This is a genomic window from Pedobacter polaris (assembly GCF_005116505.1).
Classification (GTDB): Bacteria; Bacteroidota; Bacteroidia; order Sphingobacteriales; family Sphingobacteriaceae; genus Pedobacter; species Pedobacter polaris.
Window position 1 is genome coordinate 1 of record NZ_SWBR01000004.1, and the last position, 57,671, is coordinate 57,671.

At 34.8% G+C, this 57,671-nt stretch carries 42 protein-coding genes and 1 tRNA gene (1 of these 43 running past the window's edge); 36 read left to right on the plus strand and 7 right to left on the minus strand.

Annotated features, from left to right (window positions below; all coding sequences use genetic code 11):
- A partial coding sequence (locus FA048_RS14735; RefSeq protein ID WP_136841204.1) for a transposase occupies positions 1-241 on the minus strand: 241 nt, incomplete at its 3' end.
- Positions 242-572: 331 nt separating this feature from the next.
- Here FA048_RS14735 and FA048_RS14740 point away from each other — a divergent pair.
- From FA048_RS14740 to FA048_RS14750, 3 genes are read left to right on the plus strand one after another with little or no spacing between them, the layout of a single operon-like run.
- Positions 573-1,085, plus strand: a complete 513-nt coding sequence (locus FA048_RS14740) for a hypothetical protein (protein WP_136842463.1) — start codon at positions 573-575, stop codon at positions 1,083-1,085.
- A gap of 58 nt (positions 1,086-1,143) precedes the next feature.
- Positions 1,144-2,139, plus strand: coding sequence for a DNA (cytosine-5-)-methyltransferase (gene dcm / locus FA048_RS14745; RefSeq protein WP_136842465.1), 996 nt, complete (start codon positions 1,144-1,146; stop codon positions 2,137-2,139).
- 45 nt (positions 2,140-2,184) lie between these two features.
- Positions 2,185-3,363, plus strand: coding sequence for a phospholipase D-like domain-containing protein (locus FA048_RS14750; protein WP_136842467.1), 1,179 nt, complete (start codon positions 2,185-2,187; stop codon positions 3,361-3,363).
- Positions 3,364-3,411: 48 nt separating this feature from the next.
- Here FA048_RS14750 and FA048_RS19840 read toward each other — a convergent pair whose 3' ends face one another.
- Positions 3,412-4,326, minus strand: a complete 915-nt coding sequence (locus FA048_RS19840) for a group I intron-associated PD-(D/E)XK endonuclease (protein ID WP_136842469.1) — start codon at positions 4,324-4,326, stop codon at positions 3,412-3,414.
- A 220-nt stretch (positions 4,327-4,546) separates the two neighbouring features.
- Here FA048_RS19840 and FA048_RS14760 point away from each other — a divergent pair, with 220 nt between their 5' ends.
- Positions 4,547-4,732, plus strand: a complete 186-nt coding sequence (locus tag FA048_RS14760) for a hypothetical protein (protein ID WP_136842471.1) — start codon at positions 4,547-4,549, stop codon at positions 4,730-4,732.
- 60 nt (positions 4,733-4,792) lie between these two features.
- Here the strand turns inward: FA048_RS14760 and FA048_RS14765 are convergent, their stop codons facing one another.
- Both FA048_RS14765 and FA048_RS14770 read right to left on the minus strand, forming a co-directional pair.
- Positions 4,793-5,107 carry an HPF/RaiA family ribosome-associated protein gene (locus tag FA048_RS14765; RefSeq protein ID WP_136842473.1) on the minus strand — a complete coding sequence of 105 codons (315 nt, stop codon included), beginning with the start codon at positions 5,105-5,107 and terminating at the stop codon, positions 4,793-4,795.
- A gap of 719 nt (positions 5,108-5,826) precedes the next feature.
- Positions 5,827-7,602, minus strand: a complete 1,776-nt coding sequence (locus tag FA048_RS14770) for an aminopeptidase P family protein (RefSeq protein ID WP_136842475.1) — start codon at positions 7,600-7,602, stop codon at positions 5,827-5,829.
- Positions 7,603-8,961: 1,359 nt separating this feature from the next.
- Between FA048_RS14770 and FA048_RS14775 the strand changes: the two genes are divergently transcribed.
- From FA048_RS14775 to FA048_RS14850, 16 genes are all read left to right on the plus strand, one after another.
- A complete protein-coding gene (locus FA048_RS14775) occupies positions 8,962-9,843 on the plus strand; it encodes an AraC family transcriptional regulator (RefSeq protein ID WP_136842477.1) in 882 nt (293 codons plus the stop codon).
- Between the two features lie 86 nt (positions 9,844-9,929).
- Complete coding sequence (locus FA048_RS14780) at positions 9,930-10,862, plus strand: dihydrodipicolinate synthase family protein (protein WP_136842480.1); 933 nt, start codon at positions 9,930-9,932, stop codon at positions 10,860-10,862.
- 112 nt (positions 10,863-10,974) lie between these two features.
- Positions 10,975-12,456 (plus strand): aldehyde dehydrogenase (NADP(+)), encoded by a 1,482-nt coding sequence (locus FA048_RS14785; RefSeq protein WP_136842482.1) that lies wholly within the window; start codon positions 10,975-10,977, stop codon positions 12,454-12,456.
- Complete coding sequence (locus FA048_RS14790) at positions 12,456-13,454, plus strand: 4-hydroxyproline epimerase (RefSeq protein WP_136842484.1); 999 nt, start codon at positions 12,456-12,458, stop codon at positions 13,452-13,454. Before FA048_RS14785 ends, FA048_RS14790 begins: the two co-directional genes overlap by 1 nt.
- Before the next feature lie 108 nt (positions 13,455-13,562).
- Complete coding sequence (locus FA048_RS14795; RefSeq protein ID WP_225872554.1) at positions 13,563-14,843, plus strand: NAD(P)/FAD-dependent oxidoreductase; 1,281 nt, start codon at positions 13,563-13,565, stop codon at positions 14,841-14,843.
- Positions 14,844-15,830: 987 nt separating this feature from the next.
- Complete coding sequence (locus tag FA048_RS14800) at positions 15,831-16,268, plus strand: RrF2 family transcriptional regulator (protein ID WP_136842486.1); 438 nt, start codon at positions 15,831-15,833, stop codon at positions 16,266-16,268.
- Positions 16,269-16,420: 152 nt separating this feature from the next.
- Positions 16,421-18,505 carry a HEPN domain-containing protein gene (locus FA048_RS14805; protein ID WP_136842488.1) on the plus strand — a complete coding sequence of 695 codons (2,085 nt, stop codon included), beginning with the start codon at positions 16,421-16,423 and terminating at the stop codon, positions 18,503-18,505.
- Positions 18,505-19,281 carry a uroporphyrinogen-III C-methyltransferase gene (gene cobA, locus FA048_RS14810; RefSeq protein WP_136842489.1) on the plus strand — a complete coding sequence of 259 codons (777 nt, stop codon included), beginning with the start codon at positions 18,505-18,507 and terminating at the stop codon, positions 19,279-19,281. The genes FA048_RS14805 and cobA (FA048_RS14810) overlap by 1 nt, the downstream gene beginning before the upstream one ends.
- Positions 19,265-20,776 carry a TSUP family transporter gene (locus FA048_RS14815; protein ID WP_136842491.1) on the plus strand — a complete coding sequence of 504 codons (1,512 nt, stop codon included), beginning with the start codon at positions 19,265-19,267 and terminating at the stop codon, positions 20,774-20,776. Before cobA (FA048_RS14810) ends, FA048_RS14815 begins: the two co-directional genes overlap by 17 nt.
- On the plus strand, positions 20,776-21,504 hold the full coding sequence (locus FA048_RS14820) for a phosphoadenylyl-sulfate reductase (protein WP_136842493.1): 729 nt from the start codon (positions 20,776-20,778) through the stop codon (positions 21,502-21,504). The genes FA048_RS14815 and FA048_RS14820 overlap by 1 nt, the downstream gene beginning before the upstream one ends.
- A gap of 230 nt (positions 21,505-21,734) precedes the next feature.
- Positions 21,735-22,640, plus strand: a complete 906-nt coding sequence (cysD, locus tag FA048_RS14825; protein WP_136842495.1) for a sulfate adenylyltransferase subunit CysD — start codon at positions 21,735-21,737, stop codon at positions 22,638-22,640.
- A 134-nt stretch (positions 22,641-22,774) separates the two neighbouring features.
- Positions 22,775-24,025: a sulfate adenylyltransferase subunit 1 gene (locus FA048_RS14830; protein ID WP_136842497.1), complete on the plus strand. Its 1,251-nt coding sequence runs from the start codon at positions 22,775-22,777 to the stop codon at positions 24,023-24,025.
- Positions 24,026-24,532: 507 nt separating this feature from the next.
- A complete protein-coding gene (locus FA048_RS14835; protein WP_136842499.1) occupies positions 24,533-25,759 on the plus strand; it encodes a sterol desaturase family protein in 1,227 nt (408 codons plus the stop codon).
- A gap of 77 nt (positions 25,760-25,836) precedes the next feature.
- Positions 25,837-26,634 carry a uroporphyrinogen-III C-methyltransferase gene (gene cobA / locus FA048_RS14840; RefSeq protein ID WP_136842501.1) on the plus strand — a complete coding sequence of 266 codons (798 nt, stop codon included), beginning with the start codon at positions 25,837-25,839 and terminating at the stop codon, positions 26,632-26,634.
- A gap of 193 nt (positions 26,635-26,827) precedes the next feature.
- On the plus strand, positions 26,828-28,234 hold the full coding sequence (locus FA048_RS14845) for a glycogen synthase (RefSeq protein WP_136842503.1): 1,407 nt from the start codon (positions 26,828-26,830) through the stop codon (positions 28,232-28,234).
- A 13-nt stretch (positions 28,235-28,247) separates the two neighbouring features.
- Positions 28,248-29,519 carry a glucose-1-phosphate adenylyltransferase gene (locus FA048_RS14850; protein WP_136842505.1) on the plus strand — a complete coding sequence of 424 codons (1,272 nt, stop codon included), beginning with the start codon at positions 28,248-28,250 and terminating at the stop codon, positions 29,517-29,519.
- 510 nt (positions 29,520-30,029) lie between these two features.
- Here the strand turns inward: FA048_RS14850 and FA048_RS14855 are convergent.
- The 3 genes from FA048_RS14855 to FA048_RS14865 form a co-directional block, all read right to left on the minus strand.
- Complete coding sequence (locus FA048_RS14855; RefSeq protein ID WP_136842507.1) at positions 30,030-31,388, minus strand: sensor histidine kinase; 1,359 nt, start codon at positions 31,386-31,388, stop codon at positions 30,030-30,032.
- A gap of 96 nt (positions 31,389-31,484) precedes the next feature.
- Positions 31,485-32,855, minus strand: coding sequence for a sigma-54-dependent transcriptional regulator (locus tag FA048_RS14860; RefSeq protein WP_136842509.1), 1,371 nt, complete (start codon positions 32,853-32,855; stop codon positions 31,485-31,487).
- 171 nt (positions 32,856-33,026) lie between these two features.
- A complete protein-coding gene (locus FA048_RS14865) occupies positions 33,027-33,419 on the minus strand; it encodes an endonuclease domain-containing protein (protein ID WP_136842511.1) in 393 nt (130 codons plus the stop codon).
- 211 nt (positions 33,420-33,630) lie between these two features.
- Here FA048_RS14865 and FA048_RS14870 point away from each other — a divergent pair, with 211 nt between their 5' ends.
- The 16 genes from FA048_RS14870 to clpX all read left to right on the plus strand — a co-directional run.
- Positions 33,631-34,875 carry an efflux RND transporter periplasmic adaptor subunit gene (locus FA048_RS14870; RefSeq protein WP_136842513.1) on the plus strand — a complete coding sequence of 415 codons (1,245 nt, stop codon included), beginning with the start codon at positions 33,631-33,633 and terminating at the stop codon, positions 34,873-34,875.
- A gap of 214 nt (positions 34,876-35,089) precedes the next feature.
- Positions 35,090-35,788: an ABC transporter ATP-binding protein gene (locus FA048_RS14875; RefSeq protein ID WP_136842515.1), complete on the plus strand. Its 699-nt coding sequence runs from the start codon at positions 35,090-35,092 to the stop codon at positions 35,786-35,788.
- Between the two features lie 74 nt (positions 35,789-35,862).
- Positions 35,863-38,241, plus strand: coding sequence for an ABC transporter permease (locus FA048_RS14880; protein ID WP_136842517.1), 2,379 nt, complete (start codon positions 35,863-35,865; stop codon positions 38,239-38,241).
- A gap of 79 nt (positions 38,242-38,320) precedes the next feature.
- Entirely contained in the window at positions 38,321-40,690 is a 2,370-nt protein-coding gene (locus tag FA048_RS14885; RefSeq protein ID WP_136842519.1) for an ABC transporter permease, read from the plus strand.
- Between the two features lie 79 nt (positions 40,691-40,769).
- Entirely contained in the window at positions 40,770-43,151 is a 2,382-nt protein-coding gene (locus tag FA048_RS14890; RefSeq protein ID WP_136842521.1) for an ABC transporter permease, read from the plus strand.
- 76 nt (positions 43,152-43,227) lie between these two features.
- Positions 43,228-45,597, plus strand: a complete 2,370-nt coding sequence (locus tag FA048_RS14895; protein ID WP_136842524.1) for an ABC transporter permease — start codon at positions 43,228-43,230, stop codon at positions 45,595-45,597.
- 99 nt (positions 45,598-45,696) lie between these two features.
- Entirely contained in the window at positions 45,697-48,090 is a 2,394-nt protein-coding gene (locus FA048_RS14900) for an ABC transporter permease (RefSeq protein ID WP_136842526.1), read from the plus strand.
- A gap of 75 nt (positions 48,091-48,165) precedes the next feature.
- A complete protein-coding gene (locus FA048_RS14905; RefSeq protein WP_136842528.1) occupies positions 48,166-48,846 on the plus strand; it encodes an ABC transporter ATP-binding protein in 681 nt (226 codons plus the stop codon).
- 74 nt (positions 48,847-48,920) lie between these two features.
- A complete protein-coding gene (locus FA048_RS14910) occupies positions 48,921-51,290 on the plus strand; it encodes an ABC transporter permease (protein WP_136842530.1) in 2,370 nt (789 codons plus the stop codon).
- Between the two features lie 15 nt (positions 51,291-51,305).
- Positions 51,306-52,412, plus strand: coding sequence for a S41 family peptidase (locus FA048_RS14915; RefSeq protein WP_169306882.1), 1,107 nt, complete (start codon positions 51,306-51,308; stop codon positions 52,410-52,412).
- A 43-nt stretch (positions 52,413-52,455) separates the two neighbouring features.
- Positions 52,456-53,253: an ABC transporter substrate-binding protein gene (locus tag FA048_RS14920; RefSeq protein WP_136842534.1), complete on the plus strand. Its 798-nt coding sequence runs from the start codon at positions 52,456-52,458 to the stop codon at positions 53,251-53,253.
- 50 nt (positions 53,254-53,303) lie between these two features.
- Complete coding sequence (locus FA048_RS14925) at positions 53,304-53,606, plus strand: hypothetical protein (protein WP_136842536.1); 303 nt, start codon at positions 53,304-53,306, stop codon at positions 53,604-53,606.
- A 267-nt stretch (positions 53,607-53,873) separates the two neighbouring features.
- Positions 53,874-53,955: transfer RNA gene (locus FA048_RS14930), tRNA-Leu, on the plus strand.
- A gap of 137 nt (positions 53,956-54,092) precedes the next feature.
- A complete protein-coding gene (gene tig / locus FA048_RS14935; RefSeq protein ID WP_136842538.1) occupies positions 54,093-55,439 on the plus strand; it encodes a trigger factor in 1,347 nt (448 codons plus the stop codon).
- 309 nt (positions 55,440-55,748) lie between these two features.
- Positions 55,749-56,435, plus strand: a complete 687-nt coding sequence (gene clpP / locus FA048_RS14940) for an ATP-dependent Clp endopeptidase proteolytic subunit ClpP (RefSeq protein ID WP_136842540.1) — start codon at positions 55,749-55,751, stop codon at positions 56,433-56,435.
- 99 nt (positions 56,436-56,534) lie between these two features.
- Positions 56,535-57,671: the 5' portion of an ATP-dependent Clp protease ATP-binding subunit ClpX gene (gene clpX / locus FA048_RS14945; protein ID WP_136842542.1), read on the plus strand. It continues 102 nt past the right edge of the window; 1,137 of the gene's 1,239 nt are visible here — the first part of the coding sequence; it begins with the start codon at positions 56,535-56,537; the stop codon falls past the right edge of the window.

Here is a 57,671-nt window from a genome sequence, read left to right on the forward strand (position 1 = left end):
GGGAAGTGTTGGAGGGCTGTGGATCTTCTGGGACAGTAGCGCCGGGCTGGCTTTTGCCAATGTTCTTTTTGTACCAGTTCACAAAATAGCGGACTACCTCACCGCTGTTAAGACCATGCTTACGGCCAAGTTGGGATTGGCTCAGTTTGCCTTCAAGATATTCCCTTGCAACGGCAATTTTAAAAGATTCATCATAGGTAACAGGGTTTGAACCTGCTTTTCCCTTTCTCGGTCTTTCCATATTAATATAAAGTTAATGGTTAGTCCGAATTTTGTAAGGCAGTTTTAGGAATAGACAGAAATGTCTAGATAGAAAGGTGCTTTGTTCTGCTATTGTTCGAGGTTTACCCTAGGTTTGTTCTTCTCAAACGGCATTTAGCAGAACAAACGACGAAGGAAACTGGGAGGAATGTGGGAGCAATTTTGGAATATAGGGTGATTTGAGAGATATGAAATGTTCTAATTTTTTACACCTTAAAAGCAATATTGTTGTGTTTATGCAGAATTTATAGATTATAATATAACATATACAAAATTCAACGTATTATATTTGTGTTCCGAAAATAACTTATATGCATGCTGAAGTTCCTTTAAATAATATCATTAAAATTGATTACACAACTGTTGAATGGCTAAAAAAAATAGCATTAAAGAACTTAGGCTTAGATAATATTAATAAATTAAGGGATAGGTTTGAGGGGCAATTATATCTAGATAATTTTTTAAAACGATCGTTTTTAGAAATTGCATTTGAGAAATATACCGGCATAAAATTTATTGACAAATTGAAAAAAGAAACATATAAGAATTATGTTCCAAGTTTTATTATTAATAAACAAACAATTTCTCTTTTTTCTTTTACAAATGGTGAATATCCAAAAATTTCCACAGAAGAATTTGACTTCGCTGTATTCGGAATGGTAAATTTAGAGGCAAGACAAACTGAACTGATTGGTTTTTTGCATAAAAAAGAGGTAGTTAAGTATACTTACAGTGACAGTCTTTCTCCATTAACTTCAAGGAATTATTTGGGCATGTTTAAAACTTTCGATAAAATTTTACCTATAAATAAACTAAGTTTATAAAATTATTGTAATTACTAAAAATATTAGTAATTTTGATGCTTGAATGTTAGGTGAAATTATGAATAACAAACTTAAAGTAGGAAGTCTTTATGCGGGTGTTGGCGGTATTTGTCAAGGATTTATTAATGCAGGTAATCAATTAGAATGGGCTAATGAAATAGATAAATATGCCTGTATTACATATCGCAACAATTTTACTCATAAGCTTTATGAAGAAGATATATTTAAGCTTGATCCAAAGGAAGTAGAACCTATAGATATTCTTGCAGGCGGTTTTCCTTGCCAACCTTTTTCAATAGCAGGATTTAGAAAAGGTTTTGAAGATGAAAGAGGTAATCATTTTTTTAGAATTATACATTTCGCAGAAATATTAAAACCTAAGGTAATTTTCCTTGAAAATGTTAAGAATTTAGTTTCACACGATGAAGGAAAGACCTTAAAGATTATCAAATCTACTCTTGAAACACTTGGATATACTGTACATTTCAAAGTGTTAAATTCTAAAGATTACGGGAACATACCTCAAAATAGAGAGCGTATATATATAGTTGCGTTTAAAAAGGATGAAAATGGTGAAGATATTTATGGTCGTTATTTTAACTTCCCGAAAGCCATAAATCTCGATGTAAAAATTAAGGATTTACTTGAAGATAATAATGAAGAGCGTTATTATTACAGAGAGGATAAAAAAATATATGGTGAGTTATCAAAAGGTGTAAAATCAAAAGACACTGTTTATCAATGGAGAAGGCATTATGTTAGAGAAAATAAACAAAATGTCTGTCCTACTTTAACAGCTAATATGGGTACGGGAGGCCATAATGTTCCAATTATTTTAACTGATAATGGAATTAGAAAATTAACACCAAGTGAATGTTTTAGGCTACAAGGGTATTCAATTGAATATAAATTACCAGATATTTCACAAGCGCAATTGTATAAGCAAGCAGGAAACTCTGTAACGGTTGCTGTTATTGAAAGACTAGCAAAAGAAATTCAATCAGCAATAATGCTAGGGGATTCTAATATTCAAAATGATAAGCAATCTGCCTAAATAGACTTCTTTAAAAGTGTAACTTACACCAAATAAATTTAATTTATGCTTTTTTTAGACTTACAAAATGAATATAGCATTCAAAAATATGGTAAGTATTTACAGCTAATTTCTTCATTGTCAGATTTATTTAGCGAATCTAAACTTCCATTTCTGCATTATCGTGCAGCTGAAAATATTTTTTGCAAGGCTTTTGACGCAATGAGCTATGCTCGAGGGGATATAGCTTATGATGCGAAGAAAGAAAATTTTGGTATTGGTATAAAAACATTTTTGCTGTCAGGACCATCAAAAATGGAAAAGGTAGCTGAATTTAATTCACACAGTTATTTAATACGTTCACTTAGTTCAGAGGATAAAATAGCTAAATTGATTGAACTTCGTAATGAACGCATAAGTTTCGCAAATAGGGCATGTGACACAACAAAAGCAATATATCATTGTATTGGAAGAACTGAAGGGAAATTAAGAATATTTGAAACTGGTTATGATTTTATAGAAAGTTCAAGCATTCATAGTATTATTGAAGGAGAAAAATCTATCTTTTTTAAAGATAAGTACAATGAATATAATTTTAATTATTCAAAAAGTACTCTTTTTAAGAAATTTTTTATCCCTGGGAAAACTCTTGATGTAGATATAGAAATTCTTAAAAATCCTTTAGAATTTTTGGAACGTGTTATGAAATTCCCAGAGATTGAAGATACAAGGAATATAGCCTTTGAAAAAGCAATTGTATATGAGATAAAAACTCCAAAGCAAGATGATACTGTAATATTACCGCTTTATTCCCCACGAGAAAAAAGATTAAATAGACAGGCTGTCCCTTTAGGTAGTCAATTAAATCAATGGAATGCTAAGGGTAGAGCTAGAGATGAAGGAGAGATATATATTTCAATACCAGCTGAAGTTCATCATAAAAGCCCCCACTTCTTTCCTACAAGAGATAAAGCATTTAACCTTTTATTGCCATCTGGAGAAACCCTAAGTGCTAAAGTTTGTCAGTCAGGTGATAAGGCTTTAATGACAAATCCTAATAAGGCTTTATCACAATGGCTTTTGAGAAAGGTATTACTTTTGAAACCAGGACAATTATTAACATATAAGCATCTTCAAGACCTTGGTATTGACAGTGTGAGATTGATCAAATTGGGTGCACTCAATTATAAGATAGAGTTTTCTCGATTAGGTAGCTATGAAGATTTTATTACAAGAGGAGAGTAGTCTGTTTATGCCAAATAAAATTATATATAGTTGTTCTATCTTAAAATTTTAAGTCTTAAAAATTGATTTTACAACAGTTTCAAAAACATTCCAATCTTCTTTATATTTTTCAATTAAACTGAGATTTATAATTACTCCATTTTCAAGTAATAATGGGTCAATGAATTCTTTAACGGGAATAATATAGCAAGTCCCAAATCTTCTATCAACAGCAACATAAATATCACAGTCCGTTGAAGATATTTTTTTTCCAAGGTTTGTTTCTGCTCTATGATCTATGCCTTGGCCTCCTCTATCTCTATCTTTAAAAGAAATGACGTCACCAGAGACTCCTTTAACCTGTATTCGTAAAAGCCTTCCATTAAAATCGATAATTGCATCATATCTACTAGATCTTACATCAACATTCGAACAGTTAAAACCTAATAGTATAGCCCTACTAATAAATAAAAACTGTGCACTATCACCAGCGTTAGCAGACATTGTACCTGTATTTATATTCAATTCGTTTTCTGGATAGCCTCTAGAATAAATAAAGTCGTATTGTTTATTAAGCGTTTTCTTTAAGTTTGTTCTTATAAATCGAAATTTGTTATTCTCAACGGTCTCTTTAAAATATTTCATGCAATATTCAATATACTCAGATTTCGAAATGTTTGACCCTAATGATTGCAAAACATTTTTTTCATAAAAAGCAATAAGAGAAGACGTTCTTATTAAATTATTATTTGCAATTCGCTCTATTCTATTTTTTCTATAATTCTCATTAGATAAATGAAGTAGTAATTTTTGTTGAAAACCTTTTTCGTAAATTAATCTAGATGAAAAAATTTTATCCATATAATCTTTTAAGTTCTGAATAGATCTAAATAGAACCATTCCTGCTTCGTCAAGAATAAAATTTGATGCATTAATCGCATTAATATTTTGTTTAATATATATTTTTTTTAAAGTACCACTCATAATCTTCGCCTTTTTGAAAGGATAATTATAGATATATTTATTAACTTAAAAGAAAATATCATTATTTCGAATAGAAGCAAATAGCTAATTCTATTCAATTACAAGGCTTATGACTAAGTCAAATAGAGGTCACTATACCAGTTAAGTATAATTGAAAAACATTCCTAACGCACGGTAGAGAAATTCACAATGCTCAAGCCAAGAATAAAAAACTTACCTCATGAAGTTTGCAAGCAAAAACAAGGTAGGGCTAAGCAATTTAGAAGTGAAAGGTGCTAAGGTTAATGATGAGAAAATTGAAAAAGAAGTAGATATGATAAGACCAATACAAGGACTGCCGGTAATTCTTATTTACTCCGTCCCCCAAGCATACCTGAAGCGTAGCATAAGCGTATATGAAGCATAGTTAATGCGTAGTTGCCAAACAAATATTTAACAACTACGCCTTATTCTTTATTTTCACTAATTACTTTTCCTGCATCTTACTGATTACAGTACTTAGCGCATGTTTAAGCTTTATCGTAGCACTTTTAAGCGCCATATCATAAGTGTTGCCTAAATCGCTGGTTACAACAGGTTGTCTGCCCTCTATACGAGCTTCTAATAAACACTTCTTATCGTTAATGCCACTTTTGTTTCCGTTCTCATCAGATAGGTGGACTTCTAAACGGCTGATGTGGTCGATATATCTTTCTAAATCTTTGGTTAATTGTTCCGAAATTTGAGTTTCGTAAGCTTCGTGTATTGTTAAGTTTTTATCTGCGTTTAGTTGAATGATCATTGGTTTTGGATTAGAATTTATATTGTTAGTACAACAGTAAAATTGGTGGGTTGTTTGGTGTTATGGGGCAAAAAGATAAAAGATTAAAGTGGAAAAATGTAATATACAATCCAAGGGTTTAAGACTTAGTTGTTTAGAGGTTTTGAACCACCAAAGAAACCGATAGGTTATAGGTTGGTAGTGATTCTACCATCTAAGAAATCTTAGGGCATCTTAGATAGTTAGGGTTTTGAACCACCAAAGAAACCGAGAGGTTATAGGTTGGTAGTGATTCTACCATCTAAGAAATCTTAGGGCATCTTAGTTAGTTAGGTTTTGAACCACCAAAGAAACCAAAGGACACGAAGGAGGTTATGATTGATAGTGATTCTACCAGCTAAGAAATCTTAGGGCATCTTAGCTGTACAGTAGCCTTAGATTTTCTAAGCTGTCTTAGCTGGTAAGCCTTTTCTTTGCTCTTGTTCCTTTATCCTTTTTAGCTTAGGTTTGCTATGGTGTCTTTGGTGGTTGATTTTTCTTTGGTCTTTTTGCTTTAGTCTTTCAGCTTTTGAAATAGATCCTTCGCGTTGCTCTGGATGACAAAAATTGTTGACCTATGACTTCATTCTTAACTTATGTTTTCTATGTGCCTTTGTGGTTGATTTTTCTACTTAGATTTTCTAAGCTGTTTTAGCTGGTAAACCTTTTCTTTGGTCTTTTTGCTTTAGTCTTTCAGCTTCTTAAATCTCCGAAGTCATCCTGCCTAAAAACACCTTTTCCTCTTCATTTAAATATGGACTTAACTTTGCATAAACATTAGCATGGTACTGGTTTAGCCATTTAATGTGCGATTGCTCCAATAATTCCTTCTTTACCAAGGTAGTATCGATAGGCGCAAGTGTTAAAGCCTCGAAAGCATAAAATTCATTAAACTCATTGCTTTGATCGCTAATGGTTAATACTAAATTTTCGATCCGAATACCATGTTTGCCTGAGCGGTAAATACCTGGCTCAATAGAAGTAATCATGCCCAATTCTACAGGTACAGCAGTTGCCGTAGCATTAAATACCTGCGGACCTTCATGTACATTTAAAAAATAACCCACACCATGACCAGTTCCATGACCATAATTTAAAGCAAAATCCCATAATGGTCGGCGAGTAATGGCATCAATTTGGTAACCACAAGTGCCTTTTGGGAAACGCGTTTTACAACCCTCAATCATTGCCTTTAACACCAAAGTGTAATCTGTTTTTTCTTCTTCTGTATTGTTGCCCATCGGTATCACACGCGTAATGTCTGTAGTGCCGTAGCGGTACTGACCTCCAGAATCTACCAAGAACAAACCTTCGGCCTTAATGGCAACATTGCTCTCTTTTGTTGCGCCATAATGAGGTAAGGCACCATGCGCTTTGTAAGCAGCAATGGTATTGAAACTTTCGCCAATAAAGCCATCTTGGGCCGCTCTAAAACTTTTGAGTTGAGCCGCTGCAGCTATCTCAGTTATTTCTATTTTATCTACATTTTCTTTTACCCACTTTAAAAACTGCGTAATGGCAACACCATCTTTAACCATTGCGGTGCGGGTGTTTTTGATTTCCGTTTCGTTTTTGCTTGCCTTTAATGCGGTTGATGGATTTATTTCTAAAACCGTATGCACAGCAGCTGGAATAAGCTTATACAAAGCAAAACAGTTTCTTTTTGGGTCTATTAAAATGGTGCTTTCCTGTGGGATAGCCTGTAAGTCGTTGGCAATAGTGTCATAACTTAAAATTTCTACACCATTTTTCGCTAAGGTGTATTTGTCCTCAGCTGTTAACTTATCAGGTTGTATATAAAGCGTAGCTTGCTCTAGGGTGATTAACGCAAAACTTAACACTACCGGATTGTAGCTTACATCTGCACCACGCATGTTGAAAAGCCATGCCATATCATCTAAAGAAGAAATCAAGTGGTAATTGGCATGATGTCGTTTCATTGCCTTTCTAACTTCAGTCAGTTTCTCTGATATAGCTTTGCCGGTAAATTCTGCAGCTATTAAAAAAGCAGGTTCACTTGGTAAGGCTGGTCTGTTTTCCCAAATCGGACTTAAATAATCTTTATGTTGAAGATTGGGCTTTAAATGCGCCAATTGCTTGTGCAACAACTCACCTAGTACAATAGAAACTAATTTTTCATCAAAAGCAATGTTGGCTCCATGTGGCAATTGCTCACTTAACCATTGAATATATTCTGGAGTTTGCTGTACCTTAAGTTTAACCAACTCAAAACCACTACCTGCCAATTGCTCTTCAGCTTGCTCAAAATACCTTGCATCTGTCCAAACCCCAGCAAAATCTTCGGTAATTACAACCGTAGCAGCCGAACCTGTAAACCCTGTAGTAAAGGGAGTGCACTTGTAATGGCTTGGTAAATATTCACTAATATGTGGATCGGCAGAAGGGATAATGTAAGCAGCAACACCATCAGTTTTCATTTGTTGGCGGATGGCAGATAGTTTTTCAATGTAACTCATGTTGCAAATGTGAGGATTTTAAAGTCTTTGGTCAATAGAGAAGGGTAGATAGTTGGGATGACTTTAGATGTACCAATGTATCTAATGGTATGCCCCTTGCTTTCTTGAACTATGCTGTCCCCCTCTGGAGGGGGTTGGGGGAGGAACAGTATTAATAGTTTAGAGGTTTTTATTGATTCCACCCCCTTTGATTCCCCCGCCAGCGGGGGACACTGGGCGGTTAACCCAATTGCATAAAAGACTTTATTAGTAGATATACTATCCGGCCTGTGTTTAGCACCTTGCTATTTGCATCCTGCATGTCCCCCTCTGGAGAGTTTATCCCGATTCATCGGGAGGGTTGGGGGAGGAATTGTTATTAATAGTTTAAGGTTTTTATTGATTCCACCCCCTTTGATTCCCCCGCCAGCAGGGGACACTGGATGCCTAACCCACAGTTCATTAGATAGGAGCAAATTTTTGATTTACCACAATCTTTCCCAAGTACGTTATCCGGCCTTGAATGCAAGGGAAGGAAGAATAGTTAATTGTTTAGGAGAGAGGTTTGTTTTCTTGTAAAGAATTAGCAGAATGGAGAAATGGAGGTTCTTCACCGTAATGGCTCAGTCTGCGGTTAAAAACAATTGACGTATTATTCCGACATGGCATTCTCAGCCTTGATTTTTGCTCAACTTTTCATCAAGGAAAAGTGGAATGCCATGGCGGCAAAGAGCCATTAAGAGATAATCTATAACTTTTCAAAACAGATATCTCAATCGCGAAAAGCTCATTTCGATATGACGATAGTTTTTAATAGTCTTCCTCGTGGGTAAGAGTCGGGTTATATAATAGTTTAGAGGTTATTTTAGATTCCACCCCCTTTGATTCCCCCGCCAGCGGGGGACACTAGATGCCTAACCCAATTGCATAAAAGACTTTATTAGTAGATATACTATCCACCCAGTGCTATGCGCCTCGCTATCTGCACCCTGCATGTCCCCCTCTGGAGGGGGTAGGGGGAGGAATTTACATCCAATAGCCGTTTAATTATGCGTCTTTGCCTTCTGTACCCTGCATGTCCCCCTCTGGAGGGGGTAGGGGGAGGAATTTACATCCAATAGCCGCTTAACTATGCGCTTGCTCTGCACCCTTCACATCCCCCTCTGGAGAGTTTATCCCGATTCATCGGGAGAGTAGGGGGAGGAACAGTATTAATAACTAAAGAGTTGTTTTAAAGATTCCACCCCCTTTGATTCCCCCGCCAGCGGGGGACACTGGGCGCCTAACCCTACTGCATAAAGACCTTACTATAAGAACACACTAAACAAATATTAACCATTATTTTTGATTATTGAATTATTTGAGTTAATATTGATGTAAATGAAAGTTTTACAATTTACAATCCCCGTTGCACAAGACAGAGCAGTAATTGTTCAGGAAGATGTAATGCCTCATTTTTACCCTTACTTGCACCGCCATCGCGAAGCACAATTGATATGGATTAAGGAAGGAGAAGGGACATTATTAGCCGATAATCAAATGTATCCCTTTAAAAAGAACGACATTTTTTTATTAGGCGCCAATCAACCACACCTATTTAAAAGTAATCCAGCATATTTTGAGGCAGAAAGCGGCTTAAAAATTCAAGCTTTAATGATTTTCTTTGATCCAAATGGAGCACTTGCGCCACTTTTAGATTTGCCAGAAATGCAATTGATCAAGTCATTTTTGCATTCTACCAATGGAGGATTAAGAGTATCACCTGCGCAAACAGATTTAGTGATACAGAAAATGCTAACTGTGCAATATGCTAAAAATCAGGAACTCATCATTCAGTTTTTACAATTGCTTAATGTGTTAACACAGCTGCAAGAAAGTTCAGAACCGTTAGCAGTTAACTCATCAGCAACATTTTCTGAGAGCGAAGGGATAAGAATTGGTCATATCTTTAATTTTTTAATGTCGCATTACGATAGGAACATTACCCTAGAAGAAGTTGCAGATGAAGCACACATGACTCCTCAAGCATTTTGTCGCTATTTTAAGAAACATACCCGACAAACATTTGTTGCCTTTTTAAATGAAATGAGGGTAAATGAAGCTTGTAAAAAGCTAACAAGTGGCAATTTCGAAAATATTTCTACTGTTGCCTATACTTGTGGTTTTAACAGTTTAACCAATTTTAACAGGGTATTTAAAAGTGTGATGGGCTATGCGCCTAAAACATATTTAGAAAGCTATTTTAAGAACATAAAGTCCTAAGGTTAAAATATGGTTATCATTCATCAAATCTAGTGAGATTTAACTCTCCACCAATCTCTAATTTTGATTAAATTAAATTGATTACTATGAAGAATATTGCATGGCAGGGAATTTACCCAGCACTTTTAACCCCTTTTACTGCAAATGATGAGATAGATTATCCATTGTTTCAAAAGAATTTAGAGGCACAATTAGCAGCAGGAGTAGCTGGAATTATTATTGGTGGATCTTTAGGAGAAGCTAGTACGTTAACTTCGCAAGAAAAACACGTGTTTTTATCATACTGTGTAAAAGTGGTAGAAGGCAGAGTTCCGGTAATTATCAATGTTGCCGAACAAAGTACAAAAGTAGCAATTGCAATGGCTAAAGAAGCAGAACAATTGGGCGCAGATGGACTGATGTTATTACCTCCGTTAAAATATAAAGCAGATGATGAAGAAGTAGTAACCTATTTTCAGGCCGTAGCGGCAGCAACTTCATTGCCTATTTTAATTTACAATAACCCTGTAGATTATGGAATTAAAGTGAGCATAGCCATGTTTGAGCAATTGTTGCCTTATCCAAATATACAAGCGGTAAAAGAGAGCACAAGAGACTTGGCTAATATCACTAACATGATCAATAGGTTTGGCAATCGCTTTAGGATTTTAGGTGGCGTTGATACCATTTCATTAGAAAGTTTAATGTTAGGTGCCGATGGTTTAGTTGCTGGTTTGGTAGATGCTTTTCCGCAAGAAACAGTAGCCATGTACAAGTTGGTAAAAGCTAAAAGATACGATGAAGCATTGGCCATTTACAGGTGGTTTATGCCATTGCTAGAGTTAGATATTCACCCTAAATTAGTTCAATACATTAAATTAGCAGCAACTGCAGTAGGTTTAAGCTCAGAATATGTAAGAGCGCCAAGATTGGTAATTAAAGGAGCTGAAAGAGAAAGAGTACTTCAAATTATAAATGATGCTTTGGCCAATAGACCAGAATTGCCAGATTATTTAAACTTGCAGGTAGAGTTAGTTTAGGTTTAACCACTAATTGAGAAGATTTCTGCAGATAAAGATTTAAATAAACCTGAGCCTTTGTGTAAGCTGCGGAGAAATAAATAGCCAGATTTACGGCAAAAAATATAAAATAATGTACAAAGACAATACAACAGCAGAGATAGATAATGTTTTGGAGAAAGCAGTTCAAGCATTCCATCACTATAAGAAATATAGTTTAAAACAGCGTGCTGATTTTATGCGTGCCATTGCTGTAGAAATTGAAGCTTTGGGCGATGAGCTTTTAACTACTGCAAATGCCGAAACCAATTTGCCCTTAGCCCGATTGACTGGTGAAAGAGCGAGAACAATTTTTCAACTGAACAGTTACGCAGCAGCAACTGAGGCAGGCAATTGGTTAAATGCAAGTATTGATACCGCTTTAGGAGAGAGAACGCCACCTAAACCAGATACGCGTAAAATGTTGGTTCCGCTAGGACCAGTTGTAGTTTTTGGAGCCAGTAATTTTCCATTTGCCTATTCTACAGCAGGTGGAGACACTGCATGTGCTATTGCTGCGGGTTGCCCAGTAATTGTTAAAGCACATCCTGCTCATGCAAAAACATCTACTTTAGTGGCTTCAGCTATTTTTAAAGCAGCAGAAAAATGTAATATGCCTGAAGGAATTTTTGCTCATGTGTATGGGGCAGGTTTTGAAATAGGAACATACTTGGCAAAACATGAAGCCGTTAAGGCCATTGGTTTTACAGGGTCATTTAGTGGCGGAAAAGCCCTGTTTGATTTAGCCAATCAGCGTAAAACACCAATCCCTGTTTTTGCAGAAATGGGCAGTGTAAATCCTATATTTTTATTGCCCGAAAAATTAGCTACAGACACAGAAAACCTAGCAAAGCAAATTGCGGGCTCTGTTACTTTAGGTATGGGTCAGTTTTGTACCAATCCGGGTTTAATTGTAGCCATTGATAATGAGCCTTTAGATAAATTTCTCTCTTGCTTAAAAAAGGAGATAGAGGCTATAGTGCCTTCAGCTATGCTACACCAAGGTATTGCAACTAACTTTAACAAAAAACTGGTAGATGCATTAGCTCAAAAAGGAGTTCAAATTATCGGACAATCTAACACTACAGCAAGTGAAGCGCAAGGGCAAATTACCATAGCCACAGTAGCGGCAGAAATCTTTTTAGCAAATCCGATTTTACATGAAGAAGTTTTTGGACCTTACTCTTTAATTATTCAGTGTAAAGATGAAAACCAACTGTTAGCGGTAGCTAAGGCAATGGAAGGACAACTTACAGCTACTTTAATGGCTACGCCAACTGATGTTAAGTCTCATCAAGCTTTGCTAAATGAAATACAAGAAATTTGTGGTCGTTTAATTTTTAACAACGTACCTACAGGAGTAGAAGTTGCCTTGTCTATGCATCATGGGGGACCATATCCAGCAAGTACCGATAGTAGATTTACCTCAGTAGGGGCAGATGGAATTAAGCGTTTTGCTAGACCTTTATGCTTTCAAAACTGGGATGATGAATTTTTGCCAGATGAGCTTAAAAATGCAAACCCTTTAGGTATTTGGCGCACTATTGATAATGTTTTAACGCAAGATAAAATTTAATGAAGAAAACTTTCAGCTGTATCGATGCACATACTTGTGGCAATCCGGTTAGGGTGGTTGCAGGTGGTGGACCGATTTTAATTGGAAACTCCATGATGGAGCGCCGCTTGCATTTTCTCCGAGAGTTTGATTGGATAAGAAAAGGCTTAATGTTTGAACCTCGTGGTCACGATATGATGAGTGGAAGTATTTTATATCCGCCAATAGACTCAGCAAACGATATTGGTGTTTTATATATCGAAACCAGTGGTTGCTTGCCAATGTGTGGTCATGGTACAATCGGTACAGTTACCATCGCTATTGAAGAAGGCTTAGTCATCCCTAAAATTCCGGGAAAGCTACGCCTAGAAACCCCAGCTGGTTTAGTTTTAGTTGAATACGTGCAAATAGATGGAAAAGTTAAGTCGGTTAAACTCATTAATATTAAGTCGTTTTTAGCAGCAGAGGGTTTAGAGGTAGAATGTCCGGATTTAGGCAAATTAACCGTTGATGTAGCTTATGGAGGTAATTTTTATGCCATTGTAGATCCACAAGAGAATTTTAAAGGCTTAGAAAATTATACCGCAGATCAATTGATCAGTTGGAGCAGAACTTGCAGGAAATTGATGAATGAGAAGTATACTTTTGTCCATCCAGAAGATCCAAATATCAATGGTTTAAGTCACTTTTTATGGGCTGGTGCTACAATTTCTCCAACAGCAACTGCTCGAAATGCTGTTTTTTATGGCGATAAAGCAATTGACCGTTCTCCTTGTGGTACTGGAACATCTGCCCGAATGGCACAATGGTTTGCCAAAGGGAAACTCAAAAAAGGCGATAAATTTATTCACGAAAGCATTATAGGTTCTCAATTTATTGGTACCATAGAAGAAGAAACAACTATTAATGGTAAACCTGCCATTGTACCCGGTATAGAAGGTTGGGCAAAAGTAACGGGTTATAACACCATTTTTATAGATGATGATGATCCTTATGCACACGGTTTTCAGGTGATTTAAACCTCACCCCAACCCTCTCCTGAAGGAGAGGGTTTACAAAGTCTCATGTAAGTTTCATTCAGAGCGCAGCGAAGAATCTCTTTAAAAATCTATTATCTATTTCCCATTATGACTAATGAACAAATGAACCAATCATCTTCTACTAAAGGCGAGGTAACCATCATTGGTGCAGGAATTATAGGCCTTTGTTCTGCTTATTATTTGCACAAAGAAGGGTTTAAAGTAACGCTATTAGAGCAGGGCGACTTAATCAACAACTGCTCATCTGGCAATGCCGGAATGATTGTGCCTAGTCATTTTGTACCATTGGCAGCCCCCGGAATGATTAGCAAGGGCATTAAATGGATGTTTGATAGCAAAAGCCCTTTTTATGTAAAGCCATCTTTTAATCCTGCATTAATTTCTTGGGGATTAAAGTTTTGGAAATATGCCAACCAGCAACATGTAGATCAATCGGCTGTGCCATTAAGAGATTTGCACTTGCTAAGCAAGCAATTATATGATGATTTAGCAAAAGACCCTTCGTTAGATTTCGGCTTAGAGAAAAAGGGTATTTTAATGCTTTATAAAACCCAAGCCACAGGTGATGAAGAGATCCATTTGGCTAAAAAAGCACAAAATTTGGGATTAGATGTAGAACCTTTGTCTGCAGCCCAAACACAAGCCTTAGAGCCAAATGCTGCATTGGCTGTTTTAGGCTCGGTTCATTATAGATGTGATGCACATTTATCGCCCAACGATTTGGTAAAGCAATTGGTAGCCTACTTGAAAAAGAATGAGGTAGAAATTATAAGCAATTGTAAGGTAACAGGCTTTGAAACCAGCGAAGGGGAAATAACAGCTATACAAACAAGTAATCAGACCTATGCTGCAAATTTAGTGGTGATGACGGGTGGTGCTTGGTTGCCAGAGTTGGCTAAAAAGGCAAATTTAAATATCCCAATAATGCCAGGCAAAGGCTATTCTTTTATGGTAGATCCTAAGGAACATCAAATCCATCATCCAGCTTTATTGCTCGAAGCGAGGGTAGCTGTAACGCCTATGAATGGGATGGTTCGTTTTGGTGGTACAATGGAAATTGCCCCAATGAATGATAAAATTAATAAGAACAGGGTAGAAGGTATAGTCAATTCAATCCCTCAATATTATCCAGATTATCAAGTTCCAATCCCTCAAATAGATAAAATTTGGTATGGCTTTAGGCCTTGTTCTCCTGATGGTTTGCCTTACATCGGTTTTACCAAGAAATTAAAAAACTTAATTATTGCAGGTGGTCACGGCATGATGGGTGTAAGTTTAGCACCAGCAACTGGTAAATTAGTAGCAGAATTGGCCGTTGGGAGCAAGTTATCAATTGCAATTAACAAGTATAGCGCTGATAGGTTTTAACCTCACCCCTAAATCCCCTCTCCTAAAGGAGAAGGGACTTGCATTAGGAGCGAGGCAAGTTTTGTAAAAAGATGAGTGGCTTTTAGGTTAAACCCTCAGTTTATAGATAGGAGCAAAAACTTTCGATACGATAATCTTTCCTAAGAACAATGACCGGCCTTGTAGCATTTCGAAGGAGTAAGCATTAAAACTTTTGCACAATCTTTAAAATTTTACTGCACAAGGCAATGCACCATCCGATTTTTCATCGGTAATGTGGCTTGCCGCCTTTTAGTTTTGATAGCTTAATTCAAGAAATGATACACAGCCTTGATTTATTAATAAGCAGTTATTGTTTTTAATGGAATTAATGAGCTCGCTGAAGGGCTCGGGTTTGCTCAACTTTTCATCAAGGAAAAGTGGAATGCCATGGCGGCAAGAGCCGAGGCAAGGCTGAGCATTGGGCAATATCATATATAAACCAGCAGGGAGATTGCTTCGGTTTGCGAAGAGCAACACCTCGCAATGACGTTTAATGTTAGGAATTATGGAACCCTTCATATGTTCACGATCTTTCCCAAGAACTATGACCGGCCTTGAATGCAAGGGAAGGAAGAATAGTTAATTGTTTAAAGCATTTATTTCTCTCTAGCATTAAATTAGCAAAATGGAGAAATGGAGGTTCTTCACCGCAATGGCTCATTTTGCGGTACAAAAACAATTGACGTATTATTCCGACATGGCATTCTCAGCCTTGATTTTTGGTTACCTTTTTATCAAGAAAAAGGTAAGAGCCCCTCGGTGGCGGTGAACCGAGGCAAGCCTAAGCGTTGGGCAATAGCATATATAAACCAACAAGGAGATTGCTTCGGGTTGCGAAGAGCAACACCTCGCAATGACGTTTAATGTTAGGGGGTTATGACCAATAGGTTGAGCGATAATCAATCCCAACTAAAATCTTACATCATACCCCTCTCAACTCAGAACTTTTTTATTAGCTTTGTATATATGCTGTCGAAGAAAACAAAGTATGCTATAAAAGCACTGGTAATTTTGGGAAAGAATATGACCCAACCACCTATGCAAATCGCCCGTATAGCAGAAGAAGAACATATTCCTAAAAAATTCTTAGAGCAAATTCTATTAGATCTCCGCAATGCGGGATACCTGTATAGCAAAAAAGGTGCTGGAGGAGGTTATAGCCTTAACAAAAACCCAGAAGACATTTATTTAGTTGATATTTTGCGTATTACCGATGGGCCAATTGCAATGGTTCCTTGCGCTAGCTTAAAATTTTACCACAAATGTGAAGAGTGCCATGATGAGGTAACCTGTGGGATTCGCAAAGCATTTATTGATGTTAGAGACGCTTCTTTAAAGGTTTTGAGTGAAACCAGCATCGCAAATATCATCGAACGTGAAAAAACTTCAATTGACTTGATGTAAAAAAATTTAATAAAATAGACGACTAAGTCTATATACTTTGTATATTTGCATTATATTATTTGTTTAAAAAGAGAATTTACCTCGTAAAGCAAATTAAATATGGCAAGAGAAGGTTAAAATCCCTCCCTTAAATTATAAACCAAATTTACGATATGCAAAGTTTTAGAACAGAATTAGAAAATCCGGTTGTAGAAAGAGATATAATCGACCTTGAGAAAAAAATCAATGATTTTCGTTCTGGAAAGATTCATGACGAACGTTTTAGAAGTTTGCGCCTAGCAAGAGGCATTTATGGACAACGCCAACCTGGTGTGCAAATGATCCGTATTAAACTGCCATTTGGTAAAGTAACTTTTAAACAATTATTGCGCATAGCAGATATTGCTGATGAATATGGAAGTGGAAATTTGCATTTAACAACCCGTCAGGATATTCAATTGCACTATGTAAGCTTAGATAGAACACCAGAACTTTGGGCTAAACTAGAATTGGATGATATTACCTTAAGAGAAGCTTGCGGAAATACAGTTCGTAATGTAACCTCATCGCCAAATGCTGGAATAGATCCGGATGAACCATTTGATGTTTCACCTTATGCACAAGCAACCTTTGCTTACTTTTTGCGCAATCCAATTTGTCAGGAAATGGGCAGGAAGATTAAAATTTCCTTCTCGTCTAGCGATAAAGATACAGCCTACAGTTATATCCACGATTTAGGTTTCATTCCTAAAATAAATGAAAATGGGGAGCGTGGTTTTAAAGTTTTATTTGCAGGTGGCTTAGGAGCACAACCCTTTTTAGCAAGTGCAATTAATGATTTTTTACCAGAAGACCAGTTAATTCCCTTTTCAGAATCGGTATTAAGAGTATTCGATCGCTATGGCGAACGTACCAATAGAAATAAAGCCCGTTTAAAATATTTAGTTCAAAAATTAGGCTTAGAAGAAGTTTTAAGATTAGTAGAAGAAGAAAGAGTTGCCAACAAAGTAAAAACTTTTAAGATTGATCTTACTACAGTCCCTCTTCCAAACTTACCTCATGCGCAAGATTATCCGGCAGCGGAAATAAAGAACGAAAACCATTACAAACATTGGTTGGCTACCAACGTTTTTGAGCAGAAGCAAAGTGGATTTTTTGGGGTTTATGTGAAAATTTTAGTAGGCGATATTAAAACAGACCAAGCAAGAGCCTTTGTAAATGCAATTACACCTTACGTTGCTGATGAAATCCGCATTACACAAAATCAAGGTTTGTTGTTAAAATTTGTGCCACAAAATGCATTGCCATCTTTATATAAAGCTCTATCAGACATCGGCTTAGCCAATGCAGGTTTTGATAGCTTGGCCGACATTACTACTTGCCCAGGAACAGATACGTGTAACTTGGGTATTTCTAACAGTATGACTTTGGCAGAAGTTTTAGAAGAAGTGATTTACCATGATTTTCCTGAGTTTATTTACGAGAAAAACATTAAAATCAAAATTAGTGGCTGTATGAATTCTTGCGGTCAGCATGGTTTGGCAGAAATTGGTTTTCATGGCAGTTCTGTAAAAGCAGAAGGCAAGGTTGTGCCAGCTGTACAAGTAATGTTAGGTGGTGGAACAGTGGGTAATGGTGTGGGTAGGGTAGCAGAAAGAGTAATTAAAGTGCCTTCGAAAAGAGCCACTCAGGTTTTACATTTCTTGCTAAATGATTTTAAATCGAATAACCTATCGGATGAAAATTTCCACCAATACTATGATAGACAGGGGAAAGAATATTTTTACAAACTGCTAAAACCTTTAGGCGATTTAACCAACCTTAAAGCAGAAGAATTTGTGGATTGGGGTCATGAAGAAACTTTTGAAACCGCAATTGGGGTAGGAGAATGTGCTGGAGTAGTAATAGATTTAGTAGCTACCTTATTGTTAGAAGCTGAAGAGAAATTAGGTTGGGCAGGGCAAGCATTGCAAAATAATGCTTATGCCGATTCGATTTACCACAGCTACAGTGCAATGGTAAATGCAGCAAAATCTTTGTTGTTAGATAAAGGCGTTAACAGCAGCACACAAGTTGGTGTAATTAGAGAATTCGATACTCATTTTGTACAAAGTGGAGAATTCATTTTCAATAGCAGTTTTTCAGATTTAGTACTTCAAATTAATAAAAATGAACCATCTGTAGCTTTTGCTAATCAATATTTTGGAGAAGCAACTGAATTTTTAAATCAAATTAAAGTCCTTAGGGCAATTGTGTAATGGGAGAAAGAAACTTAAATATAGAACCAAAAATTACATTGTTAGGCGCTGGCCCCGGAGATCCAGATTTGCTAACTTTAAAAGGTGTAAAAGCTCTGCAAACAGCAGATGTTGTGCTTTATGATGCATTAACCAATGAAGCTTTATTAACTCATGCACCTGCAGCAGCAATTAAAGTGTATGTGGGCAAACGTTCCGGAGAGCATTCTTTTGAACAAGATGCAATTAACAAATTAATGGTAGACTATGCTTTAAATTATGGTCATGTTGTGCGTTTAAAAGGTGGCGATCCATTTGTATTTGGTAGAGGTTATGAAGAATTAGATTATGCTGATTCATACAACATTCCAGTAACTGTAATTCCTGGTATTTCTAGTTCAATTGGTGTGCCTGGTTTGCAACAAATTCCAGTTACACATCGTGGATTGAGTGAAAGCTTTTGGGTAATTACAGGTACAACTTCAAACGGACAAGTATCTGATGATATTTATCAGGCCGCAAAATCAAACGCTACTGTAATTATTTTAATGGGTTTGAAAAAATTACCTCAAATCGTTGAGATTTTTAAAGCAGAAGGAAGACATGATTTGCCTGCTGCGGTAGTTCAAAATGGTTCGTCAGACAATGAAAAGTTGGTGGTTGGTAAAGTAGATTCTATTTTAGAAATAAGTAAAAAAGAAAAAATAGAAGCCCCAGCTTTGCTTATTTTTGGAGAAGTAGTTTCGCTACATCCTTCATTTAAAACGTTAATTAAGCAATATGCAGCCATCTCCTAAGCTCAATAATAATGTGTCCTTTTCTGAAGAAGCAAAAGGAAATCAACTGTTTCCAGTTTTTGTTAAGCTGAATCAGTTGCGTACATTATTAATTGGTGCAGGAAATGTTGGTTTAGAAAAATTAAGTGCTATTGTTAACAATAGCCATCAGGCTGATATTACGATTGTTGCAGAAACTATTAATCCAGCAATAATTGATTTAGTGGCAGCTTATCCCTCAATAAAACTGAAGCAAAAAACTTACGATGCTTCAGATTTAAAGGATGTAGATATTGTTTTTGCCGCTACAGCTAACAATGTTTTAAATGAACAAATAAGAGCAGAAGCCCATCAAAAAGGTTTATTAATTAATGTTGCAGATAAACCAGAGCTATGCGATTTCTATTTAGGTTCAATCGTTCAAAAAGGAGATTTAAAAATTGCCATTTCTACAAATGGTAAATCGCCAACTATCGCCAAGCGATTAAAAGAAATTTTAAACGAAGGTATACCAGCAGAATTAGACACTACACTTCAAAACATGAGTGCGCTGCGTAAAACTTTAAGTGGCGATTTTGCTTCGAAAGTTAAAAAGCTAAATCAAGTTACGGAGGGTTTAATTCAACCAAGAAAGAGCTTTGCTGAACGAAATATCAAATGGTTAATTTGGCTTTCTATCGTATTATTCATTTATACTGCTGGTTTAACTTTATGGAATACTGAGCCAGAATTTCAGTCTTTCTTGATCAATATCGATCCGCTGTTTTACTGGTTTTTAATAGCAGGTTTTGTTTTTGCAATGGTAGATGGGGCAATAGGTATGTCTTATGGTGTAACTACTGCTTCCTTTTCATTGGCAATGGGTTTGCCTCCAGCATCCGCCAGTATGGCTATACATATTTCTGAAGTGCTAAGTAACGGCATAGCCGGATGGATGCACTACAAAATGGGAAATGTAAATTGGAAACTCTTTAAAATATTAATTATTCCAGCTATTGTAGGAGCAGTTTTGGGTGCTTATATTTTATCTTCATTAGAACATTATAGCGCTTATGTAAAGCCAGTTGTGGCAATTTATACCCTATTTTTGGGAGGTATTATTCTAATGAAGGCCTTCAATATTAAAAGGAAAAAGCCGGGGAGTCAGAAGATAAAAAATATTGGGCCACTAGGTTTTGTTGGTGGTTTTATAGATGCTGCTTTTGGTGGTGGATGGGGTTCAATAGTGCTTTCTAGCTTAATTGCTGGTGGCAGACATCCATTATTTTCTTTAGGAACGGTTAAAATTTCTAGATTTTTTATAGCCACGCTAAGTTCATTAACATTTTTTACCATGTTAGGTGGTAGGTATTGGGAGGCAGTTGTAGGTTTAATTATCGGTAGTGCTTTGGCATCACCAATTGCAGCAAGGGTTTCTAATAAGATCTCAGCAAAAACAATTATGGTGGCAGTGGGTATCATTGTTATGGCGGTAAGTTTGCGTAGCGTAGTAATGTTTATTTTAAAGCTGATTTAATGATGGAAGAGTTAGAAACACTAAAACAAGAATTAGCTGGTTTAAGCATTGTAGATAAACTTTGGTTTTTAACTAAAAAATATCAAGGTAGAATTGTGTTTAGTACCAGTTTTGGTTGGGAAGACCAAGTGATTACGGATATCATATTCAGTAATAAAATTCCTATTAAAGTTTTTACATTGGAAACTGGAAGGTTATTTCCAGAAACTTACTATGTATGGAACAGAACGTTAGAAATTTATAAACAAACCATTCATGCTTATTACCCGCAGGCAGAATTGTTGCAAGATATGGTCAATACCAAAGGACCAAATAGTTTTTATGAATCGGTAGAAAACAGAAAAGAATGTTGCCATATTCGTAAAATTGAGCCTTTAAAAAGAGCTTTATATGGCAATGAGATTTGGGTAACAGGTATTAGAGCAGAGCAGAGTGCAAATAGAGAAGATATGCATGATTTAGAATGGGATGCAAGTAATGAGCTCATTAAGTTTCACCCAATTTTTGAATGGACTTTAGCCGAAGTAAAACAATATATCAAAGACAATAACATTGTTTATAATACTTTACACGATAAAGGTTTCCCTAGCATTGGTTGTGCACCTTGTACAAGAGCAGTACAGCCTGGTGAGGATTTTAGAGCAGGAAGATGGTGGTGGGAAGACCAAAGTAAAAAAGAATGCGGACTGCACAACACAGCCGAAGAAATAGTGGCGAGTAAAGAATAAAGAAGGTGAAAGGTTTAAGGTGTTTAAGAATAAAGCTGAAAGACCAAAGACTAAGCAAAGTGCCTAGCTCCATCGTCATTGCGAGGAACGAAGCAATCTTAAAGCGATAGGCTGGATAACTGATATGGTTCGTGAGGACACGACCCAAGCAATATAAGAACAAGGAATAAAGAAAGTTCGCAAATGAAACATTACAACGTTTCAACATTTAAACATTACAATATCTACAAATGAGTGAATATAATTTTGATTATTTAGATGAATTAGAGGCCGAGGCTATTCATATTTTACGTGAAGTGGCGGGGCAATTTGAGAAACCTGCTTTGCTGTTTTCTGGCGGAAAAGATTCAATTACTTTAGTGCGGTTGGCAGAAAAGGCATTTAGACCAGGCAAGTTTCCTTTTCCATTGGTACACATTGATACTGGACATAACTTTGAAGAAACTATTCAATACCGTGATGAAATGGTAGCTAGAATAGGCGAAAAACTTATTATTGGTTCTGTTCAGCAATCTATAGACGAAGGAAAAGTAATTGAGCAAACTGGTAAAAGTGCTAGTCGTAATGCATTGCAAACGGTTACACTGTTAGATACAATTTTAGAACATAAATTCGATGCTTGTATTGGGGGTGCCAGAAGAGATGAAGAAAAAGCTCGTGCCAAAGAACGCATTTTTTCAGTTAGAGATGAGTTCGGTCAGTGGGATCCAAAACGCCAACGCCCTGAACTTTGGAATATTTACAACGGTAAAATTCATAAAGGAGAAAATGTAAGGGTCTTTCCAATTAGTAATTGGACAGAGCTTGATGTTTGGAATTATATCAGGAGAGAAAACATTGCTTTGCCAAGTATATATTTTGCGCACCAACGAGATTGTATTACTAGAAATGGTCAGCTAATGGCAGCATCTCCGTTTTTAAATATGGATGATGAAGATGTGGTAGTAAGCAAAAAGGTTCGTTTCCGTACAGTAGGTGATATGTCTTGTACAGCTGCAGTAGAATCTGATGCTGATTTGATCGATGACATTATCCAAGAAATCAGTGAATCAAAAATTTCAGAACGTGGCGCTCGTATGGACGATAAAGTTTCTGAGGCAGCAATGGAAGACAGAAAAAAAGGGGGATATTTTTAAAGAAGTATCAAGTAGCGAGTATCAAGATTGGATATGAGCCTTAAAAATTCTTTAAAAGAAATTAATAAATAGTATTAATAACAAACTTGCAAAGGTCTTGATACTTGATACTTATATCTTAATACTAATAAAAAATGAACATATTAAAATTTTTCACAGCGGGAAGTGTAGATGACGGTAAAAGTACCCTCATTGGCCGTTTGTTATATGATACCGATTCTATTTTAGCAGATCAGTTGGAAGCCCTACAAAGCTCTAACAGAAAAAACGACGATGGAACGATAGACTTAGCTATTTTAACAGATGGTTTAAGAGCCGAACGAGAACAAGGAATTACTATTGATGTGGCCTATAAATACTTTCAAACCGAGAAGAGAAAATTTATTATAGCCGATACTCCGGGCCACATTCAATATACCAGAAACATGGTTACAGGTGCTTCTACAGCAAATTTAGCCATCATTTTAATTGACGCTAGAAATGGGGTAGTAGAACAAACCATTCGCCATTCTTATTTAGTTTCTCTTTTAGGTATCAAACACATTGTGGTTTGTGTAAATAAAATGGACATGATGGATTACAGTGAAACTGTATTTAATGCCATTAAAGAAAAATACAAAGCACTAGCGCAAAATTTAGATTTGAAAGATGTGACTTACATTCCTGTAAGTGCATTAAAAGGAGACAATATTGTGCAACCATCAGCTCAAATGGACTGGTATGATGGCGAAAGTTTATTACACTTTTTAGAAAAAGTAGATACCGATTTGCAAGACAAAACAGCGCAAGCTCGTATGCCAGTGCAGTGGGTAATTAGACCGCAAACTGATGAACTTCATGATTACAGAGGATATGCTGGTAGAGTATTAAGCGGAACTTTTAAATTAAATGATAAGGTAACGGTTTTACCTGCCGGAACAAGTTCTACCATTAGCAAAATAGAATTTTTTGAAAGCGAATTAGACCAGGCTTTAGCAGGTCAATCAGTTACCATTCACTTAGAAGACAATATAGATATTAGTCGTGGTGATACTTTAGTTAATTCTTCGGCTTTGCCTATAGAATCTAAATTGATCGAAGCAGATTTATGTTGGATGGATACAAGAGCATTGGATCCATCAATTATGTATTTAATTCAGCATAATAGTAAAACAACTAAATGTAAAATCAGTGAAATTTTATATAAAGTAGATATCAATACCTTAGATAAACACGCAGCTGATGACTTTAAATTAAATGACATAGGTCGTGTAATTGTTAAAACTGCAGATGCTTTGGCCTTCGATTTATATGGAGAAAATAGAGCAAATGGTTCGGCTATATTAATTGACAGTAGAACAAATTTAACAGTAGGTGCTTTAATGTTCAGAGCCACGGTAGAGTAATTAGTTCATTGGTTCAACAGTTCACTAGTTCAAATATTAGTAAAACAATTACAGCGGGGCATCGGTTACGATAGCCCCGCTTTTCGTTTCAATCTTTTGTCCTTCGACTACGCTCAGGATGACAAAAGGATTTCCACTGTAATCGGGTTTAGAGAACCGAAAACTGTGCAAGAAACAATCATTAGCTTCCGTCATTCCCGTGAACGGGAATCGTAAAGCGCAATCCTTACATTAGATTTTCTGTCTCATTACGATGCCAGTCAAGGTGAACATGACGATTTCGCCTAAACTAAAATCCTTTTAGTAGCAAATGGATATGTTACAAATAAAGTCTATGAAATTAGTAGTCTTTATTTTAAAATCCTTACTTTTGAAGAATTGGTTTAATTCATTGATCAAATTTTCATTTTATGCAGTTACAAGTAAACCCACTATTAGAACAGTACTTAAATCATTTTGCAGCACAAACACAAGATGTGATTTTACTTCATGGTTTAGCCGCTTAAAATGGAAAATATCAACTATTTGGCCTTTGCTATTCCAGCTTTTTTTTTGTTTTTATATATAGAGTATGTGTTGGCAGTCCGGTTAAAAAAGGCTCACCTATTTAAATATGAAAGCTCAATTTCTAATGTTAGTATTGGCATTGCAGAGCGATTGTTAAATCTTTTTATTGCGGCTAGTTTTTACGATTTGTTTAATTATGTTTATAAGCATTATGCTTTATTAAGTATACCTAATACCTGGTGGGTATGGATTTTGCTTATCATGGCAACAGATTTGGTTTGGTATTGGTACCATAGGCTTGGGCATGAAGTTAATTTCTTTTGGGCAGCACATATTGTCCATCATCAGAGTGAAGAGTTTAACTTAACTGTCTCTGCTAGAATCACTACTTTTCAAGCTTTAATTAGAAGCGCATTCTGGTGTGCATTACCATTTGTAGGTTTCCATCCAGCAATGGTAATTACTATTCTAACAGTACATGGTGCTTATTCTTTCTTTACCCATACTCAACTCATTCCTAGATTAAGATGGCTAGAGCATATCTTAGTTACCCCATCCCTTCATGGTATTCATCATGCTAGTGATGAAAAATACTTGGACAAAAATTACGGTGATGTCTTTGTTTTTTGGGACAAAATCTTCGGGACTTACCAAAGAGAAGAAGAGCCACCTAAATATGGACTTACTCACCCAATAAAGAGCTATAGTTTTTTATGGCAGCATTTCCATTACTATTTTGAAATTGCCGAGGCCACAAATAGGGTAGTAGGTTTTAAAAATAAACTAAAGGTGATATTTGGTCATCCAGCGGTTCTTAACCAAGATATAAGACCACTATTAGAGCAAAAATATTTACAACATAAATCTAAAGATACTTATCGCTTTAAATTCAAAAAATACCTTAACATCCAAATTGTTGTGTGTGTAATCATGTTAACTTTTTTAACCGCTTATTTTAAAGATCTAAACCTAGTTGACCAACTATTTTTTTTGGTCTTTATCATCATTACTCTTATTAATTGTGGTGCATTGATGGAGCAAATTAGATGGATTTATTACCTAGAGTGCATACGTTTAATCTTAATAATTAGTTTCATCTTTTTTAAATTAGACTGGTTTGGTGCAATCTTATTACCAACAATAAGCCTTGTAATTTTAGAACGGTTTTTTACCTTAAGCAGGCTTTATAAACGCTATGTTTTGCAGTATGAAAAAATAAAAAAATAATTATTTTAAAATAAATTCTACTAATTCTATAGATTTTATATAAATTTGTGTCATTGATGTACTTAATAACCTGAGCGATGATTTTGAACAAGATAGAAAAAACTCAAATTGAACCAAAAATTACTTTGGTAGGAGCTGGTCCTGGTGATCCAGATTTATTGACTTTGAAAGGCGTTAAAGCTTTAAATACTGCAGATGTGATTTTATATGATGCTTTGGTTAATGAAGCATTATTAAACCATGCCCCAGAAAATGCAATTAAGGTTTATGTAGGTAAACGCTCAGGTGATGAATCATTCTCTCAAGAGTTAGTTAATAAGTTAATGATAGATTACGCTTTAAATTACGGTCATGTTGTACGTTTAAAGAGTGGTGATCCTTTTGTATTTGCTCGCGGTTTCGAAGAAATTGACGTGGCAGAGTCATATAGCATTCCAACAGAAATTGTTCCAGGTGTATCAAGTGCGTTGGGTGTACCAGGCTTACAGAAAATTCCAATGGTTTATGGCAACCTGAGTGAAAGTTTTTGGGTGGTTACAGGAACAAATTCGCATGGAGAAATTTCGCCAGATTTATATGTTGCTGCAAAATCTAATGCCACCATTGTGGTATTAATGGGTATTGAGAAAATCAAAGAAATTGCTTCCATCTTTAGGGCTGAAGGTAAAATTGATTTGCCTGTAGCCGTGATAGAAAATGGTTCATCTCAAGAAGAAAATGTTGTAGTTGGTATTGTTGATACAATTGAAGAACTAATTGAAGAAAAGAAATTAAGTTCACCAGCCTTGTTGGTTTTCGGTAATGTTGTTTCCTTGCATCCACAGTTTAATGCGATAAAAGAATTTTATTCAATTATGGCACAAGAAGAATATTAAATTAGAATTTTCATATTATTTTTTTGTTTTGTTTTAGGGGTTGGCCAGTAATGTCCAACCTTTTCTTTTTCAAAAAGAAATTTCCAAACAAACTTCTAAAGTAAGTATTTGAATTTAAAATTATTTTTTGCTGAAATATTTGCAATACACAATCTAATGCCTAATTTAAGTAAGTTTTTTTCGACACCTAATTATGGAAATTATACACTTCAGTGCAGAATGCTATCCAGTCGCAAAAGTTGGCGGTTTGGGAGATGTAGTAGGAGCATTACCAAAATACCAAAATAAGCTAGGCCATGTGGCCAAGGTAGTTATGCCTGCTTATAACACAAAATTTTTGCAGCAAAATGAGTTTGAAGTCGTATATGATGGTTGGGTAAGATTAGGTTCTAATAATCTTCCTGTTAGAATACTTAGAGAAAAAACCAATAAACTAGGCTTTGATTTGTTTTTGGTTCATATTGCAGGGTTATTAGATCGTGAAAAGGTTTATGGCTATAATGACGATACCGAACGCTTTCTGGCTTTTCAAATTGCAAGTTTAGACTGGATTGCTCAGTGGGAGCACAAGCCAAATGTAATTCATTGTCATGATCACCATACGGGTTTAATCCCTTTTATGATTGGTAATAGCCATAATTACAGACATATAAGTTACATTCCAACTGTTTTAACTATTCATAATGCACAGTACCAAGGCCAATTTGGATGGGATAAATTACATTACTTGCCAGCCTTTGATTTACGTAATTCAAGTAAATTAGATTGGAGCAATTCCATTAATCCACTAGCATCTGCAATTAAATGCGCATGGAGGGTTACAACTGTATCGCCCAGCTATTTAGATGAGATTAGTTATAAAGCCAATGGTCTTGAAAATTTATTGGCACAAGAACGAGGAAAATCTTTTGGGATTTTAAATGGAATTGATAACGAAGTTTGGAATCCGCAACAAGACTCAATGCTGACTAAAGCATTTAACATTAGGACTGTAGAAAGTGGAAAAAAAGCAAACAAAGAAGCCCTTTGCGATGTTTTTAATCTAGCCAAAGACAAGCCATTATATACTTTTATAGGTCGTTTAGTTGGAGAAAAAGGAGCAGATTTACTACCTGATATTTTTTACAATGCCTTACAACAGAGTGAAGGTGAAATAAATATTTTGGTTTTAGGTTCAGGAGATCCACATGTTGAAGATAGATTAAATGAGATTAAACATCATTATCCAGGTAGGTATAATGCTTACATAGGCTATAATGAAGCTTTGTCTCATCAAATTTATGCAGGTGCTGATTTTCTCTTAATGCCATCTAGAGTTGAACCTTGTGGTTTAAATCAAATGTATGCCTTACGTTATGGAACTATTCCTATTGTAAGACGTATAGGCGGACTAAAAGATACAGTAACAGATATTGGTGATGGAGGATTTGGAATTTGCCATGATCAAACCAGTATTTGGGATGTAGGACATGCCATTGGCAGAGCTTTTGATTTATATTTAGACCAGAAAAAAGTGAAAGAAATTCGTAAGTTTATAATGACGTTAGACCACTCTTGGGATAGGGCTGCCCAACAGTATATTGATTTGTACCAAATGTAAAACTATAAAATATATGACCGACAAAGTATTGGGTGTAATTCTTGGTGGTGGCCAAGGTTCAAGACTATCTCCATTAACGCAAACCCGTTCTAAACCCGCTGTGCCAATAGGTGGTAAATACCGATTAGTAGATATTCCTATTTCAAATTGTATGAACTCCGGCATACATCGTATGTTCGTTTTAACTCAATTTAATTCGGCGTCATTAAATAAACACATTAAAAATACTTATCACTTTAGTCATTTTTCTAAAGCTTTTGTAGATATTTTGGCTGCAGAACAAACGCCAGATAATCCTACTTGGTTTCAAGGTACTGCAGATGCTGTTAGACAATGTATGCATCATATTACCAATCATGAATTTGATTATATTTTGATCTTATCTGGAGATCAATTGTACCAGATGGATTTTAAAGCGATGTTGCAAGCACATATAGATAAAGGTGCAGAGATTTCTATTGCAACGATTCCCGTTCATGCAAAAGACGCTACAGAGTTTGGTATTTTAAAAACTGATGAGGAAAGCTTCATTACATCGTTTATAGAAAAGCCAAAAGCAGATTTATTGCCAGATTGGACTTCTGAAACTAGCGATGAAATGAAAGGTGTTGGTAGGAATTATTTAGCATCTATGGGGATATATATATTCAATAGAGATCTTCTGATTAAGATGTTGAATGAAAATCCAGATGAAAAAGATTTTGGTAAAGAAATTATTCCTAGAGCATTATTAAATAACCACGTATTAAGTTATCAGTATGAAGGCTATTGGACAGATATTGGTAATATCTCATCTTTCTTTGAAGCTAATTTAGGCTTAACTGATGAATTGCCATTATTTAATATGTTTGATAGTGCACATACTATTTTTACCAGGGCAAGGATGTTGCCACCTTCAAAAATATCTGGAACAACATTAGAAAGAACCATTATTGCCGAAGGTTGCATTATTCAGGCCAGTAGGGTAGAAAGAGCTGTTCTAGGGATCAGGTCTAGAATTGGAAGAGGTACAACCATTGCCAACTCCTACATAATGGGTAGCGACCATTACCAAACTTTAAAAGAAATTCAAGAAGAAACAAGCTCTGGTCGTCCATTATTAGGTATAGGAGATAGGTGTTATATCAATAATGCTATTGTAGATAAAAACTGTAGAATTGGTAACGATGTTCGTATAAATGGTGGTTCGCACCTTGCGGAAGGAGATTATGGATTATATGTAGTAAGAGACGGAATTGTTGTAGTTAAAAAAGGAGCTACTATTCCAAATGGAACTGTAATATAGTTTTATTCATCGGATAACTATTTAGAAATAAGATAGCCTTTACTGAAAAGTAAGGGCTTTTTTATTGGTTGTCATTCAGAGCTTGCGAAGAATCTCTTTAAATTAATATTATACGATTTTAATTAAGCTATCCAAGTTCCTTTATAATTGATTAAAGAAAATTTGATAGGTGTGATTGCGGTTATAACTATAGAGACAGTATGTTATGGTTTTAGTCTAATCAAATTTGGAAAGAGAGAATAGGTATGCATCACGTGTCCCCCGCTGGCGGGGGAATCTAGGGGGTGGTATTTCCCTACTATAAACCCTTAAGAGGGATAAAGTTGTCTTTAGTAAAAATACATTAGTTGTGCAAAGTAATTGTAGCACCAACTTCGTTAAATAAGCCTGATAGTAGCGAGCACGGAATGAAATGAAGTAAAGTGAATAGCAGGGCTGATGTTGCCAAGAAATACTGAACGCTAGCTTTCAAAAGAGATTCTTCGCTGCACTCAGAATTACATAATGTGGTTAAACATAATTAAACACCAAAGAAAAAGTTGTTCGCTGATTTGGTATAGAGTCAACTTCTAAACTACCTCTGTGCATTTTCATGATATTACGGGTAATTGTTAGCCCGATACCTGATCCATTTTTGCGGGTAGTATAAAAAGGAACAAATATTTTTTCAATATTTGAAGCTTCAATTCCCTTGCCATTATCAATTACATCAATGTAAACTTTATTGTGTGCAAGACGGTAAGTTACCTCAATTACAGGATGTTCTACATCTTCAAGGGCATACATGCTATTGGTAATGAGATTAATTAGCGCCTGTTCTATTAATTTAAAGTCTATTTGTATCGATATTTTCGAGGCAGTTTGAAGCACTTGTAATTTGATGTGTTTGGCATTAACCATTGGTTGCATGAGCACTTTAACATGTTGCAAAATTTCACCAATACTATGCTGTTCTGCATTTGGTGTGGGTAGCTCGGCAATTAACCGATAGTCTTTCACGAAGTCTAATAAACCTTCAGATCTACGTTTAATGGTTTGTAAAGCTGGTTTTAGATCTTCTAAATCTTCGGCATTTAAGCTTTCTTTATTGTTAATCATTTGGTTTACCGTATCTGAAAGAGAGCTAATGGGCGTAATTGAGTTTAATATTTCATGAGAAATAACCCCAATTAAACGGTTCCAAGCTTCAGTTTCTTTTTGCTCAATTTCATCTTTAATATTTTGGAAAGAGATGATATTGTAGTCTGCACCGTAAAGATTAAGAGGTATTACCTCGATAGAAAGTTGAATGAATTTATCTTGGATCTTTAATTCAATGAATCTTTTTCCACCAGTTTTGATGGCATCAATTTCTTTAGCAAAGATAGGTAAATGTTCTTCGAAACGATGCCAGTAACTATATGCGGGCACATTTAATAAGTTGCTTGCCGCTAAATTAAAAAATGAAATTTCTGATTTCCGCTGCTCTGTCTTATTTTTTTTAACAACGATTACGCCTACTGGAACTTGCTCTAAAATTGTTTTAATGAGCTGAAAAATAGAATCTTGCTCTAGTTGAATATCTTTATGAATTTGAATTATTTCACTAAAAGAGTCATACAATTCTGGAAAGCTTCCTTTTGTAGCTTTATTCTTAAAGTTTAAAGTATGATCTCTAGTTTTAACAGCAAGAATAAAGCGTTTAATATCCTCTCTAATTTGATTGACATAATAATAAAGAGAAATGATATTAGCCAGCAATATGATAGTAACGCCTGTAATGGTAAACCACAATTGCGTATTACGAACAAGATAGACCAACAGCACAGCCAACACGTTGATGATCAACAAGCGGAGGATTAAACGGAAAGTAAATCTTTGGTAAAACATTGTTGTAAAGCTAAAGGATTAAAGGTAAAAGACTAAAGCGAAATGAGCAAGGTATTAAATTAAGCTTTGGTCTTTGGACTTTCTGCTTTAGACTTTCTAAAGCCCAAATTTTTCTATCCTTCTATAAAGTGCAGCTCTTGTTAAACCTAATTCGGCTGCTGCTCTAGAAATGTTTCCTTTATGTTTTTCTATAGCTTTATTTACCATCATTTTTTCCATTTCATCTAATGGCATATCTGCTTGTATAACAGATTGATTGCCAAATTTTTGTGGAGATAATTGTAAATCACTCTCTGAAATCTCCATTCCATCTGTCATAATTACCGCTCTTTCTAAAACATGCTGCAGTTCACGTACATTACCGGGCCAGTTGTAATTTAACAAGGTTTGCTCTGCTTTGGCGTTAATATTTTTAATTGTTTTGTGGTATTTAGTGCAAAAACTTTGTAAGAAATGATTTGCTAAAAGGACAATATCATTTCCACGTTCACGTAGGGGTGGTAATATTAATTCTACAGTATTAATCCTGAATAGTAAATCTTGTCTAAATGTACCTTTAGCTACCATTTCGTTTAGTGGCATATTGGTTGCGCTAATTAACCGAACGTCAATTTTTCGCTCTTTACTTTCGCCTAAACGAGTAACAGTTCTGTTTTGGAGTACGCTTAGTAGTTTTGCTTGCAATGGGAGGGAAAGATTGCCAATCTCATCCAAAAATATAGTTCCACCATCAGCCATTTCAAAACGACCAGGTTTATCCTCTCTAGCATCTGTAAAAGCACCTTTTACGTAACCAAAAAGTTCACTTTCGAAGAGATTTTCATTTAATGACCCCAAATCTACGTGCATAAAAATCTGCTTTCGTCTTAATGAGTTTTTATGTATTTCATAAGCAAAAACCTGTTTTCCAGTACCATTTTCTCCTAAAATAAGTACATTAGCATCTGTAGGAGCAACTTTAGCTAACGTTTTTTGTAAATGTTGTACACCATTATCGTTGCCAATAATATGCTCAAATTTGCGAGCTATATCGCTTTGCATTGAAGTGTGTATTTTTTCTAATTTTTTAACTTTTTTGTTCGATTGTCTCAATTTGCTTGCGGCAGAAAGCGTTGCAAAAAGTTTCTCATTTTCCCATGGCTTAAGGATAAAATCTGTGGCACCCTTTTTAATAGCCTGTACGGCCAATTCAACGTTGCCGTAAGCTGTCATTAAAATTACTACATAGTCTTTATCTATCGATAGGATGTGCTCTAACCAATATAGTCCTTCACGACCATCACTTGCACCTTTTTGGTAATTCATATCCAGTAATATAATGTCTACTTCGTTTTTACTAAGTAGCACATTTATTTCTCTTGGTGATTTACAGGTTAATACTTGATTAAAATGCTGTTTTAAGAATAACCGTGCACTTAATAAAATATCATCGTCATCATCAATTACAAGAATGTTTGCGTCTATCATTTTTATATTTTTAACCTCACCCTGTTAAAGTTTAGTAGTATATGTTCTTTTGTGCCATCCCTCTCCTTGAAGAGAGGGATTTAATGGTAAATCGGTTAACCCAAAATCGTAATATTCAAATTTTTTACACCCTGTTTATGCTTTTTGCCCCCTCTCTTCAAGGAGAGGGGATTAAGGGGTGAGGTTTTTATTTTGCAAATGCTCCTTAATTGTATTCAAAACATTATCCAAATTACCTTTTACCAATTCATTTGTAAATCTAATTACCCTTATTCCCATTTCTTCCAGCTCATAGCTTCTATTTTTATCATATTCTTGGTTTTCATTTTGATTATGAACTCCACCATCAATTTCTATTATTAACTTAGCCTCATAACAATAAAAATCAGCAATATATTTGTCTAATGGATGTTGTCTTCTGAATTTGAAACCTAAAATTTTTCTATTTCTGAGGCTCTGCCAAACTATTTCTTCAGCATCAGTTTGTGTTTTTCTTAAAATTTTAGAAAACTCGAAAAGCTTTGAATTAGCGCCTTTAAAAAGTTCATCTCCATAATTTTCCATATTTTATTTACCTAGTTCAGCCCAAACCTGCAACTCACAACTCACCACAAAGCTATGCTGTACTGTTCGATGTTGCACAATAACTGTTCGATTATGAACATCTATTTTTAAATATAAAATTTATATCATTGATTTTCAGGCATTTAAAATTTTATTTACGCTTGGCACAAACTTGGCAAATGGCATATCATTAACAGCATAAAATCTCCAAATGGACAAAGTAATACAGAAAAAGAAATTTAGTAAAAAGACAATTTTAATTATAGTTGGCGCAATTGCTTTTGTGGCTTTAGTGGCTTATGGTTATAGCTTGTCATTAAATAAGGTTTATAAAGCAGAGGCTGATAAAATTACGATTAGCAAAGTACAGTACGGTGATTTTGAAGATGTGGTATTGCTAAATGCAAGTGTTGTTCCGTTAACGTCTGTTATTGTAAGTTCTTCTGAAGGCGGAACGGTTGCACAAATTTTTACTGAAAATGGTGCTTCGGTTGTGGCAGGAACACCATTGTTAAGGATTGCTAACCCAAATGCATTATCAAATTATACAGCAAGTGAAACCAGTATAACTGAACAAATTAATCAATTACGAAAACTGAGATTGGACTTGGAGCAGAATCAAAGGGTAATGAGCCAAGACATGATGGATATAGAAAATAGCTTAAGAACATCAACTCGGAAGTATAAAATTGACAGTGCCCTATTTTCTAAAAAGGTAATTACTAAAGAAGAATTTAATACTTCTAGTCAAGATTACGAATATTACCAAGGTAGGAAAACGTTATTAAAACAAGCTGTTCGTCAAGAGAATCAAAGTCGTGTAATGCAGTTGCAGCAAATAGAACTTTCCATTTCAAGAATGAATGAGAGTTTACAAACTATAAGACAGAACATTGAGAACATGACGATTAAAGCTCCGGTTTCGGGTCGATTATCTTCTTATGATCCAGTAATTGGAAAATCTTATAACGCAAATGAAATGCTTGGAAAGATAGATGTAATGCAAGGTTACAAATTACAAGCTGGTGTAGATGAATATTATATCAACCGTGTTAAAGAAGGACAAACAGCACAGTGTGAATTTAATGGGAAAACATATTCTTTAACAGTTAGAAAAGTAATTCCAGAGGTAACTGCTGGTCAGTTTCAGGTAGAATTGGTTTTTGAAGGTAAGTCTCCAGATGAGTTGAGAAGAGGTTTGTCTTTGCAGGTTAAATTAACACTATCTGATAACAGTAAATCACTTTTACTAAGTCAGGGTCAGTTTTTTCAAAGTACAGGAGGAAGTTGGGTATTTGTGGTGAGTAATGGAAAAGCAATTAAAAGAAATGTAAAAATTGGTCGTAAAAATTACTTGTACTACGAAGTATTAGAAGGTTTACAAAAAAATGAAGAAGTGATTACCTCATCTTATGATCAGTTTAACCAATATGATGTGATAGAAATTAGTAAATAGGGATATGAGATTTGAGTATTGCGAATTGAGACGTGATGTTTAAGCATATTATAAAGAAAAAAAATTAGGTTGGTTAGCTCCGTGTCAGGTGCGTTGACAGGAGCACCAATTTAAGATAGTAGAATTGATTGGGAAAGAACAATTTAACAATAAAGCAATTTAACAATGTTATCAAGTCTTGATACTTGATACTAACTACTTGATACTTAAAATTATGATAAAAATAGAAAATCTGGAAAAAGTTTATAAAACAGAAGAAATTGAAACTACTGCTTTAAATGGTATTAATCTTCATGTTAAGGAAGGTGAATTTGTTTCTATTATGGGACCTTCAGGTTGCGGAAAATCAACTTTGTTAAACGTAATGGGCCTATTAGATAAGCCCGAAAGTGGTAGTTATAAATTCATCGATACCGAATTATTAACCCTAAATGATAGAGAACGCTCAAATTTCAGAAAAAGGAATATGGGTTTTGTATTCCAGAATTTCAACTTAATTGATGAATTGACTGTTTTTGAAAATATTGAGTTACCACTAATCTATAACAAAGTCCCAGCTGGCGAACGTAAAAAATTAGTAAATGAAATTATCGGTAGAATGAACATTGTAAATCGTTCAGGTCACTTTCCGCAACAACTTTCTGGTGGTCAACAACAACGGGTAGCTGTAGCAAGAGCCTTAGTTACTAAACCTAAATTAGTTTTAGCCGATGAGCCAACTGGAAACTTAGATAGCACACATGGAAATGAGGTAATGGAGTTGCTTTGCGAATTGAATGAGACTGGAACAACCATTGTAATGGTAACCCACTCAAGCCATGATGCAAGTTTTAGCAATAGAATCATCAACCTTAAAGATGGCCATGTAATTTCCGAGAAAATAAACAAAGGTAAAACTGAAGAATTGATCTAATTGAGTTAAAAGTTGCGAGTTGCAGGTTATAAGTCTGGGCTCACAACACATAACCCATAACCTGTAACCCAACTATGTTTAAACTCAACTTAAAAATCGCTTTGCGCAACTTGTGGAAGAATAAAACTTCTTCTTTCATTAATGTAATTGGTTTGGCTATTGGTCTTGCTGCGTGCTTAATGTTGTTGCTATATGTTACCTACGAATGGAATTTCGATAAGCAAGGAAAAAACGCTGAGAATTTGTATACGGTAATGACCAACATACCTGGTGATAATGGCAAGATTTCAAATACTTTTGAAGGTTCTACAACTGCACTCGGACCATTGTTAAAAGAAGAAATTCCAGAAATTAAACATTTAGCAAGAATGAATTACCTCAAAAAGGCATTGATTGCAGTTGGGGAAAATAGTTTTAAAAAACTCGGAAAATTTGCTGAACCAGAAATATTGAAACTGTTTGATTATCAATATATAGTAGGTAATGCAGCAACTGCGATGCAAAATCCTAAATCAGTAATTCTTACAGAAAGCACCGCGAAGGTATTATTTGGCTCTACGCAAGTGTTAAATAGGGTAGTTAAATATCAAGACAAAGAAGATTTGACTGTTTCTGCAGTAATTAAAGATTTGCCTGATAACACTTCTGCAACCTTAAAATTTGATTATCTAATGCCTTGGGCTTTTTACGAGATGGTTGAGGCCAGTGCAAAAGAACTTAATTGGGGCAATTTCAGTTTTGTTACCATGGCTTTATTAGACCCAAATGCAGATATAACTAAAGTTAATCAAAAAATAGACAAGGTTGTAAAAGTACACTTGGAGCAAGCAAACCAACCTTATTTCCTTTACCCACTAAACAAGCTTCATCTATATGGCAAGTTTGAAAACGGGGTAAATGTTGGCGGTGATATTGAGCAGATTTATCTATTTGTAGCATTGGCATTTGGTATTTTGATGATTGCCTGTATCAACTTTATGAATATGGCTACAGCAAAATCAGAGAAAAGAGCAAAAGAAGTAGGTATAAAAAAGACAATTGGTGCCAATAGGGTGTCATTGATTATGCAGTTTTTAACAGAATCAATGGTGTTAACTTTTATTGCTGTAATTGTTGCAATTGCCCTGCTAGAAATTTTCTTGCCAACCTTTAATAATCTACTAAACATTAAATTAAGCATAGGATATTTTAGCGCATCAAGCTGGATGTGGATTTTAGGAATAGTATTCTTAACTGGTTTAATTGCGGGAAGTTACCCTGCTTTTTATCTGTCGGCATTTAATCCCATCCAAACTTTAAAAAAGAGGATAAAATCTGGTGGAATTTTAGCCATTAACTTAAGGCAAGTTCTAGTTGTCGGACAGTTTTGCTTTGCAATTATTTTGATTATTTCTACGATGGTGATTTACCGTCAAATACAGTTTATAAAAAATAGACCAATGGGAATTGATGTTAATGCGCTTGTAGAAATCCCGCAAGATGGCGAGTTAAAAACAAAGTTCGAGGTTGTTAAATCTCAACTATTGAAGTCTGGAGCTGTGACGGCTGTGTCTCAATCTTCAGTAGGTTTATCTCATCGTGGGCAAAATTTTATGGATGTTAAATGGGAGGGAATGACTAAACCATTAAATACACAATTGTTTAATCAAGTGGCAACTACTTATGATTTCATTAAAACCAATGGAATTAAATTAAAAGAAGGAAGAGATTTTTCTAAAAACTTTGCATCAGATTCTGCTGGCGTATTGGTTAGTGCTGCAGCCCTAAAGGTATTTGGTTATACTAATCCTATTGGTAAAACAGTTACAATATTTGATGACAAATACACTATTGTTGGTGTTTTTGATGATTATGTGTGGGATTCTCCTTATCAATCAAATAATCCTGTGATTGTATTTTTTGACCCAAATAGAACGGGAACAATTACCATGCGTTTGAATGAGGAAAACTCAATAGCGCAAAACATTGTTGCAATTACCGAAATCACAAAACAAGTAAATCCTGCATATCCAACCGATATTAAGTTCTTAAACTCAATTTATCTGGAGAAATATAATTCAGAAAAAACACTAGGTATTTTATCGAACCTTTTCGGTGGCCTGGCAATTTTTGTGTCTTGCCTTGGCCTTTATGGCTTGGTTGCTTATAGTGCAGAACAAAGAACAAAAGAATTTGGTGTAAGAAAAGTATTGGGAGCTTCACTACTTAACCTGATGCAATTGTTATCGCTCTCTTTTGTGAAAATGATTATAGTCTCTATCATCATCGCCGTGCCGTTAAGTTTTTATTTGATGAATAAATGGCTAATGAAGTTCGAATTCCATACAGAAATATCATGGTGGATTATACCAATTGCTGGCTTTGGGACTTTGATAATGGCTTTGGTAACAGTAAGTTTTCAAGCCTATAAATCGGCGAAGGCAAACCCTGTAGATGCATTGAAATACGAATAATTAGTAAGTAATAAGTTATACGTTTTAAGTTGTAAGTTGTAAGTACTGTACTTATAACTTACCATATAAAACTCAAAAGATGTTTAAACTCAACTTTAAAATAGCACTGCGTAACCTTTGGAAGAATAAAGGTTTCTCTCTTATAAATATTGGCGGATTGGCGATTGGTTTAGCTAGTTGCATGATCTTGTTAATTTACGTGGCTTATGAGTGGAGTTATGATAAACAATCCACTAATCATGATAAAACCTATATAGTTTATCAAAATTCAGTAGCCAATGGAAAAACTTTTAGTTGGGCTTGGACACCGAATGTAATGGCTAATGAAGTGCAAGAGAAAATTACTGGAGTTAAATATGCATCGCATTCTACTTATCCGAGTGGAAAGCTAATTACTGTTGGCGATAAAAAAATAAGTAGTAAGGCCATCTTTGCAGATCTAAATTTTGTTAAAATATTCAATTATAAATTTATTAAAGGGAATCCACAGCAGGTTTTAAAAGATGCCAATACAATTATCTTAACCAAATCTTTTGCCGAAAAATTATTTGGAAATGAAGATCCTATTAATAAAACAATAAAACTTGAAAATCAGGATATTTTAAAAGTTTCGGCGGTCATTGATGATGTTCCTGCTAACAACAGTATCATTTTTGATTGTTTAATGCCTTGGGCATTGTTTGAAAAAAGAGAAGCTTGGATAAGGGAGGGTAACTGGGGAAATAACATGTGTCTCACTGTTGTCCAGCTGAAGGAAAATGCTTTTTTTGCTAAAGCGAATGCTGAAATGCTGGGCATTTATAAACGTAATCAAAAAGGAAATACTGCAGAGGCTTTCTTACATCCTTTAACGAAGTGGCATTTGTATGGTGATTTTGAAAATGGTAAATCTGTAGGTGGTAAAATAGATCAGCTTAGAATATTTTTGCTGTTGGCCTTTTGCATATTGTTAATTGCTTGTGTAAACTTCATGAATTTATCTACTGCCCGTTCTGAGGGTAGAGCAAAAGAAGTTGGGGTTCGAAAAGCAATCGGTTCTTCTCGAAAATCCTTAATCAGTCAGTTTTTGTTAGAGTCGGTTTTACTCACTTTCATTTCTACAGTATTAGCTTTTATCCTAGTAGAAATAAGCTTGCCTTATTTTAATAATTTGTTAAACATAAAATTGGAAATTGATTACAGTAATATTAATTTTTGGATTGGACTGTTGATTTTGATGACCTTTACTGGATTTATATCTGGAAGTTATCCTGCACTTTACCTGTCATCATTTGAACCCATTAAGGTATTAAAAGGGTTCAGAGTTAAAACAGATTCATCTGTTTCGGTTAGAAAAGTTTTAGTGGTAGGGCAATTCGTTTTTGCCGCTTGTTTGATTATCTGTACTGCTATAATATATCAACAACTTAACTATGTTAAGAATAAACCAATTGGTTATAATAAATCTAATTTAGTGCAGATTGCCGTTCAAGGTAAAATGGCTGATCAAGTTAAGCTTGCATTGCTTAAATCTAAATTATTGAAATCGGGTGCTGTTTCTGATGTTACTTTTTTTAGTCAAGATATTACTGAACACGGAAATAACACCACAGATGTATCCTGGCAGGGAAAAAATGCTGGAGAATCTATTCTGTTTAACAATGGAGGAATTGGAAGTGATTTTATAAAAACGATAGGTACGGAACTTGTTGCTGGAAGGGAATTTTTAACAAATTCTGCCAATGATACAAATAGTGTGATGTTGAATGAGGCTGCAGTTAAAATGATGAGGCTTGAAAATCCTGTTGGAGCAAAAATTAGATTTTGGGGTAATGAGAGGGTAAATGTAGGTGTGATTAAAGACTTTGTGGTAGAGAGTGTCTATCAAAAAGTCGCTCCAATGATATTTTTTCCAAGTTCAACATGGGGTGCAGCTGCAGTAATAGTTCGTATAAATCCTAACCAGAATATAAGTTCATCGTTAGAAACGGTAGATGAACTTGTTAAAGAAATAGAACCAAATTATCCTGTTAATAGAAAATTTGTTGATGAGTCGTTTGAAGTGAAATTCCAAGATGAGAAACTTTTGGGAACGCTTTCTAACTGGTTTGGTGGTTTTGCCATCTTTATTTCTTGTTTAGGATTGCTTGGATTGGCACTTTTTATGGCCGAACAGCGTAAAAAAGAAATTAGCATTCGTAAAGTTTTAGGGGCAAGTACAGGTAATATTCTGACCTTGCTAAACAAAGATTTTATAAAGTTGGTGGCAATAGCTAACATCATCGCATTTCCTGTGGCGTATATCATTATTAATCAGTGGCTTTCTACTTTTGAGTATCGAGTTTCTATATCGTTTCTGCCATTTGCATTAGCTATTGTCATTTCAATTTTAATCGCCATTTTAACCGTAAGTATACAATCAATAAAGGTTGCCAAAGCTAACCCTATTGATGCCTTGAAATATGAATAATTATTAAGTAATAAGTTATACGTTTTAAGTTGTAAGTGCAGTACTTATAACTTAAAACTTACCACGTAAAACTCAAAAGATGTTTAAACTCAACCTAAAAATCGCCCTTCGAAACCTTTGGAAAAACAAGGGGTTTTCATTAATAAATATTGGTGGCCTAGCTATAGGTTTAGCTTCTTGTTTAATGTTGTTGTTGTATGTAAACTACGAGTGGAGTTACGATAAACAATATAAAGATGTTGACAATATTTATTTCGCTAAACTTAACCTAAAGTTTAATGGAAATATAGCTACAACAGGGGCTTTACCATACAAATTAGCAGATGCAGCATTGCAAGAAATTCCAGGGATAAAAGATGCAAGCAGAATATCAATGGGACAAGGCAATAAGTTGTTTAGTTATAAGGAAAATAAATTCAAGCTAAAATCTCAATATGTTGACGTTTCTTTCTTAAAAATACTGAGTTACCCATTTGTATATGGCAATCCTGCTACAGCATTAAATGAACCTGGCTCTATAATTTTAACAAGTTCAGCCGCTAAAAAACTATTTGGCAACATAAATCCGATAGGACTAAGTCTAAAATGGGATAATTTAAAAAATGTTAAAGTTACTGGTGTGATCGAAGACCTCCCTAAAAACCAGAGTATGCAATTTGAGGTTTTGCAACCCTGGTCGTTTTTTGAGCAGTTAGATCCAGATATTAAAAATGCAGGATGGGGCACCATTGATTGCCTAACATTATTTACCCTGAAAGATAATGTATCAATAACTACAGTAAATGCAGCTTTGAAAAATTTTATTGTTGCTAAAGAGCCAGAACTCAAATCTTACATATATGAGCCATTTCTCTTCCCCTTTGGCAAAACACATTTGTATAATGAGTTTCAAAATGGAAAAGTAACAGGAGGTAAAATTGATGAAGTGAAGTTGTTTTTATTTCTAGCAATTATAGTACTACTTATTGCTACAATAAATTACATGAACCTTTCTACCGCTAGGTCAGAAAAAAGAGCAAGAGAAGTTGGTGTTCGGAAGGCTTTAGGTTCTACCAGGAAGACAATAATGGGGCAATTCCTTATTGAATCGTTACTAATTTCCTTTTTTGCAATGTTATTTGCTTTCGCTCTATTAGAATTATCACTTCCATATTTTAATAATCTATTAGATATCAAAATTGAAATCAACTATTCGTCTTATTTATTTTGGTTAACACTTTTGAGTTTGGTTTTGATAACTGGATTCTTGGCAGGTAGTTATCCGGCATTTTATTTATCATCATTTATTCCTGTTAAAGTTCTAAAGGGATTTAAAGGTAGTGTAGGTTCATTATCCATTCGTAGGGTTTTGGTAGTAGTGCAGTTTAGTCTTTCTATTTGTATGATTATCAGTGCGATTTTTATTTATAATCAAATCAGGTTTTTAAAGGATAAGCCATTAGGATTTGATGAAAATTACATGGTTCAGTTAGATTTAGAAGGTGAGCTAAAAAATCCTTCAAAATTAGAATTGTTTAAAGATCGATTGATAAAAGATGGATCAGTGATTTCTGCAACGGAATTTGCAAGTCCATTTACAAATAACGGCTCCATTACTGGAGATATTAGCTGGCCTGGAAAATCCTTAACAGATAAATCTATTTTAGATTATAGAAGTGTAGGGTTTGATTTTTCAAAAACCATTGGAGCAAAAATAGTTGCAGGTAGAGATTTGTCACCAAAATTCCCTTCAGATACTAGTACTTCAGTTCTTTTAAATGAAGCTGCAGTAAAACTGATGAGTTTAAAAAATCCTATTGGTACAATTATAACTTGGGGTGATAATCCGCCGCTAACTGTTGTTGGTGTAATTAAGGATTATTTCAGTGTAGGTGTGAGCAAATTGGTTACACCATGCATTTATTATTATAACATTAAAACTAGTGGGGTATTGTTGCTAAAATTAAATCCAAATCAAGCATTAAACACATCAATTGATAATGTGAAAGGTATAAGTGAAGAATTAAATCCAGCTTATCCAGCAGAAATTAAATTTATAAGTGATGGTATGGAAGAAAAGTTAAAAAGCGAAAAACTTTTAAGTGTGCTTTCTAACCTATTTGGTAGCTTCTCGATTTTTATTTCTTGTCTCGGCCTTTTAGGATTGGCTTTATATATGGCAGAGCAAAGGAATAAAGAAATCAGTATCAGAAAAGTATTAGGTGCTAATATGGGAGATATTTTGGTATTGCTTAATAAAGATTTCTTAAAATTGGTTTTGATATCAAATCTAATTGCTATTCCAATTGCTTATGTATTAGTTAATAAGTGGTTACAAAAGTATGATTTTAAAATAGATATTAATTATTGGCCATTTGCTTTGGCTTTATTAGTGTCAGTTTTTATAGCGGTACTAACAGTGAGTTTGCAAACTTTTAAAGTTGCAAAAGCCAATGCAGTTGATGCCTTGAAATATGAATAGAAACGAGTTACAAGTTGTGAGTTGCAGGTTACAAGTCTGGGCTCATAACTCGTAACCCATAACCCATAACTCAATTATGTTTAAACTCAACTTAAAAATCGCCCTTCGAAACCTTTGGAGAAACATAGGGATTACTTCTATAAATGTGGGTGGTTTAGCTGTGGCTTTAGCTGCATTTATGCTGTTGATGATGTATTTTACTTACGAAACCAGTTTCGATAAGAAGAATCCTAATTTTGATAACATTTATATTGTCGGTAGAACATTCCCAGACTTTAAAACCAATTACACGCCACCACCATTCGGAAAAGCAATTAAGGAAAATTTCTCTGAAGTTGTAGCAGTTGGTAAGATGAAAAAAGGAGGTTTTGAACTTGCAGTTTCTAGCCATACAAGTACGGTATTTACTAAACAGCAATTATTTGTAGAATACGAAGCTGCCAAAATGTTTAATATCATTCCAGAAGGCGGATTGAAAAAACCAAATGGGAATGAGTTTTTATATTATTTGAGTAAGCCATATATGCAAACGCTTTTCCCAAATAAAAAAGATACTAAGCCAGAAATGGTATCGATTGGGAGTAGATCTGCAGAGCAATTTGGTGAAGTTAGAGGCAGTATTGTTCCAGACTCACATTCAAATATCAGCTTTGATGCTGTTTCTATCGTTAATGAAATTGGGACTGGGGAGAGTTATGGTCACCCTAATTACTTCACCTATATACAAGTAAAACCAGGAACTGATATTGCAAGCTTAGAGCTGAAAATAAATAATCTTTATCACAGCGAGCTTACCAAAAATGGAATGGTGGATGAAGGAGAAGATGTAACAGAAACAAATGCTTTTTTAGACCCTTTAAAAAATCAGCATTTAAAACCAAAAGCAGGTAGCGATGCTAATTATAAAGTTTTAATTGCTTTATCAGTTTTAGGCTTTTTGATTTTAGTAATAGCATGTATTAATTTTACAAATTTAAGTATTGCTCAAGCAGCCAAAAGAGCCAAAGAAGTTGGCGTTAAAAAAGTAATGGGTGCTTATCGCTTTCAGCTTACAATTCAGTTTTTAATAGAAATTTTAATGCAATGCTTAGTCGCTACTGTCTTGGGATTAATCATTGCAGAAATTGTATTGCCAAAGTTTAACTCATTGTTTTTGGTCCATTTATCTATCTGGAATAAAGAGAACGGATTAATCTGGCAACTTCCGGTTATTTTATTATTTATTACTTTAATTGCAGGCATTTACCCAGCAATGGTACTTTCTGGTTTTAAACCAGCCGCAGTTTTAAAGGGAAATTTTCAGACTAGCAGACAGAGTTATTGGTTAAGAAATAGTTTGCTAGTTGTTCAGTTTAGCATTGCGGTAATTTTTATTACAGGATTGCTAATCATTAATTCGCAATTAAAATATATGCGAACTCAAGATGTTGGCTTTAATCCTGAACAAGTTGTATATGTTAAAAACCTTGTCTACTATACCAAGCCTGAAGTTTTTGCTCCTGTAAGAGAAAAAATAATGAAAATTCCAGGTGTTAAAGCAGTTACGGTTGCCAATGCAATACCCGATGGCTCAGGGATGGGCGGTAACGGCTATACTGTTGAAGGGAAACAACATAGCCTAAGCTTCTTGGATGTTGACTATGATTACTTTGAAACGCTCAATATCAAATTAAAGGAAGGAAGGGCTTTCTCAACGAGCTTTCAGGCCGACGCTGTGAACTCTGCTATTTTAAATGAAGCGGCGGTTGCTAAATATGGAATACAAAATCCGATAGGGAAAACAATAAGAGGTTGCAATATAGATTATACCATAGTAGGTGTAATTAATGATCTTAAGGCAGAAGGTTTTGAGAAAGCCGTTGAGCCAACAATTTATGCCATAAATAATCCATGTGGTAATCCGAAAACAGAAATTATGGTTAAAGTTGATGAGCAGCGAATGGCTGAGGTGTTGGCAATATTAAAATCGCAATGGTCTGACATCAATAAAAGAGATGGCGATAATTTTAGGTACCATTTTTTAGATGAACTATATGGAAAACTTTTCGCCAAACAAGAGCAATTACAATCTGTGTTTTTTGCGGCAGCATTACTCACCATTTTCATTGCAATTTTAGGGCTATTTGCCTTTGCCAAATACATTACCAATGGTAGAATTAAGGAAATTGCAGTGCGGAAAATATTAGGTGCAAATGATTTGCAAATCTTTAAACTAATTAATACATCATTTTTTGTAATGGTAATGATTGCCAATCTAATCAGTTGGCCATTAGCTTACATTTTAACCAAAAAATGGTTAGAAACATTTGCTTACAGAATAGAAATTCCAATACTCCCTTTTGTACTAAGTGCATTAATTACAATAATGTTAACAATAATTACCGTTACAATTCAAGCAAATCGAGCAGTGAGAGCAAACCCAGTTGATGCCTTGAAATACGAATGATTTAAGCTGAAAGCTTAATAATCAAAGATAAATGAGCAAAGAATAAGGTAGCACGACGAAAGTCTAACTACTATGTACTAACTACTTGATACTAACAATATGTTTAAACTCAACCTAAAAATCGCCCTTCGCAACCTTTGGAAATACAAAGGATATACTGCTATTAATGTTTTTGGCCTCTCGATTGGTCTCGCAAGCTGCATACTCATTTTCATTTTTGTGAGGTACCAAACAAGCTTTGATCAAGATTATGCCAATGGAGATAGAATTTACCGTGTAGTTTCTTTTTGGAAATATCCAGATGGAAATGAGTTTTTTTCACAAGGAGTCCCCCAACCTTTACCAGCTGCTGTTCGAAATGATTTTTCTCAATTTGAAAAAGTAGCAGCTATCCAACAAAGTGGAGGTATAATTAAAGTTAGGGCATTACCAGGCAAAGCCGAAATTAAAAAATCAGAACAGGTATTTTATGCAGAGCCATCGTTTTTCGAAATATTCGATTATAAATGGCTTGCAGGTAATCCGAACCAATCTTTAATTGCGCCAAATACAGTTGTACTATCAGAAAAAGCCGCAAATAACTACTTTGGCGACTGGCGGAAAGCGATAGGTAACACAATAAACTTCGATAATCAAACCGATTTTAAAGTAACTGGTGTTGTAAAAGACAATCCTCAAAATAGCAGTTTTGCATTAGAAATTATTTTTAGTTACGCTAGCTTTAGTACAAAGTATAGTAAAAACTGGGGTTCAGTTTCTTCAAGTTCAGAATGTTACGTGTTGCTAAAAAAAGGCATACAGGTTAGTGACTTGACTAAGCCTTTGCAGCAATTTCTTAATAAATATGAAAATGACAAAGATGCCCCAGGCAAAGTTGGACACATTTTTCAGCCATTAAAAGGCATTCACCATAGCGATGATTTTGGAAATTTTGCTGAAAAGTATATGCCCTACAAACAAATTATAGGCTTGGTAATTATCGGTTTATTTTTGCTTTTAACGGCTTGTATCAATTTTATTAATTTAGCGACAGCACAAGCAATTAGCAGGAGCAAGGAGGTTGGTGTGCGCAAAGTTATGGGTAGCAGGCGTAAACAATTGGTTTGGCAATTTTTAAGCGAAACAGCCTTAATTACTTTTATAGCCCTATTGTTGGCTTGTGTTTTATCGGAATTAACCTTGCCAAAAATGGAAAATCTATTTGGTGGTGATGTATCTTTTAGTCTCTTTGGTCACCCAATTATTTTTGTATTCTTATTAGGCTTGCTTGTGGTCGTGAGTTTTTTAGCGGGATTATACCCAGCTTTAGTGATGTCGGGTTTTAGCCCTGCATTAGCCATTAAAAATAAAGTTGCAGCAAACGCTGGAGGTATAGGTTTGCGTAAAACATTAGTGGTTATTCAGTTTGCAATTACTGCAATTTTAATTATTGGCACCTTGGTAGTCATTAAGCAAATGAGTTTCATTCGTAATAAATCTCTTGGCTTCGATACACAAGCCATATCATTGGTAAGTTTACCTCAAGATAGTTTAAGCCAACTAAAATACAATGGTTTTAAAGAAAGATTAGGTGCTGTTAAAGGGGTAAAAAGCATCAGTTTTTGCTCTGCAGCTCCTTCAGCAAATAGTAATAATGAAACTAGTTTTACTTATAATAGTTCTAAAAGTGCAGATTTTCAGGCCAATGTTAAAGTGGTAGACGAAGCTTATTTTAAAACCTTTGGCTTGCAATTTATTGCTGGCAGACCACTATCAAAGAGCGATACCATTAAAGAATTTGTAGTAAACGAAACACTCATTAAAAAATTGAATGTAAAAGATCCTAATGAAGTTATAGGTAAGATAATGAAAATTTGGGGCGGCACTGGACCAATTGTAGGTGTTGTTAAAGATTTTAATAATTATTCGCTGCATGAAAAAATAGCACCTATTGCTATATTCTCAAGGAAAACAAGGTATACGAGTGTAGCTATAAAATTAGATGTTGCAGAGATGGGTAATACAATGAAACAAGTAGAAAGCACTTTTAATACATTGTTTCCAGATTTTGTGTATGAAAATAATTTCTTTGATGAAAATTTAAAGGGTTTTTATGAAACAGAACAAATCATGGGAACGCTTTTTAAGGTTTTTGCTAGTGTGGTAATCTTCATTTCGTTTATTGGCTTGTTTGGTCTGATATCTTTCGTGGCAACGCAACGTACCAAAGAAATTGCTATTCGCAAGGTTTTAGGTGCATCAAACCTAGAATTGATAAAAATGCTAAACAGCTCATTTTTATGGATGGTGTTAATTGCAAACATGGTGGCTTGGCCAGTGGCTTACATTTTTGTTAAAAATTGGCTAGCAGGTTTCGAATATAGAATTGATTTAAGCATCTGGCCCTTTGTGTTTGCGATGATTATATCAATGAGCATCACCATAATAACAGTTACATTGAGAAGCTACAGAGCCGCAAAAGCAAATACAATTGATGCGCTGAAATACGAATAAAACGAGTTAAAAGTTATGAGTTACAGGTTATAGGTCTGGGCTCATAACCTGTAACTCATAACCCATAACTCAATTATGATTGAACTTAAAAACATAGAAAAATACTACGCTAACAAAGGAGTAAAAAGTTACATCCTTCGTCACGTAACAACGAGCATTAAGCAAGGAGAATTTGTTTCCATTATGGGGCCATCTGGAGCTGGAAAATCTACTTTGTTAAATATTTTGGGGATGTTAGAAGAACCAACTTATGGCGAATATCATTTTATGGGTGAAGATGTAACAGCTATGAAGGAACGCCAAAGAATTGAGTTATACCGCAATCATATCGGTTTTGTTTTTCAAGCCTACCATTTAATTGACGAGATGACAGTTGCTGAGAATATTGAAGCACCTTTGCTATACAAGAAAATTCCAGGAGCAGAACGAAAAAGCCGCATAGCAGACATTTTGGATCGCTTTAACATGGTGGCTAAAAAAGATTTATTTCCAAACCAACTCTCTGGTGGACAGCAACAATTAGTTGGCATTGCAAGAGCTTTAGTGGCGCAGCCATCAATTATTTTGGCTGATGAACCTACAGGAAACCTGCAATCTGCACAAGCAGAACAGATAATGGATTTATTTAAGAAATTAAATCAAGAAGAAAATATTACCATTCTTCAGGTTACGCACTCAGAAAAAAATGCACAGTACGGTAATCGGATTCTAACCATAGAAGATGGGGTGATAAAGGAAGATGTAACCGTAAAATAAATAAGTTAAAAGTTGCGAGTTACAGGTTAAAGGTCTGGGCTCGTAACCTGTAACATATAACCCGTAACTCAACTATGTTTAAACTCAACCTAAAAATCGCCTTACGCAATTTATTTAAAAACAAGGTTTACGCAGCCATTAATATTGGTGGTTTGGCGGTTGGATTAACATCTTGTCTGTTGCTTATGTTATATGCAACTTATGAGTGGGGCTATGACAAGCAGTTCAAAAATTCAAATCACATTTATCAAGCAATGATCAATTTGCAAGATAAAAATGGAAATGTGATCAGAACTATTGAACAATCACAAAATGTAATGTTGGATGCACTTAAACAAGAGTTTCCAGATGTGAGCTATGGTGCAAGAAGTACCAGCTCTTATAAAAGATTGGTTGCAAATGACGAGCAAAGTTTAAAATTACAAAGTAGATATGTTGATCCAGATTTTTTAAAGGTATTCGATTATGAATTTATTAGTGGAAACCCCGCAAAAGCACTAAACGATCCTAATTCTATTGTACTGACAGCAACTGCTGCAAAGAAGATATTTGGTAAAACCGATGTTCTTAACGAAAAAATTCGCTTTGAAAACCAAGTCGATTTAAAAGTCACCGCAGTTATTAAAGACTTGCCTTCTAATACCACCTTTGGTTTCGAAAGCCTTACCACATGGACGTTATATGAAAATTTAAATGAATGGCCTAAACAACCAAGTTGGGGTAGCCACGATTACCACACTTTGGTTAAACTAGATGAAAAAGCAGATGTCGCTTCGTTCAATTTGAAATTAAAGGGCTTTGTTAGGAAACACTTTGCAAATGCAAATGAAGATGTTTTTTTATATCCGCTAACAAAACTACATTTATACGGAGCTTTTGTAAATGGACAGAGTACGGGCGGTAACATAAATCAAATGAGGTTATTTGTAGGTTTGGCTATCGGAATTTTATTGATTGCCTGCATTAATTTTATGAATTTGGCTACAGCAAGCACTCAAGGAAGAGCAAAAGAAATTGGTGTGAAAAAGACAATGGGAGCAACTAGAACTAACCTAGTTAGTCAATTTATGCTAGAATCATTTATTTTAACATTGCTCAGTATTTTGCTCAGCATTATCATACTTGAGTTTACTTTACCGTTATTTAATCAATTACTAGGAATAGAAATCGTGTTCGATTATTTAAACCCAATCAACTGGACGTTGATTTTGGTAGTATTGATCCTTACTGGTTTTGTAGCCGGAAGTTATCCTGCATTTTACCTTTCTGGGTTTAATGTGATCCAATCCTTAAAAAAATCTTTGAACTTTAAAAAAGGATATGCTTTAACTTTTAGGCAGGTTTTGGTGGTAGTTCAATTCAGTTTTTCAATCATCTTAATTGCAGCAACTATAACTATTTACAAGCAAATCCAGTTTGTAAAAAATACCCCATTGGGATATGATACAAATGGTTTGGTAGAGATACCACATGAAGGACTATTATATTCAAAATTTAATGTGCTAAAAACAAAGCTATTGTCTAGCAGAGCAGTAATCTCAATGACACAATCTTCTGGTAGCATTTCTAATAAAAATAGTACAATTAGAGCCTTAGGGTGGGATGGGATGAATGAAAGCGACAAACTGATTGATTTTGATCAGATCTATACCACTTACGATTTCATAAAAACAGCAAATATTAAATTGATAGCTGGAAGAGATTTTAACGAGAAATTCGCTTCAGACAGTGCTGCTTTGTTGCTAAGTAAAAAAGCGGTAGAGGTGATGGATTTAAAAAATCCAGTAGGAGCATCAATTTTATATCAAGGCGCCAAACGAAACATAGTCGGTGTATTTGAAGATATTGTTTGGGATAATCCGAGCAAGAATACTGCTCCAATGGTTATCGCATTTGCAGATATAAGCGATGTGATTACCATGCGTTTAAACCCAGAGAAAAGCTTAAGTGAAAGTGTAGGATTGGTTACGAGTATTATTAAAGAAGTAAATCCAAATTTTCCAGTAGAGATAAATTTTATAGATAACTTAAATGAAAGCAAGCTAAAAAATGAAAGGGTTTTAGGAACATTGGCTAACCTGTTTGGTTGTTTAGCAATTTTCGTTTCTTGTTTAGGTTTATTCGGGCTGTCATCATTCAGCACTGCACAACGAATTAAGGAGGTTAGTATTCGTAAAATTTTAGGTGCTTCAGTTGGTGAGTTAATGACATTACTTTCTGCTAGTTTTGTAAAATTGATCTTTATAGCAATTGTAATTGCACTTCCTATAGCTTATTATGTAATGAATAATTGGCTCCAAACATTCGAATTGAGAACTGCCCTAAGCTGGTGGCTATTTGTTTTAACAGCATTGCTTATTTTGGTGATTTCTGTTATAACCATTAGTTGGCAAACTTATCGAGCTGCAAAAACTAACCCCGTTGATGCTTTAAAATATGAATAGAAAAAAATGTATCCAATGAAAAAATTAATAGTAATCATATTCATTTCCTTTTTCTCATTTATTTCAAATGCGCAAGAGTGTAATTGTAAACTTAATTTTGAAGCTCTAGTTAACCAAGTGAAGCCAAATTATGCTGGCTTTAACGATAAAGTTAATGCTAAAAATTTGACATATTTTAACGATTTTACTAGTAAACTGCAAAATAGAGCAGCTAATGTTAAGGCTATCGATTCTTGTTATGTGATTCTAAAAACATGGACAAACTTTTTTAAAGATCGGCATCTTCGTGTTCAGTTGGGATGGCGATACAGAGAAAAATTTCCTGAGAAGGTTAAGGAGATAAATAAGCAATTCCCTAAAAGAAATTTACCTCCTGCAGCTCCAGATAAATTAACCGAAGAAACAAATATTACAATTTTAGAAAATGATGCATTATTGTTTAGGCTGCCTTCTTTCGAGTGGTCTGAAAAAAAGAAGATTGATAGTTTAATTACTAATTACAAAAGTACACTTAAAGATAAACCTTACTGGGTTATAGATTTAAGGGGTAATGCTGGAGGAACTGATTATGCCTATGACAGCTTACTACCTTACCTATATACTAATCCTATTAAAGCTAAGCCCGATGAATATTGGGCATCTGATGGAAATATTAACATTTTAAAGGAAAATTTAAGCGATACAAATTTGCCCGAGGGAAATAAACAATTTCTATCATCGGTAATTAAATTAATGGAGAATAATAAAGGAAAGTTCGTAAATCCTTCTGGTAAAGATTTTTTTCTAACAACTTTAGACTCTGTATACACATACCCTAAAAAAATTGCGATTTTGATTGATCGCAACAGCGAAAGTTCTGCCGAATCGTTTTTGTTAAATGCAAAGCAGAGTAAAAAAGTTATACTTTTTGGAGAGAATTCTGCAGGAGTTTTAGATTATGCAAATACTCAATATTTCGATCTTCCACAGCCAGATTTTAAATTAGTAGCAGCAATTTCGAGGTCTAAAAGATTACCACTTTATCCAATTGATAATATTGGAATTGCTCCAGATGTAAAAATACCGAATGACACGCCAGATAAGCTTAAAGTTATCCTGAAGAAATTAAAAAGCAAGAAATAAGTTTTTTAAAGCTTTATATTAAACAAAATTGCATTTTTGCTAGATGCAAAAAACCGTCATAGACCAACTTGGCAACGAAGTTACATTCAATTATCCACCTAAAAGGATTGTTTCTGTTGTGCCTTCGCAAACCGAGTTGTTGTTTGATTTGGGTTTGGATGAAGAAGTAATTGGTATTACTAAATTTTGCATTCATCCGATAGAAAAATTTGCTTCGAAAACTAAGATTGGGGGAACTAAAAAATTACTCATAGAAAAAATTAGGGATTTAAAACCTGACTTAATCATTGGCAACAAAGAAGAAAATACACAGAGCGAGATTGAATTGCTGATGCAAGAATTTCCGGTTTGGATGAGCGATATCAAAAATTTGGAGGAAGCAATGAAAACCATTACTCAAATAAGTGAGTTGGTAAATAGAGAACCCGAAGCCGCTTATTTAAATCATTTGATTAATGCAGGTTTTACAGATTTGCAAACTTTAGCAGTAACGAAACATATTAATAAAAGTGTTGCCTATTTAATCTGGAAAGATCCTTACATGTTTGCTGGGCGACATACTTTTATAGATGATATTTTAAGAAAAATTGGTTTGCAAAACGTAATTGACCTAAGTAGATATCCAGAGTTGGAACTCTCGCAACTCATAACCCATAACCCGCAACTTATCTTTCTTTCTTCAGAACCTTATCCGTTTAAACAAAAACATATTAATGAGATCCAATTGGCGTTACCAAATGCAAAAGTAATGTTGGTTGATGGGGAGATGTTTTCTTGGTATGGTAGCAGGTTGGTAAAAGCCGTAAATTATTTTTTTCATTTACAAGATGAATTATATTGATGCATTGCTATTATCTTTGCAATAAATACTCCCTTATCTATAAAATTTCTATGAAAAGAATACTATTACTATCCCTATTTGTTGCTGTTATTTCTGGATGCACTTCTATGAAAGACTCAAATACTGCAACTCGTGTTACCGCAACAGGAACAATTGAAAAATTAGGAATGACAACCTTTCAATATGGTACGCACATACTAAAAGCAGAGAATAAAACCTATGCCTTAAAAAGTACTCGAATTAATCTTGATACTTATATAAATAAAAAGGTTACCATAAAAGGGAATAAGGTTTCCGGTTATCCATTAGAAGGTGGCCCTGAACTTATTGATGTGACGTTAGTTCAATTCTAAGGTCAAAATCTTCTTGTAGTCGATGAACAAAAGATTGCAGCAAAAAGACCGACTAACCTTAATAAAATTTGCTGCAATTGCTTTTCTAATTTCTTAATGCCTCAATATTAATAAGATAGAAATATAAGGCGAATAGCAATGGTTTAATCATCATTAACATTCCAACTTACAACATTAAAACCTTACAAGATTTATCAAAAATAAATCATCTTAATTTTGTTTATTGATGCAAAACGCTATCTTTGCAATCCAAAATAAATCCTAATTGCGGATGTGGCGTAATTGGTAGCCGCACCAGACTTAGGATCTGGCGCTTCACGGCGTGGGGGTTCGAGTCCCTTCATCCGCACTATACATGAAGCCGTTCCGTTAATTCGGAGCGGCTTTTTTTTAAAAAGACATTGATAAAAAATTAAATATAAATCGATGTGTTGTTTGAGTTCCGCAGTTTGTCTCAAATCTCATATCTCAATACTCATATCTAAAATGAATATCACACAGGAAAAAATTGACGATTTAAACGCATTAGTTAAAATTACTATCGCGCCTGAAGATTACACACCAAGAGTAGATAAAGCCCTTAAAGAGCAAGCTAAAAAAGCAAATTTACCCGGTTTCCGTAAAGGAATGGTGCCAATTGCACACATGAAAAGAATGTATGGCAAAAGCATTTTGGTAGAAGAAATCAACAATATGTTAAGTGAAACTTTATCTAAGCACTTAACAGATAACAAAGTTGAAGTTCTTGGTCAACCTTTACCAATAATGGATGATAGTAAAGAATTTAAATGGGATAACACAGATGAATTTGAATTTAAATATGAATTAGGTTTGGCACCAAAGGTGGATGTTGAAATTACTTCAAAAGATAAATTCACTGCTTATAACGTAAAAGCTGATAACGAAACTTTAGAAGCTCGTATCAAAAACATCCGTAAAAGCTATGGCAAAATGACAAACCCTGAAGTTTCTGCAGAAGGCGATGTGCTTTATGCTGATTTGGTACAACTGTCTCCAGACGGAACTGCTTTTGAAGGAGGTATTACCAGTACAGGATCTATCCGTTTAGACTTAGTAACAGACAAAAAGATTTTAAAATCTTTAGTTGGTTTAAAGAAGGATGCGGTTGTTGAATTAGACATTCAAAAAGCATTTGATAACAATGAAACTGTAATTGCAAAATTGTTAAACATTGGCGAAGAGGATGCAAAAGATTTGAAATCGAAATTCCAAGTAACGGTTAAAAATGTAAACCGTTTAGAAGAATCAGACTTAAATCAAGAGTTCTTTGATAAAATATTTGGTGCAGGTTTAGTAACTGATGAAGCTGGTTTTAGAGCTAAAATTACTGAGGAGGTAGAAAGTATGTTTAAGCAAGATGCAGATCGCAAATTGCAAAATGATATCTACACGCAGTTAACAGAGCAAACTAAAATGCAATTGCCTGATGAGTTTTTACGTAAGTGGTTAAAAGCTACTAACGAGAAATTAACTGATGAGGAGTTAGAACAAGGTTATGCTGATTTCGCAAAGAACCTTAAATGGACTTTGATTGAAAACAAAATCATCACTGAAAACGAAATTAAAATTGACTATAAGGATGTTTTCGAAACTGCTAAGCAACGTTTAGATGCACAGTTTAGAATGTACAGCCCACAACCAATGCCAGAAGATCAGTTAGCTCAATATACAGCTACTTTCTTGCAAGAAAAAGAAAATGCTAATCGTATTTTCGATGAGGTTAAGGCATTAAAAGTATTCGAACACATACAATCGGTAGCAACCTTAGATCAAAAAGACATAGACTATAACAAGTTTATAGCATTGAAATAATCGAGGTTTGTCATCCTGAGCTTGTCTAAGGGTTATGAACGATAGTTACATCTGACAAATTAGGTAATATTGATATTGTTAAAAGCAGCGTTAAGCTGCTTTTAATTTATATAATAGATTTTTTATCAATAGCAATGTGCTATATTGTCACTAAAATCTGCTTGGTATGTTCTTTGATTATTATGAAATTGTAAACGATTAATTTGTAATTTTCAATCGAAATGTAAATTATATTTTGATTTGATAAGCAGAGGTTATAATTTACGTTATTCTTAAAAAGACATACTTAAAGGATTAATTCCCATTCACATGAAAATAGATAAAGAAGAATTTAGAAAATACGCAGTTAAACACCATAGAATTAACGGACTAAATGTAGATCGTTATATTGGAGCAACTAATAATTCTCCAAAATCAATGACACCATATATCATTGAAGAGCGCCAGTTAAATGTAGCTCAAATGGACGTTTTCTCTCGTTTAATGATGGATCGTATCATCTTTTTAGGTGATGCTATTTATGATGGAAATGCAAATATCATTCAAGCTCAGTTGTTATTCTTGCAATCAACAGATGCTAACAGAGATATTCAAATCTATATCAACTCTCCAGGTGGTTCAGTTTATGCAGGTTTAGGTATTTATGATACTATGCAATACATCACACCAGATGTGGCTACAATTTGTACGGGTATGGCGGCATCAATGGGTGCTGTATTATTGGTAGCAGGTGCAGAAGGTAAACGCGCTGCATTAACGCATTCTAGAGTAATGATTCACCAACCATCGGGAGGCGCACAAGGAGTTGCTTCGGATATGGAAATTAACTTGAGAGAGATGTTAAAATTGAAAAAAGAATTATATGACATCATTTCTAAACATTCTGGTCAAAACTACGAATGGGTAGAAAAAGCATCTGATCGCGATTACTGGATGAAAGCTGACGAGGCTAAAAGTTTTGGTATGATTGATGAGGTGTTAGGTTCTACAAAATAAATAATTAGTTATGAGTTGCGTGTTGTAGGTTAAAGGTCTAGATGTAAAACTAGATGAGTAACCCATAGCCTGTAACCCATAACCCATAACAGAAAGAAAATGGCTAAACAAAACAAAGACTCACGTTGCTCATTCTGCAACTCTCCTAAGCAAGAAACTTTAATGCTTATAGAGGGAATGGACGCATATATTTGCGATAAATGTGTAACGCAGGCTAATGTTTTACTTGCACAAGAGTTAGGCAATAAAAAAAGTAAAGCTTTCGACGAAACATTTAATTTGCTAAAGCCTGCAGAAATTAAAGCGCACATTGATCAATATGTTATTGGACAAGATGATGCTAAAAAAGTGCTTTCTGTAGCCGTTTATAATCATTACAAACGCTTAAGTCAAAAAATTGATAAAGATGAAGTTGAGATTGAAAAATCTAACATCATGTTGGTTGGTGAAACTGGAACTGGTAAAACATTATTAGCTAAAACAATAGCAAAAATATTGCATGTGCCTTTTTGTATTGTAGATGCAACTGTTTTAACAGAAGCTGGCTATGTTGGTGAAGACGTAGAAAGTATATTAACCCGTTTATTGCAAGCTGCAGATTATGATGTAGCTTCGGCAGAACGTGGTATTGTATATATTGATGAGGTTGATAAAGTTGCTCGTAAAAGTGACAACCCTTCAATTACAAGAGATGTTTCTGGTGAAGGTGTACAACAAGCACTTCTTAAAATATTAGAAGGAACTATTGTAAATGTACCTCCACAGGGTGGAAGAAAACACCCTGATCAGAAGATGATCCCTGTAGACACCAACAATATTTTATTTATATGTGGAGGTGCTTTTGATGGTATTGAACGCAAAATTGCCAATCGCTTACGTACACAAGCTGTAGGGTATAAAGTTAAAAGGGATGATGTAGAGTTAGATTTAAAAAACCTGTACAAATACATTACACCTCAAGATTTAAAGGCATTCGGATTAATACCAGAGTTAATTGGTCGTGTACCTGTTTTAACGCACCTTAATCCATTAGATATTCAAGCATTGCGCAATATCCTTACCGAACCTAGAAATTCTTTAATGAAGCAGTATACAAAGCTTTTTGAGTATGAGGATGTAAGTTTAATATTTGAAGATGATGTTTTAGATTTCATTGTAAATAAAGCAATGGAATACAAACTAGGAGCAAGGGGATTGCGCTCCATTTGTGAAGCAATAATGCTCGATGCAATGTAC

What these genes read in the sequence shown, in the direction of transcription:
- clpP (WP_136842540.1), top strand. Translation starts at nt 55,749, where the DNA reads ATGAAAATAGATAAAGAAGAATTTAGAAAATACGCAGTTAAACACCAT.
- FA048_RS14880 (WP_136842517.1), top strand. Translation starts at nt 35,863, where the DNA reads ATGTTTAAACTCAACTTAAAAATCGCTTTGCGCAACTTGTGGAAGAAT.
- FA048_RS14780 (WP_136842480.1), top strand. Translation starts at nt 9,930, where the DNA reads ATGAAGAATATTGCATGGCAGGGAATTTACCCAGCACTTTTAACCCCT.
- FA048_RS14915 (WP_169306882.1), top strand. Translation starts at nt 51,306, where the DNA reads ATGAAAAAATTAATAGTAATCATATTCATTTCCTTTTTCTCATTTATT.
- FA048_RS19840 (WP_136842469.1), bottom strand. Translation starts at nt 4,326, where the DNA reads ATGAGTGGTACTTTAAAAAAAATATATATTAAACAAAATATTAATGCG.
- FA048_RS14905 (WP_136842528.1), top strand. Translation starts at nt 48,166, where the DNA reads ATGATTGAACTTAAAAACATAGAAAAATACTACGCTAACAAAGGAGTA.
- FA048_RS14870 (WP_136842513.1), top strand. Translation starts at nt 33,631, where the DNA reads ATGGACAAAGTAATACAGAAAAAGAAATTTAGTAAAAAGACAATTTTA.
- cobA (WP_136842489.1), top strand. Translation starts at nt 18,505, where the DNA reads ATGGGAGAAAGAAACTTAAATATAGAACCAAAAATTACATTGTTAGGC.
- FA048_RS14860 (WP_136842509.1), bottom strand. Translation starts at nt 32,855, where the DNA reads ATGATAGACGCAAACATTCTTGTAATTGATGATGACGATGATATTTTA.
- FA048_RS14795 (WP_225872554.1), top strand. Translation starts at nt 13,563, where the DNA reads ATGACTAATGAACAAATGAACCAATCATCTTCTACTAAAGGCGAGGTA.
- FA048_RS14835 (WP_136842499.1), top strand. Translation starts at nt 24,533, where the DNA reads ATGGAAAATATCAACTATTTGGCCTTTGCTATTCCAGCTTTTTTTTTG.
- dcm (WP_136842465.1), top strand. Translation starts at nt 1,144, where the DNA reads ATGAATAACAAACTTAAAGTAGGAAGTCTTTATGCGGGTGTTGGCGGT.
- FA048_RS14900 (WP_136842526.1), top strand. Translation starts at nt 45,697, where the DNA reads ATGTTTAAACTCAACCTAAAAATCGCCCTTCGCAACCTTTGGAAATAC.
- FA048_RS14770 (WP_136842475.1), bottom strand. Translation starts at nt 7,602, where the DNA reads ATGAGTTACATTGAAAAACTATCTGCCATCCGCCAACAAATGAAAACT.
- FA048_RS14820 (WP_136842493.1), top strand. Translation starts at nt 20,776, where the DNA reads ATGATGGAAGAGTTAGAAACACTAAAACAAGAATTAGCTGGTTTAAGC.
- FA048_RS14885 (WP_136842519.1), top strand. Translation starts at nt 38,321, where the DNA reads ATGTTTAAACTCAACTTTAAAATAGCACTGCGTAACCTTTGGAAGAAT.
- FA048_RS14790 (WP_136842484.1), top strand. Translation starts at nt 12,456, where the DNA reads ATGAAGAAAACTTTCAGCTGTATCGATGCACATACTTGTGGCAATCCG.
- FA048_RS14920 (WP_136842534.1), top strand. Translation starts at nt 52,456, where the DNA reads ATGCAAAAAACCGTCATAGACCAACTTGGCAACGAAGTTACATTCAAT.
- FA048_RS14775 (WP_136842477.1), top strand. Translation starts at nt 8,962, where the DNA reads ATGAAAGTTTTACAATTTACAATCCCCGTTGCACAAGACAGAGCAGTA.
- FA048_RS14875 (WP_136842515.1), top strand. Translation starts at nt 35,090, where the DNA reads ATGATAAAAATAGAAAATCTGGAAAAAGTTTATAAAACAGAAGAAATT.
- cysD (WP_136842495.1), top strand. Translation starts at nt 21,735, where the DNA reads ATGAGTGAATATAATTTTGATTATTTAGATGAATTAGAGGCCGAGGCT.
- FA048_RS14895 (WP_136842524.1), top strand. Translation starts at nt 43,228, where the DNA reads ATGTTTAAACTCAACTTAAAAATCGCCCTTCGAAACCTTTGGAGAAAC.
- FA048_RS14750 (WP_136842467.1), top strand. Translation starts at nt 2,185, where the DNA reads ATGCTTTTTTTAGACTTACAAAATGAATATAGCATTCAAAAATATGGT.
- FA048_RS14890 (WP_136842521.1), top strand. Translation starts at nt 40,770, where the DNA reads ATGTTTAAACTCAACCTAAAAATCGCCCTTCGAAACCTTTGGAAAAAC.
- FA048_RS14765 (WP_136842473.1), bottom strand. Translation starts at nt 5,107, where the DNA reads ATGATCATTCAACTAAACGCAGATAAAAACTTAACAATACACGAAGCT.
- FA048_RS14815 (WP_136842491.1), top strand. Translation starts at nt 19,265, where the DNA reads ATGCAGCCATCTCCTAAGCTCAATAATAATGTGTCCTTTTCTGAAGAA.
- FA048_RS14805 (WP_136842488.1), top strand. Translation starts at nt 16,421, where the DNA reads ATGCAAAGTTTTAGAACAGAATTAGAAAATCCGGTTGTAGAAAGAGAT.
- tig (WP_136842538.1), top strand. Translation starts at nt 54,093, where the DNA reads ATGAATATCACACAGGAAAAAATTGACGATTTAAACGCATTAGTTAAA.
- FA048_RS14925 (WP_136842536.1), top strand. Translation starts at nt 53,304, where the DNA reads ATGAAAAGAATACTATTACTATCCCTATTTGTTGCTGTTATTTCTGGA.
- cobA (WP_136842501.1), top strand. Translation starts at nt 25,837, where the DNA reads ATGATTTTGAACAAGATAGAAAAAACTCAAATTGAACCAAAAATTACT.
- FA048_RS14910 (WP_136842530.1), top strand. Translation starts at nt 48,921, where the DNA reads ATGTTTAAACTCAACCTAAAAATCGCCTTACGCAATTTATTTAAAAAC.
- FA048_RS14865 (WP_136842511.1), bottom strand. Translation starts at nt 33,419, where the DNA reads ATGGAAAATTATGGAGATGAACTTTTTAAAGGCGCTAATTCAAAGCTT.
- FA048_RS14845 (WP_136842503.1), top strand. Translation starts at nt 26,828, where the DNA reads ATGGAAATTATACACTTCAGTGCAGAATGCTATCCAGTCGCAAAAGTT.
- FA048_RS14830 (WP_136842497.1), top strand. Translation starts at nt 22,775, where the DNA reads ATGAACATATTAAAATTTTTCACAGCGGGAAGTGTAGATGACGGTAAA.
- FA048_RS14850 (WP_136842505.1), top strand. Translation starts at nt 28,248, where the DNA reads ATGACCGACAAAGTATTGGGTGTAATTCTTGGTGGTGGCCAAGGTTCA.
- FA048_RS14740 (WP_136842463.1), top strand. Translation starts at nt 573, where the DNA reads ATGCATGCTGAAGTTCCTTTAAATAATATCATTAAAATTGATTACACA.
- FA048_RS14760 (WP_136842471.1), top strand. Translation starts at nt 4,547, where the DNA reads ATGAAGTTTGCAAGCAAAAACAAGGTAGGGCTAAGCAATTTAGAAGTG.
- FA048_RS14800 (WP_136842486.1), top strand. Translation starts at nt 15,831, where the DNA reads ATGCTGTCGAAGAAAACAAAGTATGCTATAAAAGCACTGGTAATTTTG.
- FA048_RS14855 (WP_136842507.1), bottom strand. Translation starts at nt 31,388, where the DNA reads ATGTTTTACCAAAGATTTACTTTCCGTTTAATCCTCCGCTTGTTGATC.
- FA048_RS14785 (WP_136842482.1), top strand. Translation starts at nt 10,975, where the DNA reads ATGTACAAAGACAATACAACAGCAGAGATAGATAATGTTTTGGAGAAA.